Origin of the sequence: Dactylosporangium sp. NPDC048998 (assembly GCF_043197855.1) — a bacterium.
Taxonomy (GTDB): domain Bacteria; phylum Actinomycetota; class Actinomycetes; order Mycobacteriales; family Micromonosporaceae; genus Dactylosporangium.
In genome coordinates this window covers 566219-622095 of the sequence record NZ_JBICTV010000004.1, presented here as the reverse complement: position 1 = coordinate 622095, position 55877 = coordinate 566219, and the positions used below count along the sequence as shown (strand labels likewise).

62 protein-coding genes and 2 pseudogenes are annotated in these 55877 nt (G+C 68.3%); 31 read left to right on the top strand and 33 right to left on the bottom strand.

The genetic code is table 11. The annotated features are described in order from the left end of the window. Positions 1-730 precede the first annotated feature (730 nt). The gene (locus ACGFI8_RS13715) at positions 731-991 is read right to left on the bottom strand and encodes a hypothetical protein (RefSeq protein ID WP_392804026.1); all 261 of its coding nucleotides are present in this window, start codon (positions 989-991) and stop codon (positions 731-733) included. A gap of 14 nt (positions 992-1005) precedes the next feature. Further along, on the bottom strand, positions 1006-1671 hold the full coding sequence (locus ACGFI8_RS13710; RefSeq protein WP_392804025.1) for a hypothetical protein: 666 nt from the start codon (positions 1669-1671) through the stop codon (positions 1006-1008). A 201-nt stretch (positions 1672-1872) separates the two neighbouring features. On the opposite strand from ACGFI8_RS13710, the gene ACGFI8_RS13705 reads away from it, so the two are divergent. From ACGFI8_RS13705 to ACGFI8_RS13685, 5 genes are all read left to right on the top strand, one after another. Further along, the gene (locus ACGFI8_RS13705; RefSeq protein WP_392804023.1) at positions 1873-5730 is read left to right on the top strand and encodes a helix-turn-helix domain-containing protein; all 3858 of its coding nucleotides are present in this window, start codon (positions 1873-1875) and stop codon (positions 5728-5730) included. Positions 5731-6147: 417 nt separating this feature from the next. Continuing rightward, positions 6148-6834 carry a hypothetical protein gene (locus ACGFI8_RS13700; RefSeq protein WP_392804021.1) on the top strand — a complete coding sequence of 229 codons (687 nt, stop codon included), beginning with the start codon at positions 6148-6150 and terminating at the stop codon, positions 6832-6834. A 297-nt stretch (positions 6835-7131) separates the two neighbouring features. After that, positions 7132-8211 (top strand): LPXTG cell wall anchor domain-containing protein, encoded by a 1080-nt coding sequence (locus ACGFI8_RS13695; RefSeq protein ID WP_392804019.1) that lies wholly within the window; start codon positions 7132-7134, stop codon positions 8209-8211. Positions 8212-8643: 432 nt separating this feature from the next. Continuing rightward, the gene (locus tag ACGFI8_RS13690) at positions 8644-9564 is read left to right on the top strand and encodes a hypothetical protein (protein ID WP_392804017.1); all 921 of its coding nucleotides are present in this window, start codon (positions 8644-8646) and stop codon (positions 9562-9564) included. 184 nt (positions 9565-9748) lie between these two features. Beyond that, entirely contained in the window at positions 9749-10462 is a 714-nt protein-coding gene (locus tag ACGFI8_RS13685) for an alpha/beta fold hydrolase (RefSeq protein ID WP_392804015.1), read from the top strand. Between the two features lie 145 nt (positions 10463-10607). On the opposite strand, the gene ACGFI8_RS13680 is transcribed toward ACGFI8_RS13685, so the two are convergent. Next, entirely contained in the window at positions 10608-11249 is a 642-nt protein-coding gene (locus ACGFI8_RS13680) for a hypothetical protein (protein WP_392804013.1), read from the bottom strand. A 427-nt stretch (positions 11250-11676) separates the two neighbouring features. Beyond that, complete coding sequence (locus tag ACGFI8_RS13675; RefSeq protein WP_392804011.1) at positions 11677-12453, bottom strand: hypothetical protein; 777 nt, start codon at positions 12451-12453, stop codon at positions 11677-11679. A 403-nt stretch (positions 12454-12856) separates the two neighbouring features. Here ACGFI8_RS13675 and ACGFI8_RS13670 point away from each other — a divergent pair, with 403 nt between their 5' ends. After that, the gene (locus ACGFI8_RS13670) at positions 12857-13330 is read left to right on the top strand and encodes a DUF3592 domain-containing protein (RefSeq protein WP_392804009.1); all 474 of its coding nucleotides are present in this window, start codon (positions 12857-12859) and stop codon (positions 13328-13330) included. A gap of 1480 nt (positions 13331-14810) precedes the next feature. On the opposite strand, the gene ACGFI8_RS13665 is transcribed toward ACGFI8_RS13670, so the two are convergent. From ACGFI8_RS13665 to ACGFI8_RS13645, 5 genes are all read right to left on the bottom strand, one after another. Further along, positions 14811-15503: an RHS repeat-associated core domain-containing protein gene (locus ACGFI8_RS13665; protein ID WP_392804007.1), complete on the bottom strand. Its 693-nt coding sequence runs from the start codon at positions 15501-15503 to the stop codon at positions 14811-14813. Beyond that, positions 15391-15714 (bottom strand): hypothetical protein, encoded by a 324-nt coding sequence (locus ACGFI8_RS13660; RefSeq protein ID WP_392804005.1) that lies wholly within the window; start codon positions 15712-15714, stop codon positions 15391-15393. The genes ACGFI8_RS13665 and ACGFI8_RS13660 overlap by 113 nt, the downstream gene beginning before the upstream one ends. Before the next feature lie 615 nt (positions 15715-16329). Then, entirely contained in the window at positions 16330-16809 is a 480-nt protein-coding gene (locus tag ACGFI8_RS13655) for a hypothetical protein (protein ID WP_392804003.1), read from the bottom strand. 216 nt (positions 16810-17025) lie between these two features. Further along, positions 17026-17820, bottom strand: coding sequence for a hypothetical protein (locus tag ACGFI8_RS13650; RefSeq protein WP_392804000.1), 795 nt, complete (start codon positions 17818-17820; stop codon positions 17026-17028). 240 nt (positions 17821-18060) lie between these two features. Next, entirely contained in the window at positions 18061-18846 is a 786-nt protein-coding gene (locus ACGFI8_RS13645; RefSeq protein WP_392803998.1) for an SDR family oxidoreductase, read from the bottom strand. Positions 18847-19035: 189 nt separating this feature from the next. Between ACGFI8_RS13645 and ACGFI8_RS13640 the strand changes: the two genes are divergently transcribed. Next, positions 19036-19659 (top strand): TetR/AcrR family transcriptional regulator, encoded by a 624-nt coding sequence (locus ACGFI8_RS13640; RefSeq protein ID WP_392803995.1) that lies wholly within the window; start codon positions 19036-19038, stop codon positions 19657-19659. A 181-nt stretch (positions 19660-19840) separates the two neighbouring features. On the opposite strand, the gene ACGFI8_RS13635 is transcribed toward ACGFI8_RS13640, so the two are convergent. From ACGFI8_RS13635 to ACGFI8_RS13625, 3 genes are all read right to left on the bottom strand, one after another. After that, positions 19841-20515, bottom strand: coding sequence for a cytidylate kinase family protein (locus tag ACGFI8_RS13635; RefSeq protein ID WP_392804105.1), 675 nt, complete (start codon positions 20513-20515; stop codon positions 19841-19843). 256 nt (positions 20516-20771) lie between these two features. Then, positions 20772-21545: a hypothetical protein gene (locus tag ACGFI8_RS13630; RefSeq protein ID WP_392803993.1), complete on the bottom strand. Its 774-nt coding sequence runs from the start codon at positions 21543-21545 to the stop codon at positions 20772-20774. Positions 21546-21757: 212 nt separating this feature from the next. Further along, the gene (locus tag ACGFI8_RS13625) at positions 21758-22537 is read right to left on the bottom strand and encodes a septum formation family protein (RefSeq protein WP_392803991.1); all 780 of its coding nucleotides are present in this window, start codon (positions 22535-22537) and stop codon (positions 21758-21760) included. A gap of 196 nt (positions 22538-22733) precedes the next feature. On the opposite strand from ACGFI8_RS13625, the gene ACGFI8_RS13620 reads away from it, so the two are divergent. Together ACGFI8_RS13620 and ACGFI8_RS13615 are read left to right on the top strand one after the other, a co-directional pair. Continuing rightward, the gene (locus tag ACGFI8_RS13620; RefSeq protein ID WP_392803989.1) at positions 22734-23102 is read left to right on the top strand and encodes a hypothetical protein; all 369 of its coding nucleotides are present in this window, start codon (positions 22734-22736) and stop codon (positions 23100-23102) included. A gap of 252 nt (positions 23103-23354) precedes the next feature. Next, a complete protein-coding gene (locus ACGFI8_RS13615) occupies positions 23355-23807 on the top strand; it encodes a hypothetical protein (protein ID WP_392803988.1) in 453 nt (150 codons plus the stop codon). 84 nt (positions 23808-23891) lie between these two features. Here the strand turns inward: ACGFI8_RS13615 and ACGFI8_RS13610 are convergent, their stop codons facing one another. Continuing rightward, the gene (locus tag ACGFI8_RS13610; RefSeq protein ID WP_392803986.1) at positions 23892-24161 is read right to left on the bottom strand and encodes a hypothetical protein; all 270 of its coding nucleotides are present in this window, start codon (positions 24159-24161) and stop codon (positions 23892-23894) included. A 146-nt stretch (positions 24162-24307) separates the two neighbouring features. Between ACGFI8_RS13610 and ACGFI8_RS13605 the strand changes: the two genes are divergently transcribed. Beyond that, complete coding sequence (locus ACGFI8_RS13605) at positions 24308-24823, top strand: SMI1/KNR4 family protein (RefSeq protein ID WP_392803985.1); 516 nt, start codon at positions 24308-24310, stop codon at positions 24821-24823. Positions 24824-25169: 346 nt separating this feature from the next. Here the strand turns inward: ACGFI8_RS13605 and ACGFI8_RS13600 are convergent, their stop codons facing one another. Genes ACGFI8_RS13600 through ACGFI8_RS13590 form a run of 3 tightly spaced genes read right to left on the bottom strand, consistent with a single transcriptional unit; the run spans position 25170 to position 27825 of the window. Beyond that, the gene (locus tag ACGFI8_RS13600; protein WP_392803983.1) at positions 25170-25841 is read right to left on the bottom strand and encodes a response regulator; all 672 of its coding nucleotides are present in this window, start codon (positions 25839-25841) and stop codon (positions 25170-25172) included. Continuing rightward, a complete protein-coding gene (locus tag ACGFI8_RS13595; RefSeq protein WP_392803981.1) occupies positions 25838-26989 on the bottom strand; it encodes a sensor histidine kinase in 1152 nt (383 codons plus the stop codon). The genes ACGFI8_RS13600 and ACGFI8_RS13595 overlap by 4 nt, the downstream gene beginning before the upstream one ends. After that, on the bottom strand, positions 26986-27825 hold the full coding sequence (locus tag ACGFI8_RS13590) for a CPBP family intramembrane glutamic endopeptidase (RefSeq protein ID WP_392803979.1): 840 nt from the start codon (positions 27823-27825) through the stop codon (positions 26986-26988). The genes ACGFI8_RS13595 and ACGFI8_RS13590 overlap by 4 nt, the downstream gene beginning before the upstream one ends. Before the next feature lie 593 nt (positions 27826-28418). Here ACGFI8_RS13590 and ACGFI8_RS13585 point away from each other — a divergent pair. Both ACGFI8_RS13585 and ACGFI8_RS13580 read left to right on the top strand, forming a co-directional pair. Next, entirely contained in the window at positions 28419-28748 is a 330-nt protein-coding gene (locus tag ACGFI8_RS13585; protein WP_392803977.1) for a GRAM domain-containing protein, read from the top strand. 254 nt (positions 28749-29002) lie between these two features. After that, the gene (locus tag ACGFI8_RS13580) at positions 29003-29809 is read left to right on the top strand and encodes an alpha/beta fold hydrolase (protein WP_392803975.1); all 807 of its coding nucleotides are present in this window, start codon (positions 29003-29005) and stop codon (positions 29807-29809) included. A gap of 223 nt (positions 29810-30032) precedes the next feature. Here ACGFI8_RS13580 and ACGFI8_RS13575 read toward each other — a convergent pair whose 3' ends face one another. After that, positions 30033-30338, bottom strand: coding sequence for a hypothetical protein (locus tag ACGFI8_RS13575; RefSeq protein ID WP_392803973.1), 306 nt, complete (start codon positions 30336-30338; stop codon positions 30033-30035). Positions 30339-30360: 22 nt separating this feature from the next. Between ACGFI8_RS13575 and ACGFI8_RS13570 the strand changes: the two genes are divergently transcribed. Beyond that, the gene (locus ACGFI8_RS13570) at positions 30361-30834 is read left to right on the top strand and encodes a hypothetical protein (protein ID WP_392803971.1); all 474 of its coding nucleotides are present in this window, start codon (positions 30361-30363) and stop codon (positions 30832-30834) included. A gap of 191 nt (positions 30835-31025) precedes the next feature. Here ACGFI8_RS13570 and ACGFI8_RS13565 read toward each other — a convergent pair. Continuing rightward, positions 31026-31175: pseudogene (locus ACGFI8_RS13565) on the bottom strand (IS5/IS1182 family transposase); the annotation flags it as partial. Between the two features lie 503 nt (positions 31176-31678). Here ACGFI8_RS13565 and ACGFI8_RS13560 point away from each other — a divergent pair. Beyond that, a complete protein-coding gene (locus tag ACGFI8_RS13560; RefSeq protein WP_392803969.1) occupies positions 31679-32029 on the top strand; it encodes a hypothetical protein in 351 nt (116 codons plus the stop codon). A 169-nt stretch (positions 32030-32198) separates the two neighbouring features. Here the strand turns inward: ACGFI8_RS13560 and ACGFI8_RS13555 are convergent, their stop codons facing one another. The 7 genes and pseudogenes from ACGFI8_RS13555 to ACGFI8_RS13525 form a co-directional block, all read right to left on the bottom strand. Continuing rightward, the gene (locus ACGFI8_RS13555; RefSeq protein ID WP_392803967.1) at positions 32199-32330 is read right to left on the bottom strand and encodes a hypothetical protein; all 132 of its coding nucleotides are present in this window, start codon (positions 32328-32330) and stop codon (positions 32199-32201) included. A gap of 190 nt (positions 32331-32520) precedes the next feature. Further along, positions 32521-33093 carry a transposase gene (locus tag ACGFI8_RS13550; RefSeq protein WP_392803965.1) on the bottom strand — a complete coding sequence of 191 codons (573 nt, stop codon included), beginning with the start codon at positions 33091-33093 and terminating at the stop codon, positions 32521-32523. Positions 33094-33152: 59 nt separating this feature from the next. Then, positions 33153-33641 (bottom strand): annotated as a pseudogene (locus tag ACGFI8_RS13545) (transposase); the annotation flags it as partial. An 8-nt stretch (positions 33642-33649) separates the two neighbouring features. Next, the gene (locus ACGFI8_RS13540) at positions 33650-33862 is read right to left on the bottom strand and encodes a DUF6444 domain-containing protein (RefSeq protein ID WP_392803963.1); all 213 of its coding nucleotides are present in this window, start codon (positions 33860-33862) and stop codon (positions 33650-33652) included. A gap of 261 nt (positions 33863-34123) precedes the next feature. Beyond that, positions 34124-34744 carry a hypothetical protein gene (locus ACGFI8_RS13535; RefSeq protein WP_392803961.1) on the bottom strand — a complete coding sequence of 207 codons (621 nt, stop codon included), beginning with the start codon at positions 34742-34744 and terminating at the stop codon, positions 34124-34126. 167 nt (positions 34745-34911) lie between these two features. Beyond that, positions 34912-35913: a hypothetical protein gene (locus ACGFI8_RS13530; protein ID WP_392803959.1), complete on the bottom strand. Its 1002-nt coding sequence runs from the start codon at positions 35911-35913 to the stop codon at positions 34912-34914. After that, positions 35910-36389, bottom strand: coding sequence for an RNA polymerase sigma factor (locus ACGFI8_RS13525; protein WP_392803957.1), 480 nt, complete (start codon positions 36387-36389; stop codon positions 35910-35912). The genes ACGFI8_RS13530 and ACGFI8_RS13525 overlap by 4 nt, the downstream gene beginning before the upstream one ends. Positions 36390-36688: 299 nt before the next feature. On the opposite strand from ACGFI8_RS13525, the gene ACGFI8_RS13520 reads away from it, so the two are divergent. Continuing rightward, positions 36689-37183, top strand: coding sequence for a sigma-70 family RNA polymerase sigma factor (locus ACGFI8_RS13520; protein ID WP_392803955.1), 495 nt, complete (start codon positions 36689-36691; stop codon positions 37181-37183). Then, entirely contained in the window at positions 37180-37896 is a 717-nt protein-coding gene (locus ACGFI8_RS13515) for a hypothetical protein (RefSeq protein WP_392803953.1), read from the top strand. Before ACGFI8_RS13520 ends, ACGFI8_RS13515 begins: the two co-directional genes overlap by 4 nt. Positions 37897-38104: 208 nt before the next feature. On the opposite strand, the gene ACGFI8_RS13510 is transcribed toward ACGFI8_RS13515, so the two are convergent. The 4 genes from ACGFI8_RS13510 to ACGFI8_RS13495 form a co-directional block, all read right to left on the bottom strand. Further along, positions 38105-38512 (bottom strand): VOC family protein, encoded by a 408-nt coding sequence (locus tag ACGFI8_RS13510; protein WP_392803951.1) that lies wholly within the window; start codon positions 38510-38512, stop codon positions 38105-38107. 149 nt (positions 38513-38661) lie between these two features. Beyond that, entirely contained in the window at positions 38662-38979 is a 318-nt protein-coding gene (locus ACGFI8_RS13505; protein WP_392803949.1) for a hypothetical protein, read from the bottom strand. A gap of 32 nt (positions 38980-39011) precedes the next feature. Continuing rightward, a complete protein-coding gene (locus ACGFI8_RS13500) occupies positions 39012-39602 on the bottom strand; it encodes a DinB family protein (protein ID WP_392803947.1) in 591 nt (196 codons plus the stop codon). A gap of 28 nt (positions 39603-39630) precedes the next feature. After that, positions 39631-39822 carry a hypothetical protein gene (locus tag ACGFI8_RS13495; protein WP_392803946.1) on the bottom strand — a complete coding sequence of 64 codons (192 nt, stop codon included), beginning with the start codon at positions 39820-39822 and terminating at the stop codon, positions 39631-39633. A 17-nt stretch (positions 39823-39839) separates the two neighbouring features. Between ACGFI8_RS13495 and ACGFI8_RS13490 the strand changes: the two genes are divergently transcribed. The 5 genes from ACGFI8_RS13490 (at position 39840) to ACGFI8_RS13470 (ending at position 43703) form a co-directional block, all read left to right on the top strand. Continuing rightward, positions 39840-40982, top strand: a complete 1143-nt coding sequence (locus ACGFI8_RS13490; protein ID WP_392803944.1) for a hypothetical protein — start codon at positions 39840-39842, stop codon at positions 40980-40982. Between the two features lie 352 nt (positions 40983-41334). Continuing rightward, positions 41335-42078: a DUF998 domain-containing protein gene (locus ACGFI8_RS13485; protein WP_392803942.1), complete on the top strand. Its 744-nt coding sequence runs from the start codon at positions 41335-41337 to the stop codon at positions 42076-42078. Positions 42079-42096: 18 nt separating this feature from the next. Beyond that, positions 42097-42627, top strand: a complete 531-nt coding sequence (locus tag ACGFI8_RS13480; protein ID WP_392803940.1) for a zinc-binding dehydrogenase — start codon at positions 42097-42099, stop codon at positions 42625-42627. A gap of 325 nt (positions 42628-42952) precedes the next feature. Further along, positions 42953-43354, top strand: coding sequence for a DUF4440 domain-containing protein (locus tag ACGFI8_RS13475; protein WP_363342605.1), 402 nt, complete (start codon positions 42953-42955; stop codon positions 43352-43354). Positions 43355-43397: 43 nt separating this feature from the next. Beyond that, entirely contained in the window at positions 43398-43703 is a 306-nt protein-coding gene (locus tag ACGFI8_RS13470) for an FAD-dependent oxidoreductase (protein WP_392803938.1), read from the top strand. 13 nt (positions 43704-43716) lie between these two features. Here the strand turns inward: ACGFI8_RS13470 and ACGFI8_RS13465 are convergent, their stop codons facing one another. Further along, positions 43717-44634, bottom strand: a complete 918-nt coding sequence (locus ACGFI8_RS13465) for a helix-turn-helix transcriptional regulator (protein WP_392803936.1) — start codon at positions 44632-44634, stop codon at positions 43717-43719. Positions 44635-44809: 175 nt separating this feature from the next. Between ACGFI8_RS13465 and ACGFI8_RS13460 the strand changes: the two genes are divergently transcribed. From ACGFI8_RS13460 to ACGFI8_RS13445, 4 genes are all read left to right on the top strand, one after another. Beyond that, complete coding sequence (locus ACGFI8_RS13460; protein ID WP_392803934.1) at positions 44810-45577, top strand: glucose 1-dehydrogenase; 768 nt, start codon at positions 44810-44812, stop codon at positions 45575-45577. Between the two features lie 186 nt (positions 45578-45763). Then, positions 45764-46126 carry a cyclophilin-like fold protein gene (locus tag ACGFI8_RS13455; RefSeq protein ID WP_392803932.1) on the top strand — a complete coding sequence of 121 codons (363 nt, stop codon included), beginning with the start codon at positions 45764-45766 and terminating at the stop codon, positions 46124-46126. Between the two features lie 70 nt (positions 46127-46196). Continuing rightward, a complete protein-coding gene (locus ACGFI8_RS13450; protein WP_392803930.1) occupies positions 46197-47219 on the top strand; it encodes a zinc-dependent alcohol dehydrogenase family protein in 1023 nt (340 codons plus the stop codon). An 11-nt stretch (positions 47220-47230) separates the two neighbouring features. Further along, positions 47231-47626: a cupin domain-containing protein gene (locus tag ACGFI8_RS13445; protein ID WP_392803928.1), complete on the top strand. Its 396-nt coding sequence runs from the start codon at positions 47231-47233 to the stop codon at positions 47624-47626. Between the two features lie 96 nt (positions 47627-47722). On the opposite strand, the gene ACGFI8_RS13440 is transcribed toward ACGFI8_RS13445, so the two are convergent. Next, positions 47723-47986 (bottom strand): hypothetical protein, encoded by a 264-nt coding sequence (locus ACGFI8_RS13440; protein WP_392803926.1) that lies wholly within the window; start codon positions 47984-47986, stop codon positions 47723-47725. A gap of 66 nt (positions 47987-48052) precedes the next feature. Beyond that, the gene (locus ACGFI8_RS13435; RefSeq protein WP_392803924.1) at positions 48053-48742 is read right to left on the bottom strand and encodes a DUF998 domain-containing protein; all 690 of its coding nucleotides are present in this window, start codon (positions 48740-48742) and stop codon (positions 48053-48055) included. 198 nt (positions 48743-48940) lie between these two features. Here ACGFI8_RS13435 and ACGFI8_RS13430 point away from each other — a divergent pair, with 198 nt between their 5' ends. From ACGFI8_RS13430 to ACGFI8_RS13420, 3 genes are all read left to right on the top strand, one after another. Continuing rightward, a complete protein-coding gene (locus ACGFI8_RS13430) occupies positions 48941-50263 on the top strand; it encodes a histidine kinase (protein ID WP_392803922.1) in 1323 nt (440 codons plus the stop codon). After that, entirely contained in the window at positions 50257-50973 is a 717-nt protein-coding gene (locus ACGFI8_RS13425; protein WP_392803920.1) for a response regulator, read from the top strand. The genes ACGFI8_RS13430 and ACGFI8_RS13425 overlap by 7 nt, the downstream gene beginning before the upstream one ends. A 198-nt stretch (positions 50974-51171) precedes the next feature. Next, positions 51172-51564, top strand: coding sequence for a hypothetical protein (locus ACGFI8_RS13420; protein ID WP_392803918.1), 393 nt, complete (start codon positions 51172-51174; stop codon positions 51562-51564). Between the two features lie 440 nt (positions 51565-52004). On the opposite strand, the gene ACGFI8_RS13415 is transcribed toward ACGFI8_RS13420, so the two are convergent. Continuing rightward, positions 52005-52805 (bottom strand): alpha/beta fold hydrolase, encoded by an 801-nt coding sequence (locus ACGFI8_RS13415; RefSeq protein WP_392803916.1) that lies wholly within the window; start codon positions 52803-52805, stop codon positions 52005-52007. 338 nt (positions 52806-53143) lie between these two features. Here ACGFI8_RS13415 and ACGFI8_RS13410 point away from each other — a divergent pair, with 338 nt between their 5' ends. The 3 genes from ACGFI8_RS13410 to ACGFI8_RS13400 all read left to right on the top strand — a co-directional run bounded on the left by ACGFI8_RS13410 (position 53144) and on the right by ACGFI8_RS13400 (position 55736). Next, positions 53144-53458 (top strand): hypothetical protein, encoded by a 315-nt coding sequence (locus ACGFI8_RS13410; RefSeq protein ID WP_392803914.1) that lies wholly within the window; start codon positions 53144-53146, stop codon positions 53456-53458. A 163-nt stretch (positions 53459-53621) separates the two neighbouring features. After that, entirely contained in the window at positions 53622-54242 is a 621-nt protein-coding gene (locus ACGFI8_RS13405; RefSeq protein ID WP_392803913.1) for a YdeI family protein, read from the top strand. Between the two features lie 765 nt (positions 54243-55007). Continuing rightward, positions 55008-55736 (top strand): hypothetical protein, encoded by a 729-nt coding sequence (locus tag ACGFI8_RS13400; protein WP_392803911.1) that lies wholly within the window; start codon positions 55008-55010, stop codon positions 55734-55736. Positions 55737-55877: the final 141 nt, after the last annotated feature.

Genomic DNA, 55877 nt, shown 5'->3' with positions numbered 1-55877 from the left:
AAGGAGGAGCCCACCGGTCGACCACTCCACCGTCCACCTGAATTGGTTCGGCGGATAAAAGCACGCTGCAGCAGGTGCACCATGAGGGCAATGGTGCGGCGCACCGTGTGGAGCGCGAACGACTTGGGCGATCAGGAAGCCAAGAGCGGCTCCCAAAATTGAAGCTGCTGCAGCCAGTGCCTCGACGCGAACAGGTCGCACCATCAGTGCCACAGCCCTCCGCTTGGCCTCGAACTGACTCAGCACAGCGTAACCCTCTCGCGGGCAGTTCATACGGCGCGCGCGGTCATGCCGCGATGAGGGCGCGCCCAACGTCACGGTCGGTGACCTTCGACGGCACGAGCCGCATCCGCTCATGCCGATGAGTGCTCACGTGATCAAGGGCCTCATTGGGGTCCCGACCTGCCGATGAACGCCCCCAGTTCTCGATGATGCCTTTGCGTCCCCTTTCACCCTGGCAATGAACAGCCCGTTCCTCGCCGACCTGCCGACCGCATGGGGCCGGCCGCCGCATCATGGCGATCGGGTGCCGCGCGACATACCGGGCCCGGAACATGTGATCAACGGACGCACCGTTCAGCAGTCGGTCGCAGCCCACTTCGAGTGGAAAATCCGAGGGCGGGGAGTACCGGCTCGGCTGACCGAAGGTCAGGATTGGCCTCCCTTTCGGCGGCCGATCCTGACCTTCGATCGATGAGCCCGGACGGGCTGCCCGGATCAGGCGGTCGGGCTATTTGTGCACGTACGGCCGCCAGTAGCCATCAGTGCAGCCGGTGTACCACATGCCGCTGGTGTTGGTCGCGTAGTCGTTCCACCGGCAGCTCCGCGGGACGCTGCTGCTGTACGGCGGGTTGACCTGGTAGCACCAGCCGCTCACCGGGTTGCACTCGTAGTTGTTCAGGACCACGACCGCCGGGGCCGGCTCGGCGAGGCCGACCGTCGCCGCGCCGGCTACGAGTGCGATCGTCACAGCGATTCGCTTGAGATGCATGGTGTTTCCTTTCCTCAGAACTGGCCCTTGAACTTGACGATCACGTCGCCGAGGCGGGCGTTGGGGGTGCTGCTGCAGCTGTAGCTGATCGCGGGCAGGGCCAGCGGGCTGCCGATGCCCTTGACGCCTTCCTCGATGCCGACCTTGCGAATGGCGTTGAGCTCGTCCTCCTGGGACGCCTGCAGGAACTCCTGGCAGGTGGAGTCCTTGTCGAGGCCGCCGTTCTGCACCTGGTTGTAGATGGCCCGGCCGGCCCAGATCGCGACGACCGCCACGATGATGACGGCGACGACCGCGACGACGCCGCCGAAGTTGTTGCGCCGGCTGTTGTCCTGGTCCCTGCCGACGATGCTGCTGTTGTCGCCGCGCGTCGACGCGTGGCTCTGGTCCGACCTGTTCCGTGAGTTGTCCGTCATTTCGTGCATCGCCCTTTCGACTTCGCCTGCCAACTCGGTGTCCTCGCGCAGCGCCGCGGCCAAGAGTTGCTGCACCGCCGTCGCGTCGCGGGGGTCGCTGACGTATTGGTCCCAGACGCTCTGTGCGCCGATGGTGCGGAACGCCGTGTCGAGGAGGCTGTAGAGGGTGCAGGGTGCCTCGTCGTCGGCGGTGCGGACCGCGCCACCGGGCGGCGGCAGGTGCAGCCCGAGCGCGGTGATGGCACTGGCCGCCAGATCCAGCATCGCGTCTCCTTTCTGTGCGGTGGTCGCCAACGCTAGGGCCGTTCAACGGTTCCGCGCCCTGGTGCCGGGCGTTCCCGGACAACCCCGGACGGCCCGCAGTGGCGCCCGCGAAGGCGACGCGCATCCGAAGTTCTCCGAACATGAGCGAGGGGAAGCAGCCGGAACCGGGGGACCGTTCACAGGATCGCTATCCGCTGATCCGTGCCCTACCGTCAGTGGCACTCAGGTGTCGATACAGACGGAAGGGGCGGGACGATTCCCGGTCACGGTGGGACGGATCCGGAGCTGATCAAGACCCGCGACGAGTTCGGTGCGGCGCTGACCGAGTTGCGCGAGCGGGCCAGTCTGACCATCGACGCGCTGGCTCGGCGAGCAGGGCTGAGCCCGGCAACCGCGCACGACTACGTGACGGGAAAGCACCTACCCGGGCCGGCGCAGGCAGCGAAGTTCCGCGGTCTGCTGGAGGCCTGCGGGGTCACCGGTCCCGCGGCGCTGGACGCCTGGCTGGCCGCGCTGAGCCGGGTCCGCGCCGATTCCGACGGGCGCCATGGCCGGCGCGTCCCGGACATCGTGCCGTATCTCGGTCTGCGCCCGTTCGACGGTACCGATGCCGCACTGTTCTTCGGTCGCGAGAAGTTTCTCGGTGTCGTGCTCGACCGGCTCACCGCACTGCGCGACAGCGGGGGGACCGCGCGCGTGCTGTTCCTGGTCGGCGCGTCCGGGTCGGGGAAGTCGTCGCTGTTGCGGGCCGGTGTGCAGCCCGCGGTACACAGCGGGGCTCTGAACGACGGCGGCGAGACCTGGTCGGTGGTGACGATGTTGCCGGGCAAGGATCCGGTGGAAGCGCTCCGGGGCGCTGTCGACGGTGTCGCCGTGCCGCGGGTCCTGATCATCGACCAGTTCGAGGAGCTCTACATCCTGGCCGGCGTTGAGCGGGCCGCCGCGTTCGTGACCGCGCTGGCCGCGCTGGGCACCGGCACGCTCGTCCTCGCCGGGCTCCGTGCCGACTACTTCACCCACGCCGCCGCCGACCCGGCGCTGATCGAGTCGCTGCAGCACTGGCAGCTGGTGGTGCCGCCGCTGACGGAGGAGGAGCTGCGCTCGGCCGTCGTCCGGCCCGCCGCGGCCGTCGGGGTCACCGTCGACGACGCGCTCGTCGAGGTGGTGCTGGCAGAGATCCGCACCGGGGCGCGCGGCCATCCGAACACGCTGCAGAACGCGCTGCCGCTGCTGTCGCACGCCCTGCTCGCGGCGTGGGAGCGCCGCCAGCGGCGCCGGCTGACCCTGGACGGTTACCGAGCCGGTGGTGGCCTCAACGGCGCCGTCCAGCAGTCGGCGGAGCAGGCGTTCGCCGACCTCGACCCGGATGAGCAGACGCTGGCCCGGCGAATCTTCCTGCGCCTCATCACCGTCGACGACGACCATCTGGCCACCAAGCGCCGGGTCGCCCGCGCCGACCTGCCGTCCGGCGGGCAGGCGACCGATCCGGTCCTCGAGCGCTTCGTCGCGCGGCGGCTCATCACGCTCGACGGCCAGGACGTCGAGATCAGCCACGACGCACTGCTCACGGCGTGGCCGAGGCTTACCGAATGGGTCGCGGCCGATCACGACGGCCTGCGCCTGCACCGTCGGCTGACGGCCGCGGCCGAGAGCTGGCGGGCCGGCGGCGACGACCGGCATCTGCTGCTGCGCGGCAACCTGCTGGCCGCGGTCGAGGACTGGGCCGCCGACCCGGATCACACCGCGTCGATGAACGCGGTCGAGCGGGACTTCCTGCGGCACAGCACCGACAACTGGAACACCGAGCAGGTCGCCACCCGGCGGCGGATCAGGGTGCTGCGGCAACTGGTCGCGGCGCTCGCCGTGCTGGTGGTGCTCACCGGCAGCTCGGCCGGATATGCATGGCGGGCCAGAAACGTCGCCGCCACTCAGCGCACCGCGGCCGACCAGGCCCGCTACGAGGCGCTGTCCCGGCAGGTCGCCATCGAGTCGGCGCGGGCCCGCAGCGGCGACCCCGCCCTGGCCGAGCAACTGGCCCTCGCGGCGTATCGGATCTCGCCAACCGTCGACGCGCGCTCGGCGCTGCTCGACGCGACCGCGAACGGCATCGTGCACCGCCTGGCCGGCGCGTCCGGCCCGACAATGCTGCGGATCAACCCGGCCGGCACCGTCGTGGCGGTCAGCGACGCCGGCGACGGCAGCGTCGACCTGCGCGCCTACGCCGCCGGTCGGCCGGGCGCCCCGCTGGGCGCGATCCCGGCGGCCGATCCCGGAAAAATGGTGTATGCGCTGGCGTTCAGCCCCGACGGCACCACCCTGGCGATCGGCGGCGAGGGCGGGCACGTGCGGCTGATCGACGTGCGCGATCCGGCCCACCCGGTGCCGCTGGCCGACGCCCCGGGCTCGTTCGGCACCGCGGTCGAGTCCCTCGCGTTCGCCCCCGACGGCCACCGGCTCGTCGCCGGCGGGGGCGGCACACCGCCGATCGGAGCCTGGGCGGCCACCGGCGACGGGTGGCACACACCCGCCGCGGTCCCGGTCACGGGCTCCGACCAGGTGGTGCAGGCCGTCGCCTACAGCCCGGACGGCCGCACCCTGGTCGCCGGGGACGCCGCCGGTGCGCTGCGGTTCTGGGCCGCCGACCGGCTCGACGGCCCGCCGGCCACGACTCAGATCAGCCCCACGCAGATCAATGCCGTCGCCTGGTCACCGGACGGCGGCACGGTCCTGGCCGGCGCCCGGGACGGCTCGGCGACGCTGGTCGACGCCGCGACCCACACGGTCCGGGCGAAACTCGACACCGAGTTCACGTCCTGGGTCAACGCGGCCGCCTACGCACCCGGCGGCGACCTGATCACCGTCGGCGGCTCCAACAACCGCCTCGTCGTCTTCGACGCGCACAGCATGGTCCGCCTGGCCACGATCGCCAGCGCGGCCCAGATCACCTCGATCGCATATTCGCCGGACAGCACCACCGTGCACGCGGCCGCCGCCGACGGCTCGGTGCACAGCTTCCCGGCGGTACCACGAACGCTCGCCTCCGCCGCCGGACCCCTCTACTCCATCGCCGTCGGGCAGAATGGCCGGACGCTGGCCGTCGCGTCGACGGGCCCGGCCGGCCGGGTGATGCTGTGGCCGCTGGACGGGCCACCACCGGTCCGCATGACCGTGCCCCCGCTGCCGGCCTGGTTCGGCGTGGCCGCCGGGTCGGTGGCCTTCGCGCCGAGCGGGCCAGCCTTCGCCGCCGGCAACCGGGACGGCGCCGTGCTCCTGGACGTCGGCGGCCACCCGACGCTGCTCGCGGGGGCGGCGAAGCTCATCGAGTCGGTGCAATTCAGCCCGGACGGCCGGCTCGTCGCGGCGTCGTCGGACGACGGGCAGGTCCACCTCTGGGACGTGACGGACCCGGCCGCGCCGGAGACGCTGCCCGCGCTGGATTCCGGCGGCCAGGCCACCTCCGTCGCGTTCAGCCCCGACGGCCGCTCCCTGGCCGCGGCCAGCGTCGACCACACGGTCCACCGCTGGGACCTGCGGGATCCGCACACCCCGCGGGTCCTGCCGCCCCTGACCGGGTTCGGCAACTACGCCTGGTCGGTGGCGTTCTCGGCGGACTCGCGCACCGTCGCCGCCGGCGGCGCGGACGACACGATCCGGCTGTGGGACGTCAGCGACCCGGCGCAGCCACGTCCGATCGGCGCACCCCTGACCGGGCCGACCCACTACGTCTACGGCCTCGCGTTCAGCCCGGACGGGCACGTCCTGGCGGCGGCCGGCGGCGACGGCGCCGTGTGGACATGGCGGCTCATGCCGTCGGAGCCTCCGCAGCTCACCACCGCCCTCCAGGCCGCGAACCCCGACGGCAAGACCTACGCCATCGCCTTCACACCGGACGGCAGGTCCCTGATCGCCGCCGGCAGCGCCGGCACGATCACCTTCTGGCCGACGGACGAGCAGCAGGTCGCGGCAGACCTGTGCGCAACCGCCGGCGACCCGCTGACGGCGCAGGAGTGGGCGCAATACGTCCCCGGGATCCCGTACCGTCGGACCTGCCCCCGGTGAGGTCGCCCTAAACCCGGGGCATCAGGTCCGGAAGCGGAAGCCGACGACGTGGGACGTGTCGGCGCAGACAACGTAGTTGCGTCGATGTCGTTGGAGAAGCCGTGGGTGCCGGCGTCACCCAGGTCGACTGTCGAGCCGTCCGGGTCGAGGCCGGTGACCGGGGTGGTCGGCAGCAGGGGGCGGGCGGGTCCCCAGGCCACCGGCAAGCGAGTCGAGCTAAACGTACGCAAATCGATGAGCTTCTTGAGCGACGACACCCCGTACGGCTTCCATTCAACGATCTTGGCTTCCGCATCTGCCGCGATCCTTGCGCTACAGAGCGTCACGGCGAGTTGTCGGCCGACTCGCGGACATGCCGAGTTGAGCGCGAGTTGAGCGCGGCACGTTCGGTGATCCGCTGGGCCGTACGATGCCGACATGACGGTGTACGACATCGCCGCTCAGTTGCCTTCCACCGACGTGTTGCGGCAGCGGTGCAAGGCCCTGGCGATGCTTGATGCGATCATCGGGGGCGTCTACTACACCTATGACCGTGCATGGGGCGCCGACGAGGCGGCGTCAATGCGCAACGGCAGCGGCGAGGAGTACGACATCGTCTTCACCGCCGACGGCGTCTTCATCCGTGGCGTCTACCACGAGTCGTCGATGTTCAAGTACACGGATGGGCGGCTGTGGCCGGGCTTGCTCGACGGCCTTCCCGCGGAGTTTCAGCCCCAGGCATCTGAGCCCGCCTTCAGCCACCTGTACGACACGCTCGACGCCAGCTTTGTCCTGTGGCGGCGCGCTGGCGATGAGCGGTGGCACGCCGGGAAAGACATCGACTTCTCTCCTGCGGATGACGACGAGGTGGATGCGGACGGCTCCTGGCTGCTGGACATCCTCTTCGACGACATCGTGGAGAAGTACTGCGAGTATGCCGAGGAGGTCTACGAGGTCGTTCTGCCCCAGTCCGCGGTCGGGCACGTCGTCGCGTTCCTGCCGCTGACCGACGCGGTGATCCGCGCGCTCAATCCGGAGGCCGAACCGGCTTACCTCCGGGCGGAGGCCGAAAGGTTCGGGTACCCCCTGGCGGCAGCTGCCGGGCCAGGTGAAGGAGATCAGTAGTCGTCGCAGGGCTCATGGACGCGCGGATTTGCCGCGGACGTCGTGCGCTGCGACTTGCCAGCGATCATTACGCTCCGTATGCCGCCTCGGCGGCTCGGTCTCTGCGGACCGGTGCGAGATCATCGCCGATGTGCGGTACAGCATTGGCGAGCCACCCGTGCTCCGGGTGCTGGCAGCGGAGTCCCGAGCGATGCGGAAAGGCGGGGCGGTGAGGCGAATTTTCCGGTTTCTGTCGCAACTTGATCTCCGGCTCACCGCTGCCTAGCATCACGCCGTTGCCCTGACGGGGAGGTCGGCGTGAAGCTGCGGTTCGGTATGGCGGCGGCGGGTGCGGTGGCGGCGCTGGCCGCGGCTGTGCTGCCCGGTGGGGTCGCTGCGGCGGCCGACGCGCCACTGTCGCTCGTCTCGGTGAGCACGCCGGTGCAGAACCGGTTCGACTTCACCATCGCCGCGGTTCGCGTGCACAACGCCGGCGCCGCCGTGAGCTCGGTGCACCTGCGCCTAAAGTTCGTCACCGACCCAGGCGCGTCGAACCCGATCGAGTGGCACCACTACCGCGACCAGGGGCCCTCCTGCCACATCACAGCGCCGGGCACGTTCGACGATGTTCTGGACTGCGATTACGCGGTCAGTGTCGCCGCGGGCGGCACCGCCGACATCCCGGTGCACGCGTTCGTAATGCCGGGCAACCGCACCGAGACCGCGGCGGCGCCGCGCGTGCAGGTGTTCGTGGGTGACCCGGCGGCCAGCCAGAGCCTCACCACCGGCCCCGTCGAGCGGGTCAAGCACTTCGCCGACCTCACCGTGAGCGCGTCGTCGCCGACCGGGGCGGTCGGCGACGTGGTGGACGTACATCTGGTCATGAAGAACAACGGCCCGGCCGACGCGTTCGGCTTCTCGGTCGGCCTGGGGGCGCCCGAGGGCACCGAGTGGGTCGGCCCGGCCTTCGAAGAGTGTTGGACACCGCCGCGCACCGCCACGACCTGCAAGCCCGACGGGTTGGTGAAGGCCGGACAGACGTACGAGCGGACCTTCCAGCTCAAGATCAAGTCGGCGGTCGTCGAGCCGGGTTCGGTCGGGGTCATGGCCAACTGGCAGCAGGGCGCGGACCCCGACCCGTACTTCCACCTCGTCGACCCGGACGAGTCAAACAACACGGCCGAGTTCCACGTGACCATGGGGACGGCGCCGCACCCGTCGGCCAGCGCGAGCGCTGGCGAAGCGCTGCCGTCGGCCACGGCGAGTGCCGGCGAACCGCTGCCGGTCACCGGCTCCAACGTGCCGCTCTACGTCACGGTCGGCGTGGCCCTTGCGCTCGCCGGCGCGGTCCTGCTGGTCCTCGTCCGCCGGCGCCGGGTGCGGTTCACGACCGAGTGAGCAGGTCGTCAATGAAGGCGCACAGCGGCCGCAGGTAGATGCCCCGCGCGGCCAGCTCCGGCCACCGAACGCACAGGCCACCCTCGCCGCGTACGGCGTGGATGTGAACAGTGCAGGGCTTGATTACTTCCATTTCAAGGTCGCAGTCGTCCCGGGTCACCGATGCGCTGAAGCTCGTCGAGGTCACGAGAGGACGCCCCGGCAACATGCGCAGCGCCGACAGGGTCCGCCGCAGGAGACTGGCTGGCTGCCGCAGCCGAACCTGAGCCTGCTCATCCTCCGCGCGGGCCGACCGGTGCCCGCTCAGGCGGGGCCGCCTCACGCGACGACCACCAGCAGTGCCCGGACATCGGCTGAGTCTTGCTCGCTGCGCCCGTAATGGGCCATGGGCAGCGGTGACGCGGGCACAGCGAGCCCGGTTATCGTCTGACGGTGACGATCCTCGCAGGGCACAGCAGTCCGCCGCTGGTCCGGTTACGTGCGCATGGGCGGCTGGCGTCCCCGGTCGATAGCGACGTGTTGGTGACGGCATCGGTGGGCCCATCCGGCGAGGCGATCACGCTGTGGGCGGATCCCGCCGGCCGGAAGGCGTTGCTGACTCCGGGAGGCTTGGCCGAGTCCTGCGCCCGACAGCCCGTCTCCGTCCGGGTGGTCGTCCAGGACGCGAGCACGACCAGGGTCACCACCATCGCCGCACTGGACCTCCCGTTCTGCAAGCTCCAGCCGCTACCCGACGGACGGACTCTGGTGGTGGCGACCAGGGGCGGCAGGGCTATTGTCTTCGACGCCGACGGCACGCCTGTACTCCAAGGCGATGTCGGCGACGGTATCGAGCATGCGTTGACCACGCTGACGGGACAGGTGTGGGTCGGCTACTTCGACGAGGGCGTCTTCGGCGGCGGTCCCTTCGGCCCGCACAGCATCGTCCGCTTTACCGCCGACCTCGAACCCGATTGGAGGTACCCCGGTGAGGCTGGGTTCGGCCCGATCGACGACTGCTACAGCCTGAACGTCGAGGGGGAAACTGCCTGGGCGTGCTACCACAGCAGCTTCCCGATCGTCCGGATGTCCGACGGGATGGTGAGCGGCTGGCGCAACAAGATCAGGGGAGCCACGGCGCTTGTCGCCCACGCCGACACCTGTGCCTTGTTCGGCGGCTACCGAGCCGAGCGCGGCCGAGCGGTGATCGGCCGTCTCTCTGAGAGTCAGAACGAGCCGATCAGCGAGGGATTGCTAGTTCTACCCGACGATCGACCCCTCCCTGGCGGCGTCCGAGTGATCGGACGAGGCCCGGACTTGCACGTCCTCGCCGAAACGGAGTGGTACCGCGTCGGCCTAGACGACCTGCCCTAACCGCATACGGATCTGCCGCGAGGCGCTCGCTACGTAACGTCACGACGGTAGGTCGCCCGGCTTCCTGACATGCCGATGAGCGGATGCTGGCCATCGGCCGGGAACGGCGCGAAAGTGGTCCAGATCGCCGTGGGCGTGACGACGCGGGCAGTGGTCGGCAGCTGGCCTCTGGAATCGTGGATGGGTGGAACCCGCGTTCGTACTCGTGCATAGCCTGCTGTTGGGTCCTCGGACGTGGGCTCCGGTAGCGGCCAGGCTGGCATCCTCGGGTGCAGCGACAGTGGTGCCATCGTTGGTCGACGTGACCGACGCGGACGACCCGCCGTTCTGGCCACGCGTCGTCGACAGAGTCCACGACGCTGTCGACCAGTTGCCGCAGGGTCAACCGGTCTTCGTGGTCGCACACAGCAACGCCGGCCCGTTCGTTCCGGCAATCGTGCACGCGGCTCCACGCCCGGTCGCCGGATGCCTATTCGTCGAGGCAAGACTGCCCTCCCGTACCGGGCCAACGCCTACCGCGTCACCCGAGCGGCTGAACTACCTGCGCACCCAGGTGACTGAAGGTCGGCTGCCGCAGTGGACGGCCTGGTGGGACGAGGACGACGTCACCGTGCTGTTTCCCGATCCGCAGACCAGATTGACGGTCTCGGCCGAACAGCCACGGCTTCCGTTGAGCTACTACGAGCAGCAGATTCCCGTACCTGACGGCTGGGACAACCGGCCGTGCGGGTTTGTGCTCTTCGGGCCGTCGTATGACCACGTGGCGCAGGACGCCCGTGAACGTGGCTGGGACGTCGACCAGGTCGCTGGCCAACATCTACACCAACTTGTCGATCCAGACGCGGTGGCCGCTCGCATTGTCGCCATGACCGGAAGGTGGCGCTTGTCGGCCGGCTGAGCCAAGCGGCACACCGCGCTGCCCCGCAGCCGCTCATGCCGATGAGCGGTCGTTCTGGCGACGGCTCGCTCAGCTGCGGATTTCGGCCGCAGGCGCCTCGGTGGCGATCGAGCCCTGTGCGACTGGAACCGGCGCAGCGTGGACCCTATGGGGCGAGCAATGCCTGGGTCAGGACCGCAAGATCGGAAACGACCGGGGTCTGGGCGTCGGCTAGGTGCTTGCGTGGATCGCGCCCGCATTCGCAGCCGAGGCCGATGGCACCTGCCTGCTGGACCCGGCGCAGCCGCCCAGACGAACCGCTCACGACGAGGCAAGCAGCATGTGGCACGCCGAGCAGATCGGTCGCCCGCTCCGCGGTGTGCCCGGCATCGACTGCGGAAAGGTCGAGACCTTGCCGAGCTGCCACAGCATTGACGTGCGTATCCAGCCCGCGCGCCCGGATAGTGGCCAACACCGCGTACTCGGACAGGTCGCTGATCACCGCTACCTTGCGGTCGGTGGCAGCACAGACGGCGAGAAGTCGGTCCAGGTTCCGCGTCGGCTTGGCGGTGATCGCCGCGTCCAGCTCCAGGCCCGACACGAGCGCCTCCGCCTCAGCGGCATGGTCGCGTTCCCGCTCGGCGAGGTACGCCAGCGTCTGGTGGATCCCGAACACTGAAAGTGTGATCGGAAAGGGGCGTGGCCGGTATTTGCGTCTCGACAACAGGTCCGTGACCGCCCGCTCGCGGGCCTCTGGACCCATCGCAGCTTGCACGTCGAACATCACACCATCGAAGTCAAAGAGCACATGTCGGGCGAGACCGACGGCGCGCGCAACGTGGGCACGTACTCTCGGTGCCGCCCGGTCAGCAGGCTCAGTCACATCGACCCCCGACATCAGTGCGTGACAGGCCGATCATCGCCTGTTTCGTGCCATCCGGTAGCGCCCTCCGGATCTTGGCAGAACCCGGTACCGGCGACAACCGGGGGTCGCTCTTGCCCGTCTCCGCAAGCTGTCGCCCGGTTCAGGGACCCCAGCGCGCGATCGCGGCGAGCCACGCGTGCGACATTCTGATGCTGTCGGCATCCGGACGTTGCCGCGGCTCGGCCGGTCAGGTCGGCGACATATGTGGAGTCCAGGTGCACGGATCCGCCGCGATGCACTCGTTACGCAGTGTGATGAGCCGGGCCGGCGCTCGGCACCCGCAATTGCCGATGACCGCGCGTAGTGCTGATTAGATGCCAGGCCGGGGCACCCACCAGTCGCCGAGGGCTTCGTGGAGGATCAGCACGAGAGCGCCGATCAGGATCGTCGCAAGGATGCCGACACCGAAACCAAGAATGCCGCGGTCTCGCCTTTCCGGACCGCCGGGGGTGGCGGCCGGTGCCGCCGAACGCGACCAGGGGTGGTCCCGGGCCAACCAGAACAACAGCCCGAGGCCGTGCGGTGTGATGTAGATCAGCCAGAACCAGAACCACCGAGTGCCCCGAACTGGAGCCGGTCCGGCGACGACGACACCGAGGAAGATGACAGCGAGGATGGGGACTATCCAGGTGACGACGGATATCGATGGCTGGACAGTGCCGGCTCGGTGTTCGAGGCCGGCGGCCCGCAAATCCTGCGCAATACCGATGGCCCCAGGTCCGGAGTAGCTTCCCTGGTCGACGGCGCCGGTGATGGTGACTTGGTCGAAATTGTCGGTGTCGGTCCAGCGCACCCGGCCATCGGAGGTTCTCCACACGAACAGTGGACCGAGCGTGCCGGAGCCCCGCAAAGCGGGAGTGTCGAACCATCGTGGTGGGCTGTTGACGTCCCATCGGTCGCCCCACTGGTATGCCGTCACGCGGCCGGCAGCCACGTCCGTCCTCGCCTGGTCGTAGCTCTGCTTCCGGGGAGCCGTCCACCAGGTCATTGCTGCCGCAAGCAGCCACAGCAGGACCAGGGCGAGCCGCAGCACACCCCACCACCGCCAAGTCCGTTCGGCCGGCGCGAACAGCACGCTCTCATTCATGATCGCATTGTTTCAGCACAGGGCCAGTCACCGCCGTCGATGGCCTTGTTGCCAACTGGTGCCACTTGCATCATGATCCGCCTCCCGTTCCGTCTACGTCAGCGATGGCGTAGGCGTGATGAAGGCCGTTCAGTGGGCATACTCATTTGCCGCGAGGCGCGCGCAACGCAGCGTGACGAGCCGGGCCAGCGCTTGGCACCCGCAACTGCCGAATACAGTGCGTCCGATCCAGGCCGGTTGCTCACCGGCCGATCCCCGATCGTCGGTGTTCTGTCTGTCTGGGGTGTGCCGAGCGGCGGCATTTTCGACGTCGTGTGGCGGTGCTGGTGAAGGCGTTCGCCACCAGTTTCAGGTCGTGGTGGACAGTCATGGGCCGAACGGCTCCGGACGGTATTGTGCGCCGATGGCGATCGGATCAACACCGATTCCGGCGAGCCTCGGGTGGGCGCTGGTGGGCGCGGTCGTGGCCGTGGGCGCCGGCGTGGCCGTGGGTCTCGGGGCGTATCGGCGAAATCGGCGCATCCTGCGGCGCGGCGCGCGGCTGAGCGCCGAAATCGTCGCGGCCGAGATTGCCCCGCTCGATCGCCCGTACGGGTCGCGGCTGCGCAACGTGCGGCTGCGGCTGCGCTTCGAGGGCATCGAGGAGCACGTGCTGGAGTTCCTCGGGTACCGCCTGCGCTCCGACGACGCCGCGGCGCTCACGCCGGGCGCGACAGTGCAGGTCTGGGTGCTGCCGGAGGACCTGTCCGAGGTTCGCGTCGCCCGGCCCGGCAACGTTGACCGGATCCTGCCGTTCCAGGCCGCCCCGGAGGTGTCCGGCAACTACCCCGACGGCGGCATCGACGGCCTCGGCACCCTGCTGGACCGGTCGAGCTGAACGGCTGGCGCCTCCATTGGAGGTCTACGCGGCATTGACGCCCGGGACGGCGGCGCTCGGGTCGCGCCAGCAAGCTGGACCCGGTCTTCCTTATGGCGCCCGTTGCGGCCGCCTGGGCCTCGGGCACCTCGGGAGGTGCCACCAAACCCTGCCCGCGACCATCAGCCCGACACAATTTGCCCAGCGCGTCCGGATCTGGCGCCGTGGGCGCGGCGGCGGGCGCGTGCTCGTCACAGCGGGTGACCAGCACAGCGAGGCCGAGGCTTCCTGTCCTGCCGATGACAGTGCGTCTGATCAAGCCTGCGATGGGCGCATCGGACGGCGGCCTGCTTGATTCAGGCCGGCGAGGGTGCCGAGGGCGGGTTTCTACCCAACTTCAACGGATAGTTCAATGCTGCTATGCGATTCACCATCGGGTCGGATGTTGCCATCACGGTGGCTTTTGAGCCCACCGCGGAGATCTACCGGCTTCGCGCCGGGGAGAACATCACCGTTGAGTGGCCCGACGGCCAAAGGGACGGTGCGGTCAATCTGGAGGCAGGCGAGATCGTTGTGCACCAGCCCAGCGGAGGTTCTTGGATGCGAGCTTGGCGTTCCGACGGGAGCGAAATCTACGTCGGTCCCGGTTCTAGGACGGACGCGAACTAAAGCACCGGAGTCGCGGCTCGACGTTGGGCGCACCCGGGCTCCGGCAGCCGAGGCCAACGCGACGAGCGACTGTCCGTTGACACTCAACTGCGCTGTCAACGGACAGCGACGACGCGCTCATCTGCCGCGATCCGGGCGTGGGTCCCGAACTCACAAACACTGCCCGCATGGCACCGCAAGGGCACCACCGTTTCTGCGCCAGAGCCGTTCGTTTGACAGACCCGAAAATCTACTCGTTGTTGTCGAGTGTTGATGACTCCTCTTTGGGAAGGCGGATTGTTTGAGCGTGTTCTGAGAACCGAGGGTTTCGTTCGAGAAGGAGGCCGCTGTACGGCACTGGGAGCACGATTTTGGCTCCGGATATTGTCATGATTCTGACTCTGGTTCGTCCGAGGTGGCGTCGTGTCTGCACTTTCGAAATCTGTGACCAGGGTATAAATGTCGTCGACAGGCGACCGGGTATGGTGATGAGAATGCCATCGCGGTCGGCTACTACGCGCACACGTGCGAGGGCTGTGTAACTAGCCGCTGCCGGTACGGCAAAGGCGATTAGGCCGAGAACAATGCGCTGAGTCACGGGCAGGTGGCTGTCGGCGAGGGGCGGAGCTAGCACTGCTAACGTCATCATGGCCACGAGTCCTGCGGTACCAGCACGTTGAAGGCGCTGCCCGAGAGTGGTTTGGAACGTCACCGGCACTGCGTGGGGCACTGTGAGTCTCCTCTTGCAGACCGTGGATCTCTGGGTGTTTCGAAGACCGGTCGCTCTTGTTGGCCTAAGGTGGCGTCGTCGGCCAGCGCAAGTCATGCTAGGCCGACGACGCCGATGCGACGTTTAGATGCAGCTGATCCACCACAGGGAGTAGTCCGGATAGGAAAGCCGCCACACCTTGTGAGCCATCACCATTCCCGTAAAGTACATTCCGCGGTGGTGAGTGCAGCCTCTGTTGTATGCCCAGACCACTCCGAGTCCAATGAGTGCGCCGATAACCGCTCCCGGGACGCCGCCGATCCAGGCCCCCACCCCGGCCCCGATGACGCCGAGCACGAAGGGCCAGTCGGTGTTGATGTCGCGGTCGGATACACGGTATACGGCCATGCCCCACTTGTGGGAAGAGTCTGACCACCAGGAGCGGAACGAGCAGAAGTATCTACCGGAGATGTCGGTGCAGTTGACGCCGTCGCCGTTGCAGTAGTCGTAGGCGTTGCCGCCGCTGATCGGATCGATGGACAGGAATCGGCCTTGGGCGGCGCTGTAGAGGCGTACGCCCATGAGCGTGGTGCCGTCGAGGGCCTCGTTGCTGCGCTGGCTCGCGCCAGCCAGCCGTAGCGGGCCGGGGTGGCGGTCTTGGCCTGGCCGTACTCGTCGCAGTCGTAGACGCCGACGGGCGTGCCGGGGTTGCTGACCGGGACGGTCACGGCGACGTCGGCGTGCAGGTTGGTGAGCTGGGCCACCACGCCGCCGCTGACGGCCGTGGTGGCGGCGAGCCCGCCGGTGATGTCCAGGAGTTGCGGGTGATGGTGCCACCGCCGTTCTCGGCGATCCAGGTCGGGTTGTCGGTGTCGTTGCCGTAGTGGTTGGTCTTGGTCGCGGTCGTCGTCCAGGTGCCGGAGGCGTTGCTCTCGAAGATGGTGCCGCGCTGCGTCGATACCGACGCCGCCGGTTGGCTGCTGCCCTCGGGGCCGCTGGGGCGCTTGTCGTGGGTGGCATCACCAGCCGTGAGTTTGTTGCCCGGCACGGCGATCCCGCGGCAACCGCTTCGTCCGATGCGACCAGGCCCGTCGCGCTGGTCACGAATGGATCCTGTGCCGGGCTGTCGGTCACCGTGTTGAAGCCTCCCACCACCGCAGGCGGCCCCACTACACCGCTCGCGTACATCCGGCCCGGCAGCAGCGGGAACTTCGTCACCATGCCCGGGAACTCGATGATATTGCTGCAGGGCCAGGGGCCCTGCGTGGCCCAGCTGCGCTTCCACCCCGATGGCGTCTTCCTGCAAGGGCCAGGGCCGTCCGGGACTGGAACTTCACCGACGGTATCGGTTTGGTCGTGTCGCATGCCCAGACCGGCCGGACCCGCATCGACTTGTACCTCGACTGCATCGGAACCGCCGAGTGTGGACCGCGAAACACCCCGCTGACGGTGATTACCGTCGATGTCACAGCTCCGGCGGTCGCGCCGATGACCCAGACGCCAAGGGCGAGCTGACCATGAAGGTTGATTGCCGGCCGTTCGCCTCCGCCTACCTGGGTTCGATTGACGCACGACACGACCCAACGAGCGCGCTTCCACGATGCGCGCTCATGCCGCCGATCGGGCGTTGGCCTTCGCCCACGACCCCTCGAACCTGGCCCTTTCAACGGCCGGGCAGCGGTGACGGTGAAGGTCCCGGGTCGACAGACATGCCGAGCTCCGACCAGCCCATTGCGTCGCACACCCGCATGCCCGCCGTGTAAAGCCCCGCCTTGTACTCCTCGTCGAGCGGCTGCCCGTCGGCGTCGGTACCGGTGAGCTGGACTGTGACGTATGTGCCATCGATGCTCGCCTCATAGTCGACGTCCTCAAGCGTTTCGATGGACCCGATGCTGGGGCGGCTTCGGAGGTAGTAGCGGTGGTCCGCTACCGTGTACGTGCCGTCGGCCACGATCTCAGGGCACAGGAGTCCGTACGCCCCGTCGGCGTCGCCGACGCGAAGGTATTCAAGGTACTTGCGCACCACGGCGACCGCCTCCTGGCGATCGCCGGTCAGGTACCCGTCGAGGAACGCGAGCCCGAGGCCGAGGCATGCCAATGGGACCAGGGCCGCAACGCAGAGTGGGACCAGTACGCCCTTCACGGTGCGCATCGTACCGATTGCCGGCGTCATGAGGAGTTCGTGGCAAGCAGCCGATCGGGCCTGGCGGCCGGAACGCGCACATCTGCCGCTGATCGAGCGCACCTCCACGCAGCGGACTGAGTGACGCTTCAGCGCGGACTGCTCGACGTCCGCTGACGAATGGCACGGCGACGCGCTGGCGCGTGCTTGGTAAGGACGACGACAACGGGCCGCCGGTCATGGGGCAGACGACCGGGCGTAGATCACGAAGGCGGTCAGCAGCACGATCGGGGCGAGGATGCCGGCAAGCACCTGCGGGCGGCGCGGCAGCGGCCGGCCGGTATCCATCGTCCGGACGGGCGCGGCGCCCGGCTGCGCGGCCGGGGCCGCCAGCCTGGTCACCTTCGTCATGGCGGCCCAATTGAGCAGCAGGACCAACGCCGCAACCACGGAGAAGATGCCGTACCAGCCGAACGTGAACGTCTTCTGCTGGAGATGCCGGAAGACGGCGGTGCCGCAGTCGCGGCAGAACGGGCCCGGGCTGCGGGTATAGCTGATCCAGATCAGGACGGACTGGACGGCGCGGAACTTGGTGTCCGCGGCTGGAACCGCACCGCAGCAACGGCACTGCAGGACCGGCGTCGATGGGCCCGGGTCCGCGCCGAACGCTGACGCGTAGGCGGTGAGGCTGCCAACGGCGCCGGAGACGAGGCGGTGCTGCACCTGTTGCACTGGCCGGATCCGAGCGCCGTCGGGCAGGTCCAGGGCGGGGTGGTCGCCGTCACGGACCCAGGCGCCGCCCAGCCGGCGCCTGATCACCTCGCCAACGTAGCCACCCACCATGGAAACTCGGGCGTCCAGGTCCTTGCCGAGCAGGCCGCGTGGGCGCGGGCGGCCGTCCGGTGCCTCGGTGCTCAGAAACCGCTCGATCTCCCATAATGACGACGGCGAGAAGTCGGCGCGGTAGCCGAAGGCCGTCAGCGCGGCCGCGGTCCAGTCCGCGCCTGCCCGCATGTCATGGTCGATGCCCATGGGGCGATCTTGGCATGGCGAACGCGTCTCGAGCGAGTGCCGAGATCGGATCGTGCGGCCACCGAAGCTCAGATGCACGCTCATGCCGCGATCAGCTCGCTAACGGAGCGTCGTGGCGAGTGGGTCACCGGCACGCGCACATGCCGATGATCGCGTACTTGATCAAACGCCGAGCATGGGCTCACTCGATTGGTGGTCCAGACGCGACCCGGCTTTGGACCACCAATCACGGAATGTCTTTCACCCAAGACGTTTGGGTCCGAGGTAGCTGCCGCCGGTGGCGTCGATGAGATTGGCGGTGAGCCAGGCACTGTCATCGCTGGCGAGGAACGCGACGACGTTGGCGATGTCGGCGGGCGTGCCGACTCGTTCGATCGCCTGACCTGCCGCGACCATGGCCTGCGCCTCCGGCCGGTCGAGGAAGAACGCGGTCTTGTCGGTGCGAGTCGGGCCGGGGGCGACGGTGTTGATGGTGATGCCTCGTGAGCCGATCTGGTTGGCCACGTTGCGGGTGAGGGTCTCGATCGCGGCCTTGGTCATGGCGTACGCCAGCTCGCCGGGCAGGGCGATGCGGGTGACCCCGGAGCCGATGTTGATGATGCGCCCGCCCTGGTCCATCAGGGGCAGCGCCTTTTGGATGAGGAAGAACGGCGCGCGCACGTTGACCGCGAAGAGCCGGTCGAATGCTTGCGGGGTCTCAGTGTCGATGCCGCCGTCGGAGTCGTTGATGCCCGCGTTGTTGACCAGGATGTCCAGGCGGGTCCGCCCGGTACGCTCTCGCAACCCCGCCCGCACTGCGTGGATCACGGTGTCGGCGTCACCGTCGATGCCTAGCTCGGCCTGGATGGCGAAGGCCCGGCCTCCGGCGGCCTCGATCGTGGCCACCGTGTCCTTGGCGGCGGTGTCGTTGCTTGCGTAGTGCACTACAACCAGGGCGCCATCTGCCGCCAGGCGCTCGCAGATCCCCCGGCCGATGCCCCGGGAGCCCCCGGTGACCAGCGCGGTCTTGCCCATGAGTGCTGTCATGTCCCCGCTCCTCTAACTGTTTATCTCGTAAGCAGTACGGTTTATGTTATACACAGTTACTCGGCCGGGCGTCAACACCGACCATGAGCCGCATGTTGAGAGGCACCGATGAAGGCTGAAGTCAGCGCCATGGATCTGCTGTGGGGACGCAGCGCACGACGCAGCCGCGGACCGCGGCCGGTGCTCAGCGTGGCGCAGATCGCCGAGGCCGCCGTCGAGATCGCCGACGCCGAAGGGCTGGCCACGGTGACGATGCAGCGGGTGGCCGCCCGGTTCGGCTTCACCGCCATGTCTCTGTACCGGTACGTGCCCGGCCGCGCGGAGTTGATCGCCCTGATGATCGATACCGCGTTGGGTGTCGCCCCGCCCATCGACACCCCGGAGGGTTGGCGCCCGGCGCTGCACCAATGGGCTCGGCACCTGTGCGACGTGTTCCGGCGCCACCCCTGGGTGACCCAAGCCACCACCCAGGCCCGGCCCATCGGACCCAATGAGCTGGGCTGGCTGGAACGTGCAGTCGCGGCCCTGGCCGGCACCGGACTGACCGGAGCGGAACGGGTGGACGCGGTGGTAGTCCTCACCGGCCACGTCCGTAACCAGATCCAGGCCGAAACGGGCATCGCCGCCGACGGCGGGGTCCACCTCGCCGTCGCGCTGACCGAGACGCTACGCGAGCATGCCGCCGACTACCCCGCCCTCACCGAAGCCGCCGACAGCGGCGCGTTCGGCCCCGGCGACAACGACGGCTTCGAGTTTGGGTTGGAATGCATCCTCAACGGCATCGCCGCGACCATCCCCACGCGGGCAAGGTGACACCGCCGCTCACATCGCCGCAGACATCCTCGCGCCAGCCCTCCCACCGCCACCCACACGTACGATCGATCGATCGATGATCGTCCACGAACGGATGCACGCTTCTGCCGCGATCCGGGCGCTACGCAGCGTGATGTCCCTGCTGGCGGCTCAGCGCGCGGATCTGCCGAATTGAGTGCGGTCAGTGTGTTTGGGTCTCCCAGACCGGCAGCTGGGGCTCGTCGTTGTGCACGATGATGTTGGCGTGATGGGTCGGGCGGACTGTAGCGAAGTAGAACTGTTGGGAGGGGATGTACCGCTCGCGCCAGCGCCGTTCGACTTCGGCCCGAGATGACACCCGGCGCTCTCGGATCACGGCACGATCCACGGTCTTCTCGAGTGCCGTCGACACGAAGATGCGCAGGTCCCACCGATCAATCAGTTCCGGGCGCATGAGGAAGACGCCGTCGAAGACCAGCACGGCGTCGGCCGGGGCAGTCGTGACCGGCGGGGACAGCGCAGTATCCGCGGTGCGGTCGTAGACCGCGTGTTGGAAGCGTCGATCTCCGCCCGGGCCGAGCGGATCGAGCAGAACCCGGTTCAGCGCGCCGTAGTCGTGGGTGTCGAAGTAGCAGCCTTCGGCCGAGTACTCGCCGCGCGGATAGCGCTGTGCCCGGGGGAAGAGGAAATCGTCGATCGTCGCGCGGATGACGTCGCGGCCCTGTTCGCGCAAGACGACGGCCAGCTCGTCGGCGAGGGTGGTCTTGCCGGCGGCAGGCGGTCCGTCGATGGCAACCCGCGTCGGGTGTGCGACCGTGACGGACCCGACTGCCTCAGCCAGGCGGCCGAGCATCTCGTCGCGGGTGCCTTGGTCCATGTCCTGCCCCGTCCTAGTCTCGCGAAGGTCGCCGTGTCGGGCCGAGCCTATGCGCGCCAGACCTTTCGCGCCTGCCAACGCCCGAGTGAGCGAGATTGCCGCATGCGGAAGTGGCTGCGGTCGTGGCGCAAACGCACTGTCATGCCGGCACTGGTCGCTCGGTATAGCGTGACCGTTCTGCCGCGTCCCGCGCGGCCATCTGGTTCTGCCGATGTGCGGATATCCGTGCCAGGCCGCGTTCGCTCATGGTGTCGTCTCACGGCCGCTCAGGCGCTCCTCGCGTGACAGCGTCGAGAATCGTTCGGGCGATGTCTCCGGCGTCCTCGTGCGCGATGCCACCACCGCGGCCCGATTCGGCACTACGTGCGGCGTGCACCAGGCGTCGAAGCTGCTCTCCCAGGCCCTCGGCTTCGGGGTAGCTGAGGCTGATGCTGAGCCATCTCAGCCACTCCGCTATGAGGGTTGCCTCGTACTTGTCCTGCCACGGCTTGGCCGGATCAGGGCTGGACAGCAAGCTGATCGCGGCCGCCAGACGGCTGTGTGGCGAGTCGTGACCGTCGAGGGCGAGACCTCGTTCGTTGGGCAAGGCCATGCCGTCGTGTTCCGACGTAAGCACGGAGAAGAGGGCCGGTCCTCCCGTCGACGGCAGCGGCAACACCCGGGCATCTGGGCTGAGGTCGAGCCCCACGTGGATACGCGAGGCGTGGCCGGGGTCGTCAACCTGCACGATCACTCGCTGTGAACCGGTCCGCCCGACACGCTGCGTCCACCGACGGAGTCCTTCTATGTCGCCGACGCAGATCCTGGCATCGTCCAGGTCGAGGTCGCCGTCGAAGACGATCTCGCCGGGCAGCGGCATCGTGCCCGACCAAAACGACACCCGAATGTGCCCAATCTGCCCTCGCGTCTGGATCGCCACATGCCGCCCGTCGGCGCTGGCAGGACTGTCATCCCAATCAAGTTCGGGCCAGCCGGTCGACCCCAGGATCAGCACAGCGTGGTTGGCGTAAACCTCGACCGCACCGGTCAACACCCGAATCCCTCCCCCACCGCATCATCCATCTTCGGAGCCTAGGCAAAGCACGTCGACGGAGAATAGGCACCGCAAACGACTGAGGTGGCCAGCTGCGTATGGCAGTGCTGGGCGCCCTCATCTGCCGCTTGGCGTGCGGCGATGCGGCCGGCGCGCAGGATGTCACAGGTCGGCTTTCAGCGACTTCGTCACGCGGTTGTCAGGGCGGGTCACAATGTAACAGCGGGCCGTGTGATCGCCGAGGGCCCACCGCTCCGGATTGCCGACGGGACGACGATCAGGTCGGTACGGTTCTCGAACTTCGACTGCGACTCGCCCAAGAACTTCGCTGCGTTGGCGTTGCAGACCTGCGTTACATCGCGGGTCAGCTTGGTCATGCCCGGATGCGGGATGTCCGGGCCGACGTACAGGCCGACGTATTCGCCGTTGTGGGGCCGGGCGCAGTCGATCGGGACCAGACGGTCGATGGTCTTGTACCAGCCTTGGCCATCCGGGGTGGCGAGGACGTCCATACAGGTCAGCGCTAGCGGGCGAGTGCCGCGCAGGCCGTCCTTCAGGCTGCCGGTACGCAGCCGGGAAACGAAGTCGTCGGCGGAGAACTCGAACAGGGCGCAGCGGTACTCGCGGGCGCCCGCGATCCACTCCTCCGTCGACGGGACGATGACCGCCAGGCCCAGGCGGCCTTCGTGCCAGTCGGCGCCGACGTACTCGCGGGCGGCCGTGTCGCAGTCGGTGAAGACCTCCCGGGTCTTGTTCTCCGGCGGTGTCGTGAGCAGGCCGACGCGGACAATCTCGGCCTGGTGCTCGGCGGCGCAGTCGACCGGGTTGAGGGTGGCGGGGCGGTAGTCGTACATGTCCAACGATTGGCCCGCGTGACACATGCCGGCAGCTGGCAGGGCGATTCCGGAAGGCGAAGCCGCCGCGGCACTGGCGGTCGCTTCGCCCACGGGCGGCGCCCCGTCGCATCCGGCCAAGCTCAGCAGTACCACTGCCGCAATCATCCTCAAACGCATCTGATCATGATCACGGATCGCAGGCGGCGAGAAAACCGGCGGTTCGGTCGCTCGCTGACCGGCCCCGACCGCTAAGCAGATCACCATGTCTCAGAAGCACGCTCATGCCGCCGACCGCGCGTTGCGAACCGTGGTGGCCTGGTTCAATGTGCATTCAAGGGGGCGGTGAGGCGTGACCACAGCGGACGAGTTGGTTCAAGCCTTGGTGGCACGATTTCCGGTGCTGCGGCCGGCCTACGAGGAACACCTTCGGGACGCCGGTGAGTTGCTGCCCCATGTCATCTTCGGTATCGGCGAGGGTTTCACCGATCGGGTCGTGGACGCATACATGCAGCGGGACCCGGCGGACGCTCTGGACTGGCTGGCAGTGCTCGAGTTTCTGGAGGCACACTTCGATCAGGGCGACCGTGACGTCGACGAACTGCTGGTCACAAGCTTCCTCGACGCACTGCCAGGACCAACTCGCCCCGGGCACGGACTGGTCGACGAGCTTCCCAATCGCCTTCACACAAGATTCAACCTGATCCGACCCTGCGGATGATGTTCATCAAGCTGGGCGGAGGCTTCGCAACGTCCTCATCCGCCCATCACTGATCGACCAAGGTCACGTACTCGGTCATGCCGCCGACCGCGAGCGCACCACGCTTCCCGAAGCCGTCACGCTTCGTGACCAGCGTTCGGCGCCAGCGGGCGCCCGGAATTGCCGATGTGAGTACGCTGGCGCGGGCCCCCCACCGAGACGCAGAGGGATACGATCTCGCGGGTTTCACCGCCATCCGAGGAGCCGCACAGCGTGGAGGCCGTCGAGTTCCAGCCGGGCGACCATCTCCTGATCTCCTGTGAACCACAAGATGTCGAGGTGGTGAGGGCTGACCGGTTCTATGTCTATGTGAGCTGGCCTTGGCACAGGCCCGACCCCGCGTCGAAAGTTCGCTGGGATGGCACGCGTGCATTCGCCCGAGATCCGGAGCACTCCGACTTCGACCAACTGTGGCGGCTTGACCCGCCGCCCGTCGAACTGCAGATCGGTGGGGTCTGCCAGGTGTCGATCCCGCCGATCGAAGTTGTTGTCACGTGGGCGGCTCGTTTCGATCCGCCGAAGGACATCGGCTGGCTTCCCCGGCCTACTGGAGCACTGGACGTCGTACCGGTCTTCGGCGAGCGGCAACCAGGCGGCGAAGAAATCGGGCTGTACCTCGGCGACACAGAACCGCTACGCATCGAGCGCTTAGGCCAGTTGCCGTGAGCCTCATGCGTCGCAGCGTGACGAGCCGGCGCTCGGCACCCGCAACTGCCGATGCGCGGATGCCGAACTGAACGAAGCCGCCGGTTATTGCTCGCCGCTTCCCGTGTGCCACCATGCAACCAGGCGCTCGGCCATGCGCGCGGTGCCGACGAGTTCGGGTGACATGCCGAAGTGACCGCGGATCTCCTCGTCCAGGTGGCCCCGGATTTCGTTGGCGTCGGCCCCACTCGCCAGCTGCTCCAGCAACGGCGAGAGCATGCAGTCGTACTCGTCAGCGTTGGTGTCGGGATCGAATACGCCGATGAAATCCCATTCGTTGAGCAGTCGTCGCAGCTCGTCGGCCCGCTCGTACACGCGCTCATGATCGCACGCCCGGCGGGCGGACAACCCACCGTCGACCGCTGACGCGGTACGCGCTCATGGCCGCTGACCGCGCTCGTCGCAGCTCCTGAGCATGCGTCGCTGCGCGAGCGTAGTCGCCGACCTCATAGACTTCGTTGGTGCAAGGCGAGGACCGTACGTTGCCGGCCGCGCTGGCCGCAGCCCACATTGAAGACTTCTCCGACGACCATGACGGTCACGACTTCCAGCCGTACGACGAATTCATGTGGTCTGTCGAGACGCTTGAGTGGTGGCGATCCTGGACCGGCAACCCGACCGCGGGTGCGGCGCCGTTTCGAGTCTTCGGACAAGATGGGTCTGGCGGTTTGGCCGCCTTCTGGATCCGCGTTGCTGACGCCCAGATCGAGACCCAGCCAATTGTGTTCCTGGGCTCCGAGGGCGAGTTGCACGTGATTGCCAGGGACCTCGGCGACTACCTGTGGCTCCTGGCCAATGGCGTCGGCCCTCTCGAGACCGTCGACGGCATCGACCGCACGACTACGCCCATCCCCGCACTCACCGCGATCGCGCGGCGCTACACCAGCGAGACGCACCGGCCCACCGCGACGGTGATCGACGCAGCCCAAGCCGAGCTGCAGGCCTTAACAACGTTGGTCGACACGACCGTACGGTAGGTACTCGCCCGCACACGCGACACAGGCTCCCACTGCCTGGAACTTCAAGTCGGACTGGACTGATCGAACCCACCCAGCAACATCCGGTCATGCCGCGATCAGCTCGCTACGGAACACCACGACCAGCTGGGTCACCCAACTCCCGGACATGCCGATGTCAGTGCGTTCGATCTTGTCGAGGAAACTCCAGCAGCGTGGCCGCGAGCAGTCGCCCCACGGCCCAAGTCCGGATGTCCAAACACGACCTGCAAGCCCGACCGATCTACCACCACACCGCCATCCGCGACGACGTGGTGCCCCGCTTGCTCCCCGACCACCTGATCGGCGAAGCCGTGCGAGCACGGACCTACGTCACCAGGCCGCGTCGGTAGGCGTACACGACGGCTTGGACGCGGTCGCGCAGGTCGAGTTTGGTGAGGATGCGCGACACGTACGTCTTGACCGTCTCTTGGCTGATGACCAGTGTCGCGGCGATTTCGCTGTTGGACCGGCCGTCGGCGATGAGTCGCAGTACCTCCAGTTCGCGAGGCGTGAGGGCGGCGTCGTCTGGTGTGTGCCCCGTCGGGCGGATCCGCGAGGCGTACCGGCCGACGAGTTGCCGCGTGACCTCGGGCGCCAGGAGGGCGGCGCCGGTGGCCACGGTGCGGATGCCGTGCAGCAGTTGCGCGGGTGGGGCGTCCTTGAGCAGGAAGCCGCTCGCGCCGGCGCGGAGGGCTTCGTACACGTACTCGTCGAGGTTGAAAGTTGTGACAACGAGAACCTTGACCAGGTGCTCGACGCCGGCGCCGGCCAGGAGGCGGGTCGCTTCGATGCCATCGAGTACGGGCATCCGCACGTCCATCACCACGACATCCGGGTGCAGTTTGCCTGCGAGGTCGACGGCGGCGCGCCCGTCGCCGCATTCGCCGACGACCTCGAGGTCGGGCTGCGCGTCGATGATGGTCGCGAAGCCAGTGCGGATCAGCGCCTGGTCGTCGCAGACCAGGACCCGGATCGGCACCTCGTCCGGCGTGGTCACGACGGGCTGCCGGCGGGGATGCGGGCCCGTACGACGAAGCCGCCGCCGGGCTGCCGGTCGGCGCTGAACTCGCCGCCGAGCACGTCGACCCGTTCGCGCAGGCCGGCCAGGCCGCGCCCGCTGCCGCCCACCGCCTTGCCGGGGGACGCGGAGCCTTCGGTACTGACTTCCACGGTGATCTCCCTTGCGCCGTGGTGCACGCGGACCACGGTGGCGCTGCCGTGGGCGTACTTGAGGGCGTTGGTCAACGCTTCCTGCACGACCCGATAGGTCACGAACTCGGCGCTGCCGCTTGTCTGCGCCGGCGTGCCGTCTTCGGTGAACTCGACCGGCTGGCCGGCCTGGCGGGTCTGCTCCACGAGGTCCTTCAACTCACCTTGTCGCACCGGGTCTCCGGTGCCGTGGTCGGGATTCAGCAGGTCGAGCAGGTGGCGCAGGTCGGTGATGGCCCGCCGGCCCGTGTCGGAGACCGCAGTCAGGGTCGCGTCGAGCTTGTCGGGCGCGGCGGTCAGGTAGCGGGCCGCTTCGGTCTGGACCACCATCGCCGTCACATGGTGGGTCACGACGTCGTGCAGTTCGCGGGCGATGCGGGTGCGTTCGGCGGCACGGGTGTCCTCCGCGACGCGGCGCCGCCGCTCGGCGTCGGCCACTCGGGTGGCGCGCCACCACGACCCGATGCCCCAGGCGAGCACCAGCACCAGGTAGAACAGCACGAACCCGCCCACGTGCTCGCTTGAGCCGAGCCGGTCGAGCCAGACCGCCAGCGGTATGTAGGCCACCGAGAACACGACCATCGTGGCGCGGCGGTGCTGTTCGACACGAGCGCCCGCCGTGATCAGCGCGATCGCCAGGGCGGTGCCGGCGAACGAGTGGTAGGCGCGGACCTGGTCGATGAAAAAGCCGGCCGACACCACGGCAAGGCAGGCGATCGGCCACTTGCGGCGGATCGCGAGCGGCAGCGACTGCAGCAGCACGGCCACGATGGCCAGGGCGTCGAACGGGCGGGCCGGCAGATCGCCGACCTCGGTGCCGTGGCCCTGAAACGATGGCACCAGCGATCCGACGACGAACAGCATCGCCCACGGGAGGTCCCGGACCGTGACGTCGAGCCGCCGCCACCGGTCCGGGATGCGCCGAAGGTCGATCACTGGGCGAGCCTAGCGGCCCCGTCGATTCCGGCGGCGCGGTGCCGGCGGCTGGGGACCAGGTTGCCGCGTCGGCGGGCGATGATCAGGAACACGGTGGTCACGATGATGCCGGCCAGCACCGAGTAGAGGCTGCCTTCAGGGCCGAAGTCGCCGCCGGTGATCCAGGTCGAGCCGGACATGACGCCGTGCAGCAGGCCCTGTGGCTGATTCGTACCGGAGACGTCGGTGCCGAAGAGGCCGCCTTCGGCGAAGTTCCAGGCGAAGTGCAGGCCGATGGGCACCCAGAGAGTGCGGGTGGCGGCGTAGGCGGCGGCGAGCATGCCGCCGGCTTCGACGGCGATGGCAAGTGCGCCCCACAGGCTGGCGTGCGGGTTGAGCAGGTGCGACGCGCCGAACAGGACGCCGGTCAGCGTGAGGGCCCACCAGGTACCGAGCCAGCCTTCGACGATGCGGAACAGCACGCCGCGGAACAGGACTTCTTCGGTCACCGCGGCCGCGGCCATGAACCCGAGCAGCGCGATCGCACCCGACAGGGAGCCCCATCCATCGACCCGGTAGTCACCGAGGAAGGCGATGATGGCGATCACCGCCGTGAACAGCCCGAACCCGATCAGCATGCCCCGGCCGAGGGCGCCGCCGGCCCCTCTCTGCTCCACTTCGACGGGCGCCCGCTTTTCCGTGCGGCGTACGATCCACGCGTACACCAGGAGCGTCAGCACGGCCGTCGCGAACCCGAGCAGCAGGGTCAGCGGCGCGCTCCAGTTCACCGCGCCGACCGCCAGGCTGCCGCCGAAGGCGACCACCGCGACGCACACGAGCTGCTTCACCAAACGCATGACGACTCCTTCGATTCCGCTGGTAGCGACCAAGCACCGCTACAACGAACGCTATGGATTCGCCGCGCCGGAATCGTCACCACCCAGTGGACACTCTCCGGTAGCTCTCACGGGGGATCACTCAATAGCCGATCGCGGTGGTCGCCGTTTTCTGCAACTCGGTCGCCGTCGCCGCAGGCTCGTCGCCGCGCTCGCACGTTTAGTCCGCCGCCGAGCGTGTAGCCCTACCCGGCGACGCCACTTGGGCCGATATCGAAGTACCGAAACGCGTGGATGATCGTGGCGTGCCCACATGGCCAAGCGGTCGCGCTGGTGTCGCGAGATCACCGGAGGCCCGTTGGCGGTTCCTCTGGCCGCCACAGAGGGCGAAGCCAGCGAGGTCGGAGAACGCGGCTCCGCGTGATCAGCACCGGGCGAACATGATCGCTGTCGGCCATATCAACTGTATGAGCCACACAATGTCGCGGGCATCCGCTCTTGCCGCGTTGCGCGCTCGAAGTCCGGCTCCAGATGCCCTCGACGAGGTCGCCAAACGGTCGATCGCGTTCGAGGCATGCCCCTCCCGGTAAGGTGGGCCGCGCGGACTCCCTGGAATGGTCGCTGTCGATGAGGGCGTGGTGTGGATGGCTCGGGACCCCGACATACTCGTTCGGGCTGGCGCGAACCTCTGGCGCGGCCGGGAGGCGGTCGGCGGATGGCTCACGTTGACCCGCGAACACCTCGCGTTTCGGGCTCATGGGCTCAACATTCAGACCGCGCCGTTAGACATGGCCGTTCAGGACATCGTCGACATACGCAAGCACCGGACCTACGGCTTCATCCCCAACGGCCTAACCGTAACCCTGGCGTCGGGCATCGAGTACCGGTTCGTCGTCGGCAAACGGGACCGCTTCATCGCCACGGTGCAGGACCTGACCGCCTGAGCGGTGCCGCGGCCCCGATCACGTCAGGGACGACACGCAATCGCGCACTGCAATGCCGCCGATCGAGCGTCACGGCCGTTCAGAGCGGCTCGATCGGGTGTAAGCACATGCCGCGATGCCCCCGCAAGCCAGCTGTCTGCTGGCGACTACTCAGGATTGTGTGGGTGGTTTCGAAGCCGGCAAGGACGTGAATCGCCGACTGGCCAACTGGGCGTCTACGGCGGCGGACTGCAGGCCAGGCATACGATCGGCACGTGGCTCATGACCGGCACCCTCAGGCGGTGCGACTTGGCACGGGCGTGACCGTTTCATATGTGGCGCAGGGTGACGGTTCCGGTGTACCGGTCGTCTTGTTGCATGCCTGGGGCGAGTCGCTGGGCTGCTTCGACCGGCTGCTGCCCTTGCTACCCGCGACGATCCACGTAGTGGCGATGGACCAGCGAGGCCACGGTCAAGCGGACAAGCCGACGGACGGTTACACGCTGGTGGACCTTGCCGACGACGTTGCAGCGTTCATGGACGCGGTTGGCTTGGCCTCTGCGGTGCTGGTCGGGTCTTCCAGCGGCGGATACGTCGCGCAACAGGTGGCAATCGGCAGCCCGAAGCGTGTTAGCGGACTTGTCCTGGTTGAATCACCACGCAGCTTGCGTGGCCGACCAGCCTTCGCCGACGACGTCGACCGGCTCACCGACCCCATCGACCGAGCGTGGGTGAAGGCATCCCTGGAATGGTTTCCGCGTTTCCATGACATACCAGACTGGTACGTCGAGGACCGGGTCGATGATGGTGTCCGGATGCCGGCGAACGTGTGGCGCAAAGTGCTGACCGGACTGTGTACCGCGGTGCCGCCGACGGAGACCGGAACCATCACTGCACCCACGTTGATCATTTGGGGTGCCAGGGACGAGTTGCTGTTACGAGACGATCAGGAGCGGCTCGCCGCCGCGATCCCCGGCTCGCGGCTCATCGTGTACCACGACACTGGTCACCTCGTGTTATGGGAACAGCCCGAGCGGATGGCCGGCGACCTGACGGACTTCGTTCAAGGCTTGTCCGCTTGATCATCGCCCCGCCGGCTCGCACCAAGATCAGCTGCACGGACATAGCGTGCACCCCGATCATGGCTGATCATGCAGCAGATCGGCGGTGATCTTGGCACTGCGTGGCCCGCGAGTAGCACCTTGTGATAGGAATCGAGCTCGCGCACAATTGTTATCGCTGTCGATGTCTGGATCAACCCACGGCGGCAACCTGCTCCAGCTCTCTGTGCATCAAACTCCCTTTTCATCGGAAGGACCCGAAGATGCACGTCTCTACCGGACCTCTGATCCGGCTCGCGACCGCAGCCGTCGCCATCGCCAGCGGTCTGCTCGCCGTCGGGGCCGTGGCGATGTCGGCGTCCGCCTCCAGCGCCGGCTGCTCGGTGGCGTACACGGCGTGCACCGGATCGGTGGCCGCATCGGGCCCGCTCTCAACCACGCCGTCACCCACGCCGTCAACTGGGCCCTCAACGGCACCGTCAACCGGGCCGTCAACCAGACCCACAACGACACCCTCAACCGAGCCTTCAGCAACGCCGTCGCCGAGCACGAGCTACGACGTGCTCTGCGATATGGAGAACCCGGCACTGGACGACCTGTGCTCCATCTCGGCGCCGGAGACCTGCCTTGTGCCGAAGCCGAGCCCGTCACCCACAAAGGCCTTCGCTGTCGCGGCGAAGCTGCTGCTTGCCGACCCGCCCGCACCGTGCCGGATCAAGGTCAAGCAGGTCGTCGTGGTATCCGAGGTGTTCAAGGCCGACAAGAAGCCCAAGGTCGGTGACACGCTCGAGATCCAGATCGACATCAATGCGACGAGCGCGGCCAAGGACAGCGCCAAGAAGGCAATCGACTACCTGGCCGGCAAGGGCAAGACCGTCGCCTCAATCACTGTCGTCGGCAAGGTGACCGGTGTCGACGACCTCGGCGCACTCGTCGTCTACTGCCAGGTGACCACGATCAATGCCCAAGCCAAGGGCTATGGGGTGTCTATGGGCGTCACGGACGGTCCCAAACTTGCCCTCGCCGTCACCGTCATCGAACCGTAGACCAGGAATCTTCATTCGGTCCACTGTGGACGTGTGTGTCGGCAAGCCGTACGCTGCCGACATACACGTCCACAAAGGACTTTCGTCTGCGGGTGTCAGACCGGGGTCATGTCTGGCGCTGAAACCGCGCTTCATTCGACGGCGTGCCGAGCCAATGAGCCTTCCCCGGCATCGGTTTGATTACTGACGGTTCAGGTTGTGCGGGCGTGGTCGATGTGGAGCAGGACAAGCGCTGCGGCGACGATCTTCCCGATCCGCCAGGGGCACAGACTGACGTTGCGTAGCGCCTTGAACGTCATCTTGAGCAGGGCGTTGCCGCGTTCGGCGACGGCACGAACGCCGTTGTGGGCCTGGTTGAGCGGTGTACGGGCTGATCAGGCGGGAGTGGCGGCCGTCGTCCAAGGCGGGTCCTGCCCGCTGAGTCCTCCTCGCTCGCGAGACGGCGCCGCCTCCGGCTGCTTCGTTCCGCCGAGTTGATGGGCCGACGCAGGACACTCTCATGCCGCAATCAGCCTGCTACAGACCGTGACGGCGTGAGGGTCAAGCTGGTGACACCCTGGCGCACGGACATGCCGAATACAGCGCATCCGATCTTGTGCCCCCTGCTGTTGCTCCCTAAACGCTTGTTCAAGCCGTCGTGTGCAGTGGGACCATGAAGGAGGCCCACTTCGCGCTGGCGGAGACGGCGCCCGGCACCCTCGGTACGTTCGCATGGACGATACGACGCGCCGACGGCCGGGACCCGGCACGCCTCAAACACCTCCGGGAGATCCTCGCCGAGGTTCTTCGCCCACGAGCGGCTGTGTGTTCGGCTGTTGTTGCCAGTGCCGGGTAACGTTTCGGTGTGGGCATCATGGATGGCGTCTATGTCGTTTCGGCGGCCATGGGCCTGGGCGAGCTTTGCCTTGGTTGCTATGTCCTGGTCACCGGCAAGATCCCAGGTGGTCGCGTCACGGGGCCCGCGCAGGTCCGAAAGCTCGGCGTGACGTTCGTCCTCCTCAGCGGTTTCTTCCTGATCCAGGTCATCGGTTACCTCGGTGCCCGGCTGGAACTCTGGTCCCCGCATATCCGCAGCTTGCTGATACTCGCGGCCTTCGCCGTTGCCGTCATCGCAATCGTGAAGTCCCGGCCGCTGTTCTCGCTGACCACGTTCCGCCGTCCTCCCGAAGGCGACTCCACAGATCATCACCGTTAGCGAGGACCCGATCCCGCCGGCGCAGGGTGGTTTGCAGTTGTATGAGGCAGCCGCCCCATCTTCTCGCGAGGGTTCATGATTGGGTTGACCCGCCTCCGATTGCAGAGCCCTTGCTTGGCAACCCTTCAGGGCCACCGGCGGCATCATCCCGATGGTGATGGATCTTTAGCTAGACCGCGGTTTGGTGTCCGCTATCCGCGCTGGTGCCGTTGTCGTGGCGGTGCAGCGTCACTTGGATGTCTTCGGCGGCCAGATGGCTCGCCAGCAGCGCCATCTCGGCAGGCGTTCCGGTACTTCCCACGTCGGTGAGGGTGACGCGAGCGTGAGCCGCGCCGGGGATGGTTACCCACGTCTGTGGACCATGGCGAGCGCGCGCAGGGCCAGGATCCGGTTCGCGCCCGGATCGGCATGCACCCGTGCGAGCGCAACCCGGGCGACGAAGGGGCCCGTCAGATCGTCGCGTCCAGGGCGTCGAACACCCCGGTAACTGTTCAGCTGGTTTCGGGTAGCCAAGCGCGTCCATTGTGGAGTCTGGTGAGGGCTTCGAGAGCGTTGATGCCCTGTTTGCGGGCCGTGGACAGGTAACTGCGGATGGCGCAGAAGGTTGCGGCGCCGGTCCAGGTACGGAACCCGCCGCTGATCTTCTGCCGGAGTTTGACCATGCGGATGTCGCGTTCGGCGAGGTTGTTGTCGAACGGCACGCGAAGGTCGTGGGCGAAGCGCAGCACGTCGGTGGCGAACCCGCCCAGGCGAGCCAGGAGGTTGACCGCGGGTGGACGGGCGCGGTGGCCCGGCGGGGTGGGGTTGGCGGCCCTGCCCGTGGCGATGATGGTGTCGTAGCGATGTCGGTAGACGGTGAGCAGGCGTTCGTCGATGGCCTCGGCGCCGTCGACGTGTGCGGAGCGGGCCATGTCATTGATCTCGCACAGCGGCCGGATCAGGTCGGCCGCCCACGTCTGGTCTGGATCGGCGTCGAGGATGCCGGCCAGTTCCCGCACGTGATGGGCATTGCACAGGGCGTGCCCGGTGCCGTAGCGGCGGTACGGGGTGAACCCGTCGTGCACGGCGATACCGGTGAACACCGGCAGGACACCCGCGGCCGCGATCCCGTCGTGCCCCGGGACGGATGCACGCAGAACAGGGACAGCGTCTCGGTTGACGCCGAGTGCACCCACGCGCCCGTGCCGGCAACCCGCAGCCCGGTCTCGTCGAAGTGCGCCACGGGCGCGGCGGCGAGCTGCTCGCGCACCGCGTCCAGGAACGGGGCCAGCCCGTCACCTGTGGCCGTGACCACCGTGACCAGGGCGCCCACCGACATGTCCACACCGAGCAGGTCCGTCATGGTCTCGCAGGCCCGCTCGTACGGCAGGTGCTGGTAGCCGACCAGGTACGCGCCCACAGCACGGACCCGCGGCCCGTACTGCGCCGGCGCACTCACCCCGCTCGGCGGTGCCGCCATCGTGACCAGGCCGCACCGGCAGCGGCGATGTTCCACACGGTGCTCGGCCACCTCGATGCGAATCTCGGGCAGATCGAACACCTGCCGCGTCTCCACCGACGTCACCGCCGCCCGCCGCAACGAGCGCCCGCACCCGCCACACGCGACCGGCATGTGCACGATCACCCGATCCGGCTCGGCCACCTGCCGCAGCGTGAACGCGTCCTGGCCGGGCTGTTGCCCGGCGCCCGGCCTGAGGGCTGCCGCCGCGACCGCGGTGGCGGCTTCACCGGCCCATCCGACGACGGCGGCTTCGACGACGTCCGCGAATCCTTACGCAGCAACGCCTCCAACTCGGCAACCCGCCGCGTCAACACCTCGATCCGTGCGTTCACGCTCGGCCAGCGAGGACTCCAACCGGGCGAGTCGCTCCAGCAACTCGGCAACCGGCACGGAATCGGACACGCCACCCAGGATGGGCCAGACCACCCACAAGATCAAGACCGTCGGCGAGAACCTGCTGAATGGTTACCACCCAGCTCCACAATGGACAGACCTGGATGCCCAAAACCAGCTGAACAGGTACGATCATGGATACGACAAATGTCGCGCCACTCGTCTCTCGTGCTCTGTATTGGCGCAGGGTCGGCGTCACGCTATTCCCCAGGGGTAGCCGGATCGAACGTCTCGACCTCCGATCGTTGCCTCCCGATCGCCTCGGAGGGCGCCGTTGTCGGAGCGCGTCGCCAGGCGCGTGGAAGCGCCAACGCCGCCTTAGCCTCGTTGAGGAAGCGCTGACGAAGATGCCACAGTTCGGCACGCATTGCCGCGTCGCGCACTTGGGCGTCCTCCAGGTGCGCGTCGAGCAGCGCCAGATACCGGCGTGTGCCGATCCTCAGCTGCTGGGCCGCATCAACGACAGCGGGCGGCGCCAGGAGCCGGAGCCGCGATTGGGTGTGCCGCATACGGTGTTCCGCGGCTTTGGCTTCCTGGTGCGCATCAGCGTTGCGATCCAGCGGCCAGCTGTCGGGCGTGCCGTCTCTGATAGCCCGCTTGACGATGTCTTTGCTGTCGAAGCTGGCGTCGATGAATCCGACGAGGACCTCGACCAACGCTTCCCTCGCCCACTTCGCCTGCTCACGCCGGCCCGAAACAACAAGGTTCAGGCCGGCCAGTAGTGCCGCGACGGTCGCTGCAGCGGCCGAGATGATCGTGGCGACGCTCCCCATGTCTGCATCATCTCGTGCCTCGATACGCACCACCGTCAGGGCATGCACATGGATTCTCCGCGGACCGCGACCCCGGCACCCACCGGCCCGAAGCCCGCCGGCCCCGCCCCCCGGGGCAGAACCGGCCGGCCCCCAATGCGCAGGGCCGGGCCTGGCAGTCCGGAGTTCGTCCGTCCCACGGGGTCGGTGCAGTCTGCAGCGACCCCGTGACACTTTCACGGAACGCAACCAATCCTCACCTCTGCGACGGACGCCGGCACCAGCGTCACGAAGCGTTCCGCGTCGGTCCGGTTGGCGAAGTACAGCACGACCCGCAGCTGGCCGGCGGTCCCGCCGTCGCACTCGGCACGCACGATGTCGGGGTGGTAGCCACGTTCGGCGGCCGCCGCCACCGCGAGGCCGGGCCTGGCGGCATCGTCGTCGACCCCGTACTCGTCAAGTACCGCCGACCACACCGTGTCCCCGGCGTGGACCGTGACCGGCTGGGGACTGTCGGCGGGCGGCCGGCACGACGGGTTGTAGTAGCAGAGCCGGGCCACGATGGTCTCGGCGTCCTGGTCGATGTCGGGCACGGCCGGGAACCCCCAGAACCTCGCGATTGTCGTGCCGACCCGGACCGCGACCAGCCGCAACGGGTCACCGGAGTGCTCTCCGGCACCGTCCGCTGGCAGCTTGAGCGTGATGGCCGCGGCCTCGTCACCCCAGGCAGGCGCGGTCTGCGCCGCCTTCACCTTCGCGCCCGGGAAGCCAAAGCAGCCGGCGAGATCGGCACGGATCCGCCCGAAGACGGCCCTCGCCGCCTCCTCGTCGGCGTACACGTACACGTCCTGGTAGTACGAGATCGTGCCCATGGTCTGCTGTGTGCCGCCGGAGAGGTGCGGCGAGCCGTAGCACAAGGGCGTCACGCCACCGTCGGTGCGCCCGGCGGCGGTCGCCTCCTTGACGAGGAAGCCCCGTGGGATGCCCGTCGCGACGGATCGCGGACCGGTCGGCCCGGGTGTCACGGACAGCGACACGGCGGGCTGCGGCGCGGCCTTCGGCGAGCCGGTCAGCGAAAGGCCGCCGGCAACCGCCGCGAGCACGGCAACGGCCGCGAGCACGACGTGTACGGTGCGTCGCCGCTGGCCACGCGCCACGATCTCCTCGGCGGCCGGCGGCGTGACGGCCTCGACGACGGTGGTGCGCAGCGCCTCGAAGGCGGAGTCGATGGGGTTCATGGCTGCCTCACGTCGACTGCGAGCAGGGGGGCGAGCGCCTGGCGCCCGCGGGAGAGGCGAGCCTTGACGGTGCCTTCCGGTACGCCTTCGGCTCGGGCGATGTCGCCGACGGTGAAGCCGCCGATGTGGTACATGACGAGCGCACGCCGCTGCGCCTCCGGCAGCCGGCGCAGCGCCGCGACGAGGTCGGCCGTGGCCGCATCGGGTTCGGCGGGCGGCGGGGGCGGCCCGTGTCTGGTCCATGACGCGACCGCAACACGGGCTCGCCGCCAACGGCTGATCGCCAGGTTGTGCGCGACGCGGCTGATCCAGGCACGTGGCTCGTCGTACGTGCTGATACGCCGCCAGCGCTGCCACGCCCGCACGTACACCTCCTGCGCCACGTCCTGCGCCTCACCAAGGTCGCCGGTGTAGGCGACGAGTTGAGCGACGAGGCCCGGGTACGTGTCCCGGTAGAACGTCACGAACGTGTCCATGCCCCATTCACGCCGCACACGCCCGCCCGGTTGCATCGATCTTCACAAGGGCAGCCGTCACTCCCCACGCGGCCCGCCGCAGCGGCGAGCCGCCAGAGCTGATCGGTCGTTGCCCATGCCTCACATTCGCCACGAGTGACAAGATCCCCCGCTCTACCCGCTCATGGCAGACCGCGCCGAGCGGCGTGTCCCGCCGAAATTGCTCTCGTCGCCAACTCGGTTGCGCCGGCATTCGTGGGCCTTGAGAACTGCAGCCTCGCTGAGGTAAGTGGATCGGAGCTCTCAGGCGTGTATGGGGCGTGGGGCAGTTGGAGTTCACCGAGTTCTACCGGGCCGAGCGGGACAGGTGCCTGCGGGCGGTACTGGCGGTCGTGGGTGACCGGCAGCTGGCCGAGGATCTGGTGTCCGAGGCGTTCACGCGTGCCTGGATGTCGTGGCAGAAGGTGCGCCGGCATCCGGCACCGCGCGCGTGGATCGTGCGTACCGCGCTGAACATCCGGGTCTCCTGGTGGCGTCGACGGCGACGGGAAGTGGAGCTGGGCGACGCGCACGAGGTCTCGGACGCCACCAGCGGTGATCGTGGAGTGGACCCCAAACTGCTGGCCGTACTGCGTCAACTACCGCAACGGCAGCGGGAGGTGATCGTGTTCCGGGTCTTCCTCGATCTGGACACGGAGGTCACGGCCCAGGCGCTCGGGATAGCCCGGGGAACCGTCACTGCCCACTTGTCGCGCGCGGTCGCAACGCTGCGCGGACATCTCGTCACCGAACAGAGCCGAGAGGGTAGAGCATGAACAACTACGACACGGACGCGCCAGCGGTACTTGACGCGCTGAAGGGGTCGCTGGACGGGATCAGCATGGGAACGCCGGTCGAGCAGATCATGGCCGCAGGCCGCACCCGCCAGCACCGCCGCCGCCTGACGGCTGCAGCGACAGCCGTGGTCACGGCCACCGGCGTCGCACTCGGCGTGACGACGTACGCCAACCCGCCGGCCGCGCCGCCCGGGGCATCGGACAGCGCCCTGCACATCCAGACAGTCGCGTACACGGTGGACCGGAAAGCCGACGGCACGATCGAAGTCACGTGGGACAAGCAGCGCTACATCGACGACCGCGAGGGCCTGAAGGCGGCGCTGCACGAGGCGGGCTTCCCGGTGCTCATCAAGGTCGGCGAGTTCTGCAAGGGCCCGGATGACGACGGGACGCTGGACCCCAGCGGCACCGGGCCCGGGGTCGACCGCGTCGTGAAGGCCGGGTCCGAGGCGGACGGCAAGGTCACGTTCGTCTTCATCCCCTCGGCGATGCCGGCCGGGAAGCAGCTGTTCATCGGATACCTGAGTCCGGCCCAACTGGCCGTGACGCAAGGGCGTCCCGGATCCGTCGAGCGGCTGATCTCCACCGGGGTGCCGCTGACCTGCACGACCGTCGCGCCGCCCGCGCAAGGGGGCAAGGGTGAGGGCCAGCCCGACAGCAAGACGCCGTCGAAGGGGACGGAACACCGCTGAAGCCCGGCAGGAGCGATGGCCTGACGGGGTTCAACGACCCTGTCAGGCCATCACCGGACGCGCAGCAGGCCGCCAGAAGCGCTTGATCAGCTGTACGCTCATGCCACGAGGCGCGCGCAACGCAGCGTGACGAGCCGGGCCAGCGCTTGGCACCCGCAACTGTCGAGACGCGGACGGAGTTTGCGTCGGAACCTGGCCGATGGTGCGGTCAGTGTTTGGTGAGCGTTGCCGGTGGCCGCAGCACACAGAACTCGTTGCCATCGGGATCGGCAAGCACATGCCAGGCCCAGCCGTCTTCCGCGATGGGGCTTTCCGTGATGCACTGCGCCCCCAGAGACACCAGCCTGGCCACCTCTGCCTCCAGGTCAGGTACGCGCAGGTCCATATGCATCCTGTTCTTGTGCGCCTTCGGCTCGGGAACCCTCTGCAACAGCAGCTCGACGCCGTTCCCGTTCGCGGGTAGCAGTCGCCGGTAACGCCCCGGCGAAAGCGGTTCAGCAACGTACCCGAGTGCGCCGCACCAGAACGCCCCCGAGCGAGCCAAATCGGCACAGTCCAGGACTACCGCCAGCACAACGTCATGCCGTGCACCGAAACGAGCTGGCCCGCCAGTCATGGCAGCAGGTTATGCGACGACCGCACCCAGCCGCGTCAGCGCGCCGCCAGGAGTCGCTTTCGGGCAGAGCCATTCGGATCTGCCGCAAGTCGCGCCCTCGAACGCTCCCACTGAATACGATCGATGTCATGGTCGGTCACGTCAGCTCGTCAGCTCAGTGGCGTTCGGTAGAGAACCTCGACGTACACGATGTCGTCGTGCAGCACGTCGAGGATGAGGTAACCCGGCCACGGCGCGTCGAGGCAGACATTGCGGTGGCCGTCGCCATATGGTCCGGGCAGCTTCGGCGCGGTGCGAAAGCTCTGGCAGAAGTCGTCATTGCAGGAACACACCTCGACGATGCGCAGCTGCTCGATCTGTTCCTTCAGCCCGGCCTCGCCGCACGCATCGAGGGCTGCTACGAGCTCAGCGGCGAAGTCCGGCCAGGTCGTCCGCAACAACGGTGCCTGAGCCGGCTGGACGTCCACGGTTGGCCGACTGTATCGACGGACCTGGACGGCTATCCGAATCGGTCAGCGAGCTTCGTCAGCTTGGTGACGTACGCCGGCCAGTCGTAGTCGTGGGGGATGTTGGTGTTCTCCCGCCGCAGGCCGATCGCCGTGTCGTGCTGCTCGCGCATGATGTCGGCGTGACCGGCGTGACGGGCGAGGTCGCAGGTCACGTGGATGATGATCCTGTGCAGCGTCACGTCCTGTCCGCCTGGCCGCCACCACGGCACCTGCCCCGGCGCGTCGAGGGGTAGCTGTTCGATGGTCTGGTCCGCGAAGACGCCCACACGGCGATACAGGTCGATGAGCCCATCCTTCGTCTCGTCCTCCCGCGCGTACCAGTCTGCCTGCGGGTCCTCCTCATACGCCTGCATCGGGACTAGGTCCTCAGGTGTCGGAAACTCGCGCCCGAATGTGGGCCCGAAATAGCCGGCTTCGACGTTGAGGCAGTGCTTGAGGACTCCCAGCAGGTTGTTGCCGGTCACGGTGCGGGGCAGTCTGGCCTCGCGTTCGCTCAGCCCGTCGAGCTTCCAGATCAGGTCATCGCGAGTCGCTTGGAGGTAGTGGTGCAGCGCAGCCTTCGGGTCGCCCAGATCAGCCATGCCTGCCAGTCTTCCTTATAAGCCTGAGTCATTCGTGCGAGGTGTCGCATGCAGGATCAGCGCCCCGCTGGACGGGACCGGCATCCTCATTTGCCACGATCCGATCGTTACGTAGCGTTACAGGCCACACCCGGCGGCTCGGCAGACCGGACATGACGATGACCGCGCATCGGCAGTGCCCGGCATGCTGCGCCGTCAACCCCACGACGAACAGCGACATCAGGTTATGTTGACGCCGTGAACGACCGACTGGATGAACGCCTCGGCGACGCATGCGAACCGCAGTCTAGTTCGATCGCCGAGCCGCTTGCGGAATCCGCGGCCGACATCGCACGGATGGGGCGCAGGGCGGCCCGGCGACGCACCACACGCATCTGGATCGCGGTGGCCGCGAGCGTCCCGGTGGTGGTGATCGGCGTCGCGGCCGGGGCCGGCAAAGCGCCTATGACGTGCGGGGTCGAGCGGCTTGCGCTACCGTCTGGCAGCGCGCCGAGCCTCGTGACGGCAATGGATCCGACCGGACGTTATATCGTTGGCCGGACGACGCACGCGAGTAGCACCTCCCGCCTTGATCTGCTGATCTGGGACAACGGTGAGCTCCACCAGGCCGACCTGCCGGGTGAACGTCAGGTACCCACCGGCGTCAATGCCGACGGTGTCGTGGTCGGTACCACCGACATCCAGTCGGCATCCGGTCCGATCGACATGCACGCGTGGGTATATCGGGATCGCGCAGCCACGCTGCTGCCGGGCACGGGGTCCAGCGAAGCGCGGGCGATCAGCGACGGTGGCGTCGTCGTCGGCACGGACGACCGGCGCCCGGTGTTGTGGCGTTCGACCACTGGCGCGCCGTCCACACTCCTGCTGCCGGAAGGGGCATGGGAAGGAGTGGCCACCGACATCACCGCCGACGGGGAGACGATTCTCGGCACGCTGCACCCGCCACAGACCGGGCTCAACCGCCCGTACGTCTGGTTGGCCGACGGAACGCTGCGGGAGCTGCCCTTGCCGGTCGTCAACGGCACCACGGCGCTGAGCGCGTACGCCGTGGCGATCGCCGGCGACTGGGTAGCCGGCACGGCCGGCGACGATGGCGTGCCGGTACGGTGGAATCTGCGCACCGGCGAGGTGCAGGCCTTCCCGAGGTTCCGCACCGCAGGCCTGAAGATCAGCGCGGACGGTCGGATCCCCACCCGCGACAGGCACAGCCACGCGACCCTACTACTCAGTCAACAGGCCACGCTGACGCTGCCAAGCTTGCGCGACCGCGGTAGCTTTCCCGACGTGCCCAAGGTGATCACCCAGGACGGTCTGCACGTTGCTGGCGAAGCGTCGGCCGCGGGCAGCGGCACCTTGCCGGTGGTCTGGCACTGCAGGTGACCCTCGGAGCAGAGCAGAACGCGGCCGCATCCTCATTTGCCGCGATCCGATCGTTACGTAGCGTTACAGGCCACACCCGGCGGTTCGGCACGCGGACATGCCGATGTGAGGGCGCCTTCGCCGGTTCAAAGAATGACGCTGTCGATCCATCGACTGGGATACGTACCCAGAGGTGACCAACTCAGCGAACCGAGCGTCGCATCACGCCACGCCGCGTTCGTGGTCGATCTTGTCTTGTGAGCGGGCCCCTTGGGCCTTCATCCCGGGGGTCGATCGGCCCTACCTCCGCTCCTCCGACAGGGGGATGGTCGGGGGTCGAGGGTGCGCGCATTGAGGCTCGGAGGAGGCCAACATGTCGACCACGATCGGACGGGCACCGGAGCCACCGCAGCCTGATATCTCGACCGAGGGCTCGCCAGGGGTGCTGCGAAGGGTACTGCTCGCCGCCGGGATCGGCACTTCCCTGTTCTATGTCGTCGCCCTTGTGCTGGGACCCATGCGGTGGGAGGGCTACAGCTCGATAGACCAAACCATCAGCGAGCTGTTCGCCGTCGACGCTCCTTCCCGACCGCTCGTCGTTTCGCTCCTGTTCGTCAGCGGGGTGCTTGCGCTCGCCTTCGGGTTCGGAGTCTTGTGGTCAGCCGGTCGGAACCGCGCTCTGCGCGTCACCGGCTGGGCGCTGGCCATAGTCGGAGTCGTCGACCAGGCCGGCCCCTTCTTCCCAATGCACATGCGTGACGTCATCGCCCAGGGCGGTGGCACCTTCAGCGACACGATGCACATCACTCTCACCATCGTGCTCTCGTTGCTCTTCCTACTGGCCATGACCTTCGGCGCCGTGGCGCTCGGGAAGCGGTTCCGCGTCTACTCCGTCGCTACGATCCTGACGCTGCTCGCGTTCGGCGCAATGGCCTCGATGCAGGCTGACGCCCTCGCTACGAACGAGCCCACGCCGTGGCAGGGAGTGTACGAGCGCATCAACGTCGCGGCTTACCTGCTGTGGATGGCGGTGCTCGCCATCGTGCTGTTGCGCACCCAACGCGATGCACCGGTCGAGGCGGCGCCCGACACGCCGGGAAGTCGTCAACCGGCCTGACCTCTGGATCGGCGGCGTTTGGAGCCGCACGTTGGCGCCGCGTTGCCAGATCAGCGAGTTGACGCAGTCGAGGGCGGAGGGGCAGGGCACCGGCGGGCCGGTCGTGTTTCGGCGCGGAGTGCTGCAACCCCGTCGGCCGGCGCGTATGTCATCGGTACGGGGCGCGCTGCCGACCGTCAGAAGGCGCTCGACTTCGGTGCGCAGGAGTTCGTCGACCTCGACAACGACGCCCTGGAAGACGTCGGCGGCGTCGATCTGGTGTTCGATGTCATCGGCGGCGACATCCAGAATCGATCCGCAGGCCTGATTCGCGCCGGAGGAACACTGGTGACCGTCGTCGGGCCGCCCGAGGCGCGGCCCGCCGACGGCTTGGCGATCGACTTCGTCGTCGAGTCCGATCGCACCCAACTGGGTGAGATCGTCCACCGGGTGCGGGACGGACGACTGCGGACAAACATCGGCAACATCGCAACCCTCGACGATGCCGTCGCAGCCCTCAACCCGACCGAGCGGATCAGCGGGAAGACAATCATCCGCGTTCGTCCGTGAGGACTCGGGGACGCGATCGTCGGGCGGTAGGTCGGCACAACCAGGCTGGCATTCCCTACCGGTACTCCATCAACCTGCACGTCGTCTGCCGTGATGGCGCGGCGGATCGACTGGCGGGTCAGGATACCGAACCAGGTCTCGATCTGGTTGATCCAGCCCAACCCGACCGGAGTGAAATAGAAGATGACCTGCGGATTCTCCTCCAGCCAGGCCATCACCCGCGTTTTCCTCCAGCCAGGCCATCACCCGCGCTATAGCGTGGGACGCATCGCAGTTCAACCAACACGAACAGGAGACCGCTTAACCATACGAACAGGAGACCGCGATGTCCGAGTCCTATTCCCTCCCCACTGAACCCGAAGGTGTCATCCCGTCGCTGATTGAGCGATTTAATTCCGGCAAGGTCAGCGAGATGATGACCTTGTACGAAGGAGCCGTGCTCGTCGCGGACGACGGGCGGACCGTAACTGATCGCGCCGAGGTCGCTGCCGAACTCGAGCGCGATCTCAGCCTCGGCCTGCCGCTGGCGGCCAAGGCGCGCCATGTGTTCGTTGCCGGCGATATCGCCGAGATCGTGGTGGACTGGGCAATTGATGGCACAGGTCCCGACGGCAGGCACGTGCACGTCGCAGGCACGGCAAGCGATGTCGCGCGCCGCGGCTCGGATGGACTCTGGCGGTACCTGATCGACAATCGTCTTGGGACGGCGGTACGACAGCCCGCCTGACACGTGTGCGCCACGGCGATTCTCGGGGAACGCAGGATGCGCCATGAGGACTATCGAGCTGTACCCCGATGACGTTTACAACCAGCGGACGATCCGCCAGGGCCACCCATCTGACTGGGTCAACCGCGAAGGTGGTGACTACGACTTGGTGGTGCTCGGAGGCGGACCGGGCGGCCTCACCGCCGCCACGACTACTGCCGCAGGCGGGCACCGCGTCGCTATGACGGAGCAGCGACTGACCGGGGGCATCTGTGTCAACTTCGGCTGCACGCCGAGCAAGGCGCTGATTCGCTGCGCACGCGCGGTACACGACCCCGGGCCTCGACCGGCAGCCGCCGACCGGCGCTGAGCCGGTTAGCTATTCATGGCCGGTCTTCTCCGCAGGTCGCCGCGTTCGTTGCTGCGCCGAACTGGTCGGTGTCGGCCTGGGTGGCGGTCCAGGAGGCGAGCAGGTCGAGTGCGTGGGCTGTCGGTGAGGCGGGCTCGGCGGCGTAGAGGGTAAGGCTGAGGCCAGGTTCGGAGACCAGGTCGACGCTTTCGTAGGCGAGTTCGAGGTCGCCGACGTTGTGGTGGTGGAAGCGTTTGGTGCCGGCGCCGTGGGCGCGGACGTTGTGGGCGCTCCAGCGGCGGCGGAAGGCGTCGCTGCGGGTGGACAGTTCGCCGACGAGGTCGTGGAGGTCCTTGTCGTGGGGGTCGCGGCCGGCCTCGGTGTGCAGGATGGCGACGCAGGTGTCGGCGGCGGTGTCCCAGTCGGGGTAGAAGGCGTGGGCGGCGTCGAGGTGCAGGAACGTGAACCGGGCGAAGTTCGGGCAGCCGTCGGGCGCGGTGTCGTAAAGGGTGGCGTGCATGGCCCGGCCGAGGTGGTTGGCGGCGAGCAGGTCCATGCGACCGTTGCGGACGATGGCCGGCGCGGTGAACCGGTCGAGGACCCATTGCAGGCTCGGGCGGGGCGTCCAGCGCTTCGCGGGGCGGCGGCGAGGGCGCATGCCGGCGCTGGTGCCGTCGGCTGCGTGCGCGAGGTGGAACAGGTGGGCCCGCTCGGCGTCGTCGAGTTGCAGCGCCCGGGCGAGAGCGTCCAGGACTGAGGCGGACACGCCGGCGATCGCGCCGCGTTCGAGCTTGGCGTAGTACTCGATGCTCACCCCGGCGAGCGTGGCGACCTCGCCGCGGCGCAGCCCAGGCACGCGGCGGTTACCGGCGTCGGGCAGCCCGGCCTGCTGCGGGGCGATGTTGGCCCGGCGGGAGACGAGGAAGTCGCGGACCTCGGCGCGATTGTCCATGGCTTCGACCGTACGACCTGGCAGCGGGGCGGTGGGGTGCCCTGGTAGTACACGTTTCGCCAGTGACTCCCCGCCGGCCGCCGGATCGGGTTGGCTGGCGTTGTGGCCATCGACGGCATACCGCAGCAGCGGGCGTCGAGACAGGTCCACTGCTATCCGAAAGGTCTGCTCGACAATGAACCCCACGTACGATTTCACCGGCCAGGTCGCTTTCGTCACCGGCGCCGGCTCCGGCATGGGTCTGGCGACCGCCCGGGCGTTCGCCAAGGCCGGCGCCGCGGTCACGCTCGCCGACGTCGACGAAGCCGCCCTGCAGGACGCCACCGAGACGCTCCGCGACGCCGGCCACCAGGTGCTGGGTGTGCTGTGCGACGTCGCCGACGAGGCGAGTGTGGCCGCCGCGATCCGGGCGACGGTCGAGCAGTTCGGCCGGCTCGACATGGCATTCAACAACGCCGGTATCCAGGTGCCGCCCAGCGACGCCGCCGACGAGCCCGCCGAGGTCTTCGACCGGGTCAATGCCATCAACCTACGCGGCGTATGGGCCTGCATGAAGCACGAGCTCGCCCAGATGCGCGGTCAGGGTAGCGGCGCCATCGTCAACTGCTCCTCACTCGGCGGTCTGGTCGGCCTGCCCGGCCGCGCCGCCTATCACGCGTCCAAGCACGGCGTGCTCGGCCTGACGAGCAGCGCCGCGCTCGAGTACGCGCCGCGTGGCATTCGGATCAACGCGGTCTGCCCCGGGACGATCGCCACGCCGATGGTCACCGACATGATCGACAAGGGTGAGCTCGACCTCGCCGAGGCCGTGGCCAACCAGCCCATCAACCGTCTCGGCGAGGCCGAGGAGATCGCCGCCGCTGTGCTGTGGCTGTGCAGCCCCGGCGCCAGCTTCGTCGTCGGCGTCGCCCTGCCCGTTGACGGCGGCTACACCGCCCGCTGAATCCCGGGCCGCAGCCGCCGTACAGCCGGCGCCCCGCAACGTTCACGCCGATCGATTCGGCCCAGGAGATGACCGCCATGTGCAGACGACTCCTCGTCCCCCTGGCCCGTCCTCACCCTGCTTTCCGGTTGCGCCACCGCCAACGATGAGCCGGCTTCGGCCCCGCCCACACCTGGAGGACCCCCGATGAGCACGACACGGGTACGGTTCCGCACCGGCAGCGCCACCGTCGTGGTTGGGCTGATCGACAGCCCGACGAGCCGGGACCTGGTCTCGAAGCTGCCGCTGAGCCTCACCTTCGAGGACTTCGCCGGCAAGGAGAAGATCAGCTACCTGCCGGCACGCCTCGCCACCGACGGCTCCCCGGGCAGCGCACCGACAAACGGCACCCTCATCTACTACAAGCCGTGGGGCAACCTCGGCCTCTTCTACAACGCCAGCGGCGGCCACGACGACAACCTCATCACCCTCGGCACGGTCGAGTCCGGCATGGACCAGCTCGACCGCCTCGGCCAGGGCACCGTCACCGTCGAAGCGCTCCAGCCGTGACTCGCTTCGAGCCGGTCTTCCGCACCGGCTGAGATCACCGCTACACACCGAACCGAAAGGAAGCACCTCCATGCGAGGAGCCATGCTGTACGCGCCCGGTGACGTCCGCGTCGAGGAGCGCGAGGATCCCCGGATCGTCGAGCCGACCGATGCGGTCATCCGGCTGTCCGCCACCTGCGTCTGCGGCTCCGACCTGTGGCCGTACCGCGGGGTCGAGCAGGTCAACGGGCCGGCGCCGATGGGTCACGAGTACGTCGGCATCGTCGAGGAGGTCGGCGCCGACGTCCGCGCGGTGCGGCCCGGGCAATTCGTGGTCGGCTCGTTCTTCGCCTCCGACAACACCTGCGAGATCTGCCGGGTCGGCTACCAGAGCTCGTGTGTGCACCGGGTGGGCATGGGCGGGCTCGGCGCCCAGGCGCAGTACCTGCGGGTCCCGCTCGCCGACGGCACCCTCGTCGCCACCCCGGACCTCCCCGCCGACGACCTGATCCCCGGCCTGCTCGCCGCCTCGGACGTCCTCGGCACGGGTTGGTTCGCCGCCGTGGCTGCCCAGGTCGGGCCGGGCAAGACCGTCGCGGTCATCGGTGACGGCGCCGTCGGCCTGCTCGGCGTCCTCGCCGCCAAGCACCTCGGCGCGGAGCGGATCATCGCTATGAGCCGGCACGCCGACCGGCAGAAGCTCGCCCTCGCCTACGGCGCCACGGACATCGTCACCGAGCGCGGCGACGAGGGCGTCGCCCGGATCAAGGACCTCACCGGCGGGCTCGGCGCGCACTCGGTCATCGAGGCGGTCGGTACCCAGGAGTCGATGATGCAGTCGATCCGCTCGACCCGGCCCGGCGGGCACGTCGGCTACGTCGGCGTCGCCCACGACGTCGCCCTGCCCGGCACGGAGCTGTTCTTCTCCCACGTCCACCTGCATGGCGGCCCCGCCCCGGTACGCCGCTTCCTGCCCGAGCTGATCGACCTGATCCTCGACCGGACCATCGACCCGGGCAAGGTGTTCGACCTCACGCTGCCGCTCGAACAGGCCGCCGAGGGGTACCGGGCCATGGACGAACGCCGCGCGATCAAGGTGCTGTTGCAGCCGTAAAGGAGCAAGAAGTGATCACTCGTAGTGGGTCACAGCCGTCCACCCCAGGCCCCGCCGAGTACTTCACCGGCGAAGTACGGATCCAGCCGCTGTTCGGTGCGGAGGACACCGCGCCGTACACGGGTGCGGCCGTGACCTTTACGCCGGGCGCCCGGACCGCCTGGCACGTCCACCCGGGCGGGCAGCGGCTCGTCGTCACCGACGGCGTCGGCCGCACCCAGCAGTGGGGCGGCCCGGTCGAGGAGTTCCGCGCCGGCGACGTGGTGTGGTGCCCGCCGGGCGTCAAACACTGGCACGGCGCCGGCCCGGACGGCCCGATGACGCACCTGGCGCTCACCGGCGTCCGGGACGGGCAGGTCGTCGAATGGCTCGAGCACGTCACCGACGAGGAGTACAGCGCGGCCTGAACCCCGGTCACGGCCGGGCGGCATCCAGTGTCTCGCCCGGCCGCGGCTGCGCACCGTCGCGGTCACGGACCGGCACGGACCCAGCGGTCAGCCCTCTCAAACAGGCAGCGTGTCGGGGCGGACGGCCTCCGCGACCCGGGCGGCGTACGTGTGCCACTCACCTGACGCGGCCCGCCGCCAGGCCACGGCGCTGCTGGTGTCGATGCCGAGACAGCGAGCGAGCACGGCGGCGGGCAGTTCGACGGCGAGCTGGAACAGCGCCGCGGTGCGGGTTTCTCGTACGGGCACGCCGATCGCGTTGAGGCGGCGCTGCAGTGCCGGGAGGTAGTGGGGGCTGGGTGCCGATTCTCGTGATGTCACGGGCCGCACGGCTTCGTGGCCTACACCGCAGGTCCCCACAGCGGTGGCGACCCTCCGGCCGCGCGCTCATCCCCGCATCGACGCCGGCTGACGGCGCCGCGACGCCGAGAAGACCGCCGCCGCCAGCGTGGCGAGCAATGCGATGTTGCTCGCCAGGGGCAGGCGTTCGGTGATGCCGCTGTATTGCCGTGCCCCGACCAGCCAGACGGGCTGACCGGTGGGGACGAAGGTGCTGACGAACGCGGCGATGCCCAGCAGGCTCGCGGTGGAGCACGCTCGGACGGCGGTCGCCGTCCGGCACCACCGCGCATGCGTCTGGAAGCGGCGGGCCAGCCGGATTCCGGCCAGCGGGAGGCAGACGAAGCCGACCAGCGCGGCGTAGCGGTGCAGTGTGTCGTACCAGACTGGCGGCGTCCCCACCGGCGTCGGCGGGAAGATCGCGGCCACCACCAGCGCGACGCTCCAGACGCCGATCAGCATCCGCCCGAGCCGGCCGGTCGGTGCCTGGCAGTCGATCAGCGCGAAGATGATGCAGATCGATGCGAAGGAGAGCATGACCATGCTGATGCCGACCAAACGCGCGCCCAGCGTCGTGAAAATGAGTTCGCTGAAGGTCGGGTGGATCAGGTCGATGCCGCTCGGCCGGCCGAGTTCGCTGGCGAGCGCGATGGCGACGGCGCACGCGATCCACAGCGAACCGGCGCCGGCGAGCGGCCGGGCGAGCCGGCACGGAGAGGTCGGGTCTGCATTTCCCATGCGCGAAAGCCTGGACATCGTGAGACGTCATCCGCCTCAGCGCGCCGAATGATTGCCCGCCTCGTCCTCGCGGCCGATCGTCGGTAGGTCTGCGGAGCGATGGCCGAGAGCCGCTGCTGTCCCTTAAGGTCTGGCCCTCAAGTTTTCCGGGGAACTTCACGATGCGCACTGGATCTTTGCCGGGCTAGCCTGCCCGGCATGGACAGTATGGCCAGCGGACGCGGCATCGGCAGACTCCCGGGTCGGGTCTGGTCCGCGCTGTGCCACGTGCTGATCACGGGCCGGGACCGGGAGCTCCCGCCGTCCGGCTGGGGGACCGATGGGCGGCGCTACGCCCAGCGGACGCTGCTCGCGGTGGCCGTGGCGGCGCTGTTCGTGGGCGAGGTCGGTAACGGATACCTGCACGACCACGCAGGCCCGGTAGTCGCGGTCGTCGTCCTGCTGCACATGACTCCGGTGTTCCTCATGCGGCGTCGGCCGTTCACGGCCTGGCGGCTCGCCGTCGCCGGCACCCTGCTGACGCTGGTCGTCGCTGCGATACTCACCGACGGCGGCCAGGGATACCAGCTCGGCACGCCCTGGACGCCCGGGATGCTGCTGTACCTCCCGGTCGTCATGATGACGGTCGCGCGCTGTCCCCCGCCCGCCGCGACGGCCGTCGCCGGGGTCAGCCTCCTGCTCGTACTCCCGGCCGGGCTGGTGGTCGGTGCGGGGCCGCTGTCCGGGGCCGTGGTGTCGGGGATCCTGGCGGTGGGCGCCGCTGCACTGGCCGGCCTGGGCCTCGGCCGGCAGGACCGGATGGAGCAGCAACTCGACATGGTGAACCGGTCCGTGGCCGAGGAGCAGACCCGCCGGGCCGTACTGGAGGAGCGGGCCCGCATCGTCGGCGAGCTACACGACATCGTCGCCCACCACCTGTCCCTGATCGCGGTACGGACCGAGACCGCGCCGTACCGGCTCGCCGCGCTCCGGTCCGCGCCGGAGGATGATCCGGTACGGGCTGAGCTCGCCGCGATGGGCGACGCGACCCGGCAGGCCCTCGACGAAACCCGGCAGCTCCTCGGTGTGCTGCGGCGTGACGAGGCCGAGTCCGAGGACTTGGCCCCGCAGCCGGGCCTGAACGACGTCGAGGCCCTGGTGGCCGACGTACGCGCCGTCGGCGTGCCCGCGACACTCACGGTGCACGGGCACCCCCGCCCGGTGCCGCCCACCGTCGGCCTGGTCCTGTACCGGGTGGCGCAGGAGGCCCTGAGCAACGCACGGCGGCACTCGCCGGGCGCGCCGGTGCGGGTCGAACTGTGGTATGCGGTGGACCGGGTGCGGATAAGGGTCGAGAACTCACCGCCGCCCCAGCCCGCCCGGTCGGCGGCGGGGCCTGGGCTCGGCCTCGCGGGGATGCGGGAACGGATGACCGTCGTGCGTGGCGAGCTGGCCGCCGAGCCGCGACCCGACGGAGGGTTCGCCGTCGACGCGACGGTGCCGGTCACCACCGCCCGCGCCGGAGTGCCGGCACTATGGTGACGCGGGTGTTCGTCGCCGACGATCAGGCCATGGTGCGGGAGGGATTCACCTACCTGCTCGACGCCCAACCGGACCTGTCGGTCGTCGGGACCGCCTGCGACGGCCTGGACGCGTTGGCGACGATCGCGGAGCTACGCGAGCGGGGCGAGGGGCCGCACGTGGTGATCATGGACATCCGGATGCCGAAGCTGGACGGGCTCGAGGCGACCCGGCGACTGCTCGAGGAACCGCATCCGGCCGACCGAGCCGAACAGCCACCGCGAGTGCTCGTGCTGACGACCTTCCACCTCGACAGATACGTCTACCAGGCGCTCCGGGTCGGCGCGAGCGGATTCCTCCTCAAGGACGCCACAGCGACCGAACTCGTCACGGCCGTCCGGGTCGTCGCCGCGGGCGACTGTCTGCTGGCCCCGGCAGTTACCCGGCGGCTCATCGCCGACTTCGTCCGGGCCGACCGGTCGGCGCCGCCCGTTAGGCCGCAGCGGCTGGCCGACCTCACCACACGGGAGACGGAGGTCCTCGCCCTCGTCGCCCGGGGCCTCACCAACGCCGACATCGCCGTGGACCTGTTCGTTTCGGAGCACACGGTCAAGACCCATGTCGCGCACATCCTGGGCAAGCTGAGCCTGCGGGACAGAGTCCAGGCCGTCGTCCTGGCGTACGAGACCGGCCTCGTCACGCCTGTCCGGACGCCGGTCGCACCGCCCTGACCGCCCGCGGCGGCAGGCGGGCTAGCCGTCCTGGCACCCGAAGATCCGGTGCACGGATCTGCCGCCGTCCGTGCGAGCCGTGGCTTGGAGCTAGCTCCGTCCTCGCGTGCTGCCGGTCGGAGTGGCCTTCCCGCTCTGATACCGCCCCGGCGCGGTGTGGGGCGCCAGGACCCTTCGCGGGCCGCCTACGCTGTCGCCATGATCGAACGTTTGACCCATCAATGGCGGCGAGTGACGGCGGAGCAGGAGGCGGCGGTCGCCGCGGGGACGTTGTCGACGGACGAGGCGTACGCGCTGACGTTCTTCCCGCCGGCGTTCGTCGCCGCGGTTGACGGGGCCTTGGAGGCTTACGAGCAGGAGATCACAAGCCTGGATCCGCCGACGGACGAGGCGGTGTGGGGCGCGGTCGAACGGGTCGTGATCGCTCTCAATGGCGTCGACATGGATTTCGGTCAACACATCGAGACCATGACCCGGGAGGAACTGAGCGAGTACATCGAGGATGTACTCGCCGACGCTGGTATCGACGTCGGGGCGTTGCTGGAGCGCCGTGGCGTCGACGAAGCCGCTGGCGAATGGCGCGACTGGTGATCAACACCGCCGCAGCAGCATGTCGACGCGGTCATTTGGCCGCTTGATCAGGTGCGCGCTCATGCCGCGAGTTGAGCGCTACGGACCGTCGCCGCCATCGAGTCAAGCGGGCATCCGGTCGTGCCGATGACAGTGCACCCGATCTTGAACTAGCTCGCATGCGAGCGGAGTCCACGGGTGACTGGCGCCGTCGTCGAAGATGTACCGATGAAGCGTGCCTGTGATCATCGACCAGCAACGCTGGCCTACGCAACCGCGACGGCAGCGGCTCCTGGCTCGCGGCGCGGCGATCGGGTTAGCGCCAGGCGGGGCACATCCACCACCCGCGTCACAACGATGACGCTGCCGACAGATCGCGCTCGTAGCTGTGTTGGCCGGGTCCAGATCGACCGGCCGCTGTACGTAATGCAGCTAACCGAGTCAAGGTCGGTCCGCGACGCCTAGCCCACCGCCTGGCGCAGGATGCGCTCGAATTCGGCGGGAGCCGATAGCATCGGGAAGTGGTCGCCCTCGGGCACCTCGATGAGATTCGCGTCCGGTGCCTGCTCGGCAAGACGGCCAGCCCACAGCCGGGTACTAGCGAAGTCGCGCCCGCCGATAACCACGTCGACCGGGACGGTGAGCTCAGTGAAGCGGGTCTTCACCGGTGTGTCGAGCTCGGCGCCGAGCGACTCCGGCAGCTCGATCCAGTACGCGTTCGACAGCTGTAGCCCAACCATCTTGCGCCGCTCGTCCGGGCCGAGGGCCGCACCCCACTTGCCGATGTCCGCCGCGGCGTACGCGCCGAGCCCCTGGTCGGCGAGGAGGCGTCCGAGCCGGGCGATGTGCTCGTCCATCTCCTGGCGAGCAGCGGATTCATCCGGCGTGGGGTCGGGAAACTCGCCGAACGTGGCGCCCGCCGCCACTACCCGGGCCACCCGATCCGGGAACGCGCAAGCGAAAGCTAGTGCACGCCGTGCCCCGTCCGAAACACCGACCAGCACCGCACGCTGCACACCGGCAGCATCCAGCACCGCGGCGATGTCGTCGACCTCGCGGTACGGCTTCGTCGCGCGGGACGACAGGCCCATGTCACGGAAGTCGAACATGGTGACCCGGGCGAGCGAGGCGAGCCACGCGACGGTCGAGTCCCACATGCGCAGATCGGCGGCGCCCGCGTGTAGCAGCACCACGTCAGGGCCTTCGCCGCAAGTGCGGCTGTACAGGTAACCGTCCGGAACGTCAACAAACCGTTCGATCACAACGACCTCCCCCGTCGTCAGCCGTCAAGCGCGGAAATCATACACACGCGGCGCGCTGGAGCTTCTGCGGCGCCACGTTGCCGGCGCGACGGTCGCCGGCGCATCGGAACGAACAGCATGGCGACGAACCCGACCACCTTCGCCCCGCCAGTGCACAAGTTGCGGCGCTGCGCATCGCGCACGGCGCCATCCCGATGGCCTGGGGGCCTCAGTATCGCCGCCGTTTTGACCGGCGTCGCGGTCGTGCTCGCCCCGTCGCGAGCCGTAGACCGATGTAGTCGGTCTCGGCGAAGCCGCGTCGTTCGACCTTGCGTCCACGATGGACGGTGGTGCGGTAGATGAACCGGCTGCGCCGACCGGGTTTGACGCAGACCAGACCGGCGACCGGGATGCGGCCGATCAAGCGCGAAACGGCCCGTCAGATGCTTGATCAACTGCACTCTCATGCCGCTGTCCAGGCGCGCTGGGCCGCAACCGATCGTCCGTCCCGGGTCCCGTCAGGAGTGGCTCATGCGACGATCAACGTTGTGACGTCCGAAGGCCGCGAACCGGCAACCGTACGCATGGTGTTCAGCAGCTACTACGAGGAGCAAGGGTTCGACCTCAACATCGAACCGGAAGGTACGTCATACAACTTTTCCGGCCGAGCGTGAGGTCATTCTGGAGTTTCGCGGCACTGCGGCGATGCGGTTCGAGATCAGTCATGCGCGTGACTCGATCGAGACCGCCAACGCGATCTGTCGTTCCTGGCTTCCGAGTCTGCCGCGGAGCGGGCAGGTGGACGTTGCGGCCACGGTGAGCAGTTAGCCTGCTGGTGTGGCGAAGGTTGAACTGGATGATTTGATCGTCGCGGACGCCGAGGCGCTGCGAGCGTGGTTGTTGCGTAACCACGCCGCGTCGACGGGCGTTTGGCTGGCCCTGAGCAGGAAGGGCGGCACAGTCACAACGCTGACCTGGCAGCAGGCGGTTGACGAGGCTCTGTGCTTCGGCTGGATCGATGGGCAGGCCCGCAAGGGGGACCAGAGCATCTCGTGGATCCGGTTCACCCCGCGCACTGCCCGCAGTTCGTGGTCGCAGCGCAACGTCGCCCACGTGGCCCGGCTGGAGGCGCAGGGGCGGATGCTGCCCCCGGGCCGCGCCGCGGTGGAAGCCGCGAAAGCGGACGGGCGGTGGGCGGTCGCCTACGCTCCGCCCTCGGAAGCCGAGGTACCGTCCGACCTCGCCGTCGCGATCGCCGCCGACCCTGCCGCCCAGGCCATGTTCGACGTGCTCACCAAGACCAACCGCTTCGCGCTCATCCATCGGGTCAATGCCGTCAAACGGGCTCAGACGCGCGAGCGAAAGATCAGCGAGTTCGTCGCGATGCTGGCCCGGCACGAGACGATCTACCCGCAGAAGGCCAGGCCTGCGAACCCACCGCAGCCGACACCTTCATGATTGAACGTACTGATCCGCCGCAAGTCGCGCGCTTGGTGCCGAGACTCCCGCCGCCCGGAGTCTCGCCAGCGTGCTGGGGCACGGGTGACGCATACTTCGACACCGTGGTGTCTGTCGCTGCGTGGGTGTTCGAGGGCAGCGTAGTTCGGTTCCTGAAGCTCGTCAGCACGTACGTTGGGTACGAGTACAACGATCTCGACAGGCCGCGCTCACCGGTGCGATCGAGTCCACCAACGACGAGTCGGCCGAAGGCTGGTTTCGCTACCCGATAGCGGGGATGCCATCGCTCACGATCTACCTCGCTCGGTCCGACGGCGCCAGCGTCGTGAGCATTCGGGTAGGCGGTGACATCGACCCCGATCCTGACCGCCCGGATCGAGACTCTCTTCGACCTGCTGTAGTGATCGATGCGGTGCACGCACATGCCGCCGAGCGCGGGCCATTGGCCGGCTGGAGATCATCACGCTTCGTGGCAGCAGTTGGTGCGACGATCCGGCGCTTCTGGCGTCCGCTCGTGCGGATGTCAGCGCATCCGCCGCCATCAGCCTGCGATGCCCAGCCACGGGTCCGCCCGAAGGGCGGCGAGCGTCTCCAGGTGGTATTCGGTAGCAGCCCGGATGAAGGCGTCGAGAGCATGTCCATCTCCCCGTAGAACCCGACCCACCCATCGCAGTACGTCAGGAACTCCGCGTATGACCGAGGCAGGTCGACGCGCTGCCCGAGCTCGGCCACCGTCGACGTGTCCGCGCCCGGGTTAGGGCCGCCGTGCCTGAAGATCCGATGCACGTCGGCCCGTTCCACGTCTCGGCCGACCGCTGCCGCACCGCCCGCGACCAAACAAATCCTCGATCCGCGATCTTGGTACACGCATCTGCCGCCGACCGGGCGCTTGCCGTTCTGCGTACGGTGAAACGGTGTCTGTCGAAATCGTCCGCGACGGTGCCCGAGCCGATCACCGTCGCGGCGGCGCTAGACGCCGCCTCCGTCACGTTGGCCGAGTTGCTGGGTATCCAGACCGTTCCGGAGCTGTACCTCATTGCCGACAGGCGCTACGTGCAGGGGCGACCGGTCAACGATGGCCGGCGCGTCGAGCGGGCGGAGCTGCGGCGCATCACGTTCGGCGGGCTCGGTCCACGCGACGACCAAGGCCTATTCGAGGTCGGGATGGTCGGCCACGACGACCGGAGCTGGTTGACGCTGTACCGTTCTCCGGCTTCGTCACGGCATCAGATGACCGAGCAGGAGTGGCGGCACGATGCCGAGTTCGTCTGCGCGCCGTGGCGGACGCGCCCTGCGATGGTGCTTGCCGTCGGTCTAGCGTTGGCGGCAGCCCGCATCAGCGGCGGCGCGTTCGCCAGTCAGCTACGGCTGCTCGATCCGCCGCAGAGCGACCCTGATCGGATGCTGGGCGCGACTCGGCTCCCGCCTTCTCGTCTGGCGTTCGACGTGGCCTGCCAGCAGTACCTCGATCAGTTCGCTGCTGACCCGGGCTGAACCAGCGGCTGACAAGGCTACTGCGGATGGCGCCTCTCGAGCCACTCCGGCGCGCTGTTCTGCCGCGATCAGGCTCGCTACCGAGCGTCACGGCGAGCCGGATCAGCCGGTTCGCGGACATGCCGATGTGCGGGTGGGTGG

Excerpts from the sequence above, each read along its gene's own strand:
- ACGFI8_RS13715 (WP_392804026.1), bottom strand. The coding sequence starts at position 991 with ATGCATCTCAAGCGAATCGCTGTGACGATCGCACTCGTAGCCGGCGCG.
- ACGFI8_RS13710 (WP_392804025.1), bottom strand. The coding sequence starts at position 1,671 with ATGCTGGATCTGGCGGCCAGTGCCATCACCGCGCTCGGGCTGCACCTG.
- ACGFI8_RS13700 (WP_392804021.1), top strand. The coding sequence starts at position 6,148 with ATGACGGTGTACGACATCGCCGCTCAGTTGCCTTCCACCGACGTGTTG.
- ACGFI8_RS13675 (WP_392804011.1), bottom strand. The coding sequence starts at position 12,453 with ATGAATGAGAGCGTGCTGTTCGCGCCGGCCGAACGGACTTGGCGGTGG.
- ACGFI8_RS13670 (WP_392804009.1), top strand. The coding sequence starts at position 12,857 with ATGGCGATCGGATCAACACCGATTCCGGCGAGCCTCGGGTGGGCGCTG.
- ACGFI8_RS13650 (WP_392804000.1), bottom strand. The coding sequence starts at position 17,820 with ATGGGCATCGACCATGACATGCGGGCAGGCGCGGACTGGACCGCGGCC.
- ACGFI8_RS13645 (WP_392803998.1), bottom strand. The coding sequence starts at position 18,846 with ATGACAGCACTCATGGGCAAGACCGCGCTGGTCACCGGGGGCTCCCGG.
- ACGFI8_RS13635 (WP_392804105.1), bottom strand. The coding sequence starts at position 20,515 with ATGGACCAAGGCACCCGCGACGAGATGCTCGGCCGCCTGGCTGAGGCA.
- ACGFI8_RS13590 (WP_392803979.1), bottom strand. The coding sequence starts at position 27,825 with ATGCGTTTGGTGAAGCAGCTCGTGTGCGTCGCGGTGGTCGCCTTCGGC.
- ACGFI8_RS13585 (WP_392803977.1), top strand. The coding sequence starts at position 28,419 with ATGGTCGCTGTCGATGAGGGCGTGGTGTGGATGGCTCGGGACCCCGAC.
- ACGFI8_RS13570 (WP_392803971.1), top strand. The coding sequence starts at position 30,361 with ATGGAGAACCCGGCACTGGACGACCTGTGCTCCATCTCGGCGCCGGAG.
- ACGFI8_RS13530 (WP_392803959.1), bottom strand. The coding sequence starts at position 35,913 with ATGAACCCCATCGACTCCGCCTTCGAGGCGCTGCGCACCACCGTCGTC.
- ACGFI8_RS13525 (WP_392803957.1), bottom strand. The coding sequence starts at position 36,389 with ATGGACACGTTCGTGACGTTCTACCGGGACACGTACCCGGGCCTCGTC.
- ACGFI8_RS13515 (WP_392803953.1), top strand. The coding sequence starts at position 37,180 with ATGAACAACTACGACACGGACGCGCCAGCGGTACTTGACGCGCTGAAG.
- ACGFI8_RS13510 (WP_392803951.1), bottom strand. The coding sequence starts at position 38,512 with ATGACTGGCGGGCCAGCTCGTTTCGGTGCACGGCATGACGTTGTGCTG.
- ACGFI8_RS13500 (WP_392803947.1), bottom strand. The coding sequence starts at position 39,602 with ATGGCTGATCTGGGCGACCCGAAGGCTGCGCTGCACCACTACCTCCAA.
- ACGFI8_RS13495 (WP_392803946.1), bottom strand. The coding sequence starts at position 39,822 with ATGTCGCTGTTCGTCGTGGGGTTGACGGCGCAGCATGCCGGGCACTGC.
- ACGFI8_RS13485 (WP_392803942.1), top strand. The coding sequence starts at position 41,335 with ATGTCGACCACGATCGGACGGGCACCGGAGCCACCGCAGCCTGATATC.
- ACGFI8_RS13475 (WP_363342605.1), top strand. The coding sequence starts at position 42,953 with ATGTCCGAGTCCTATTCCCTCCCCACTGAACCCGAAGGTGTCATCCCG.
- ACGFI8_RS13470 (WP_392803938.1), top strand. The coding sequence starts at position 43,398 with ATGAGGACTATCGAGCTGTACCCCGATGACGTTTACAACCAGCGGACG.
- ACGFI8_RS13465 (WP_392803936.1), bottom strand. The coding sequence starts at position 44,634 with ATGGACAATCGCGCCGAGGTCCGCGACTTCCTCGTCTCCCGCCGGGCC.
- ACGFI8_RS13460 (WP_392803934.1), top strand. The coding sequence starts at position 44,810 with ATGAACCCCACGTACGATTTCACCGGCCAGGTCGCTTTCGTCACCGGC.
- ACGFI8_RS13455 (WP_392803932.1), top strand. The coding sequence starts at position 45,764 with ATGAGCACGACACGGGTACGGTTCCGCACCGGCAGCGCCACCGTCGTG.
- ACGFI8_RS13450 (WP_392803930.1), top strand. The coding sequence starts at position 46,197 with ATGCGAGGAGCCATGCTGTACGCGCCCGGTGACGTCCGCGTCGAGGAG.
- ACGFI8_RS13435 (WP_392803924.1), bottom strand. The coding sequence starts at position 48,742 with ATGGGAAATGCAGACCCGACCTCTCCGTGCCGGCTCGCCCGGCCGCTC.
- ACGFI8_RS13430 (WP_392803922.1), top strand. The coding sequence starts at position 48,941 with ATGGACAGTATGGCCAGCGGACGCGGCATCGGCAGACTCCCGGGTCGG.
- ACGFI8_RS13425 (WP_392803920.1), top strand. The coding sequence starts at position 50,257 with ATGGTGACGCGGGTGTTCGTCGCCGACGATCAGGCCATGGTGCGGGAG.
- ACGFI8_RS13420 (WP_392803918.1), top strand. The coding sequence starts at position 51,172 with ATGATCGAACGTTTGACCCATCAATGGCGGCGAGTGACGGCGGAGCAG.
- ACGFI8_RS13410 (WP_392803914.1), top strand. The coding sequence starts at position 53,144 with ATGAACCGGCTGCGCCGACCGGGTTTGACGCAGACCAGACCGGCGACC.